Annotated in this window: 45 protein-coding genes and 1 riboswitch (1 of these 46 running past the window's edge); of the genes, 17 read left to right on the forward strand and 28 right to left on the reverse strand. The window is 46.0% G+C overall.

The genetic code is table 11. The features are described from left to right. Positions 1–51: 51 nt before the first annotated feature. From KO537_RS03560 to KO537_RS03570, 3 genes are all read right to left on the reverse strand, one after another. Positions 52–390: a hypothetical protein gene (locus KO537_RS03560; RefSeq protein WP_028761802.1), complete on the reverse strand. Its 339-nt coding sequence runs from the start codon at positions 388–390 to the stop codon at positions 52–54. A gap of 178 nt (positions 391–568) precedes the next feature. Continuing rightward, positions 569–1819, reverse strand: coding sequence for an ammonium transporter (locus KO537_RS03565; protein ID WP_028761801.1), 1251 nt, complete (start codon positions 1817–1819; stop codon positions 569–571). 10 nt (positions 1820–1829) lie between these two features. Beyond that, entirely contained in the window at positions 1830–2168 is a 339-nt protein-coding gene (locus KO537_RS03570) for a P-II family nitrogen regulator (protein WP_028761800.1), read from the reverse strand. A gap of 344 nt (positions 2169–2512) precedes the next feature. Here KO537_RS03570 and KO537_RS03575 point away from each other — a divergent pair, with 344 nt between their 5' ends. Next, positions 2513–3055, forward strand: a complete 543-nt coding sequence (locus tag KO537_RS03575) for a hydrolase (protein WP_219233874.1) — start codon at positions 2513–2515, stop codon at positions 3053–3055. 150 nt (positions 3056–3205) lie between these two features. On the opposite strand, the gene nrfA is transcribed toward KO537_RS03575, so the two are convergent. Then, positions 3206–4609: an ammonia-forming nitrite reductase cytochrome c552 subunit gene (nrfA, locus tag KO537_RS03580; protein WP_219233875.1), complete on the reverse strand. Its 1404-nt coding sequence runs from the start codon at positions 4607–4609 to the stop codon at positions 3206–3208. A 225-nt stretch (positions 4610–4834) separates the two neighbouring features. On the opposite strand from nrfA, the gene narQ reads away from it, so the two are divergent. Together narQ and KO537_RS03590 are read left to right on the forward strand one after the other, a co-directional pair. Further along, positions 4835–6670 (forward strand): nitrate/nitrite two-component system sensor histidine kinase NarQ, encoded by a 1836-nt coding sequence (narQ, locus tag KO537_RS03585; RefSeq protein ID WP_219233876.1) that lies wholly within the window; start codon positions 4835–4837, stop codon positions 6668–6670. Next, on the forward strand, positions 6663–7292 hold the full coding sequence (locus KO537_RS03590) for a response regulator (RefSeq protein ID WP_173247473.1): 630 nt from the start codon (positions 6663–6665) through the stop codon (positions 7290–7292). The genes narQ and KO537_RS03590 overlap by 8 nt, the downstream gene beginning before the upstream one ends. A 91-nt stretch (positions 7293–7383) precedes the next feature. On the opposite strand, the gene KO537_RS03595 is transcribed toward KO537_RS03590, so the two are convergent. Beyond that, positions 7384–7758, reverse strand: coding sequence for a YacL family protein (locus KO537_RS03595; protein WP_105250233.1), 375 nt, complete (start codon positions 7756–7758; stop codon positions 7384–7386). A 196-nt stretch (positions 7759–7954) separates the two neighbouring features. Here KO537_RS03595 and KO537_RS03600 point away from each other — a divergent pair, with 196 nt between their 5' ends. Then, entirely contained in the window at positions 7955–8920 is a 966-nt protein-coding gene (locus KO537_RS03600) for a zinc transporter ZntB (RefSeq protein ID WP_131525184.1), read from the forward strand. A 97-nt stretch (positions 8921–9017) separates the two neighbouring features. Here KO537_RS03600 and KO537_RS03605 read toward each other — a convergent pair whose 3' ends face one another. The 3 genes from KO537_RS03605 to KO537_RS03615 form a co-directional block, all read right to left on the reverse strand. Next, positions 9018–10151 carry a succinylglutamate desuccinylase/aspartoacylase family protein gene (locus KO537_RS03605; RefSeq protein WP_219233877.1) on the reverse strand — a complete coding sequence of 378 codons (1134 nt, stop codon included), beginning with the start codon at positions 10149–10151 and terminating at the stop codon, positions 9018–9020. Between the two features lies 1 nt (position 10152). After that, positions 10153–11508 carry a lysine-sensitive aspartokinase 3 gene (gene lysC / locus KO537_RS03610; RefSeq protein WP_219233878.1) on the reverse strand — a complete coding sequence of 452 codons (1356 nt, stop codon included), beginning with the start codon at positions 11506–11508 and terminating at the stop codon, positions 10153–10155. A 150-nt stretch (positions 11509–11658) separates the two neighbouring features. Beyond that, a riboswitch (Lysine riboswitch) is annotated at positions 11659–11833 on the reverse strand. A gap of 100 nt (positions 11834–11933) precedes the next feature. Then, positions 11934–12368, reverse strand: coding sequence for a DUF3293 domain-containing protein (locus KO537_RS03615; protein WP_168824631.1), 435 nt, complete (start codon positions 12366–12368; stop codon positions 11934–11936). Positions 12369–12956: 588 nt separating this feature from the next. Here KO537_RS03615 and arcA point away from each other — a divergent pair. Then, on the forward strand, positions 12957–13673 hold the full coding sequence (gene arcA, locus KO537_RS03620) for a two-component system response regulator ArcA (protein WP_006080127.1): 717 nt from the start codon (positions 12957–12959) through the stop codon (positions 13671–13673). A gap of 95 nt (positions 13674–13768) precedes the next feature. Here the strand turns inward: arcA and KO537_RS03625 are convergent, their stop codons facing one another. Next, positions 13769–16081, reverse strand: a complete 2313-nt coding sequence (locus KO537_RS03625; protein ID WP_219233879.1) for a S9 family peptidase — start codon at positions 16079–16081, stop codon at positions 13769–13771. 266 nt (positions 16082–16347) lie between these two features. Here KO537_RS03625 and KO537_RS03630 point away from each other — a divergent pair, with 266 nt between their 5' ends. Together KO537_RS03630 and KO537_RS23105 are read left to right on the forward strand one after the other, a co-directional pair. Beyond that, entirely contained in the window at positions 16348–17340 is a 993-nt protein-coding gene (locus tag KO537_RS03630) for a class 1 fructose-bisphosphatase (RefSeq protein WP_219233880.1), read from the forward strand. A 635-nt stretch (positions 17341–17975) separates the two neighbouring features. After that, positions 17976–19766: an AIPR family protein gene (locus KO537_RS23105; RefSeq protein WP_219233881.1), complete on the forward strand. Its 1791-nt coding sequence runs from the start codon at positions 17976–17978 to the stop codon at positions 19764–19766. A gap of 751 nt (positions 19767–20517) precedes the next feature. Here KO537_RS23105 and KO537_RS03640 read toward each other — a convergent pair. Then, a complete protein-coding gene (locus KO537_RS03640) occupies positions 20518–20865 on the reverse strand; it encodes a BON domain-containing protein (protein ID WP_105250242.1) in 348 nt (115 codons plus the stop codon). 218 nt (positions 20866–21083) lie between these two features. Then, positions 21084–21653 (reverse strand): hypothetical protein, encoded by a 570-nt coding sequence (locus KO537_RS03645; protein ID WP_131525496.1) that lies wholly within the window; start codon positions 21651–21653, stop codon positions 21084–21086. A gap of 396 nt (positions 21654–22049) precedes the next feature. On the opposite strand from KO537_RS03645, the gene KO537_RS03650 reads away from it, so the two are divergent. Then, complete coding sequence (locus KO537_RS03650; protein WP_105250244.1) at positions 22050–22541, forward strand: TIGR00645 family protein; 492 nt, start codon at positions 22050–22052, stop codon at positions 22539–22541. A 117-nt stretch (positions 22542–22658) separates the two neighbouring features. Here the strand turns inward: KO537_RS03650 and KO537_RS03655 are convergent, their stop codons facing one another. The 7 genes from KO537_RS03655 to KO537_RS03685 all read right to left on the reverse strand — a co-directional run bounded on the left by KO537_RS03655 (position 22659) and on the right by KO537_RS03685 (position 33748). Then, positions 22659–23903 carry a dicarboxylate/amino acid:cation symporter gene (locus KO537_RS03655; protein ID WP_219233882.1) on the reverse strand — a complete coding sequence of 415 codons (1245 nt, stop codon included), beginning with the start codon at positions 23901–23903 and terminating at the stop codon, positions 22659–22661. 391 nt (positions 23904–24294) lie between these two features. Further along, positions 24295–25167 (reverse strand): Wadjet anti-phage system protein JetD domain-containing protein, encoded by an 873-nt coding sequence (locus KO537_RS03660; RefSeq protein ID WP_219233883.1) that lies wholly within the window; start codon positions 25165–25167, stop codon positions 24295–24297. After that, the gene (locus KO537_RS03665; RefSeq protein WP_131525493.1) at positions 25155–26375 is read right to left on the reverse strand and encodes a phosphoenolpyruvate carboxylase; all 1221 of its coding nucleotides are present in this window, start codon (positions 26373–26375) and stop codon (positions 25155–25157) included. Before KO537_RS03665 ends, KO537_RS03660 begins: the two co-directional genes overlap by 13 nt. Positions 26376–26423: 48 nt before the next feature. After that, positions 26424–27077: a hypothetical protein gene (locus KO537_RS03670; RefSeq protein WP_006080105.1), complete on the reverse strand. Its 654-nt coding sequence runs from the start codon at positions 27075–27077 to the stop codon at positions 26424–26426. Continuing rightward, complete coding sequence (locus KO537_RS03675; RefSeq protein ID WP_219233884.1) at positions 27077–30751, reverse strand: ATP-binding protein; 3675 nt, start codon at positions 30749–30751, stop codon at positions 27077–27079. The genes KO537_RS03670 and KO537_RS03675 overlap by 1 nt, the downstream gene beginning before the upstream one ends. A 367-nt stretch (positions 30752–31118) precedes the next feature. Next, on the reverse strand, positions 31119–31730 hold the full coding sequence (locus tag KO537_RS03680; RefSeq protein WP_219233885.1) for a response regulator: 612 nt from the start codon (positions 31728–31730) through the stop codon (positions 31119–31121). After that, positions 31730–33748 (reverse strand): sensor histidine kinase, encoded by a 2019-nt coding sequence (locus tag KO537_RS03685; protein WP_219233886.1) that lies wholly within the window; start codon positions 33746–33748, stop codon positions 31730–31732. The genes KO537_RS03680 and KO537_RS03685 overlap by 1 nt, the downstream gene beginning before the upstream one ends. Positions 33749–34029: 281 nt before the next feature. Here KO537_RS03685 and dsrO point away from each other — a divergent pair, with 281 nt between their 5' ends. The 4 genes from dsrO (at position 34030) to KO537_RS23230 (ending at position 40635) form a co-directional block, all read left to right on the forward strand. Beyond that, positions 34030–34812, forward strand: a complete 783-nt coding sequence (dsrO, locus tag KO537_RS03690; RefSeq protein WP_219233887.1) for a sulfate reduction electron transfer complex DsrMKJOP subunit DsrO — start codon at positions 34030–34032, stop codon at positions 34810–34812. Beyond that, positions 34802–35884, forward strand: coding sequence for an NrfD/PsrC family molybdoenzyme membrane anchor subunit (nrfD, locus tag KO537_RS03695; RefSeq protein WP_219233888.1), 1083 nt, complete (start codon positions 34802–34804; stop codon positions 35882–35884). Before dsrO ends, nrfD begins: the two co-directional genes overlap by 11 nt. Positions 35885–35919: 35 nt before the next feature. Next, positions 35920–39027, forward strand: coding sequence for a tetrathionate reductase subunit A (locus KO537_RS03700; protein WP_219233889.1), 3108 nt, complete (start codon positions 35920–35922; stop codon positions 39025–39027). A 303-nt stretch (positions 39028–39330) separates the two neighbouring features. After that, a complete protein-coding gene (locus KO537_RS23230; protein ID WP_131525487.1) occupies positions 39331–40635 on the forward strand; it encodes a PAS domain-containing methyl-accepting chemotaxis protein in 1305 nt (434 codons plus the stop codon). Positions 40636–40718: 83 nt separating this feature from the next. Here the strand turns inward: KO537_RS23230 and KO537_RS03710 are convergent, their stop codons facing one another. The 7 genes from KO537_RS03710 to KO537_RS03740 form a co-directional block, all read right to left on the reverse strand. Continuing rightward, positions 40719–41420, reverse strand: coding sequence for a DUF3581 domain-containing protein (locus tag KO537_RS03710; RefSeq protein WP_131525486.1), 702 nt, complete (start codon positions 41418–41420; stop codon positions 40719–40721). 424 nt (positions 41421–41844) lie between these two features. Beyond that, positions 41845–42075 carry a hypothetical protein gene (locus KO537_RS03715; RefSeq protein ID WP_173247521.1) on the reverse strand — a complete coding sequence of 77 codons (231 nt, stop codon included), beginning with the start codon at positions 42073–42075 and terminating at the stop codon, positions 41845–41847. Positions 42076–42234: 159 nt separating this feature from the next. Continuing rightward, a complete protein-coding gene (locus tag KO537_RS03720) occupies positions 42235–42630 on the reverse strand; it encodes a DUF2391 family protein (RefSeq protein ID WP_105250257.1) in 396 nt (131 codons plus the stop codon). Between the two features lie 79 nt (positions 42631–42709). Further along, positions 42710–42988: a peptidylprolyl isomerase gene (locus tag KO537_RS03725; protein ID WP_006084190.1), complete on the reverse strand. Its 279-nt coding sequence runs from the start codon at positions 42986–42988 to the stop codon at positions 42710–42712. 159 nt (positions 42989–43147) lie between these two features. Continuing rightward, a complete protein-coding gene (gene mrcB / locus KO537_RS03730; RefSeq protein WP_173248724.1) occupies positions 43148–45466 on the reverse strand; it encodes a penicillin-binding protein 1B in 2319 nt (772 codons plus the stop codon). A gap of 91 nt (positions 45467–45557) precedes the next feature. Continuing rightward, complete coding sequence (gene hrpB / locus KO537_RS03735) at positions 45558–48131, reverse strand: ATP-dependent helicase HrpB (RefSeq protein WP_219233890.1); 2574 nt, start codon at positions 48129–48131, stop codon at positions 45558–45560. Between the two features lie 103 nt (positions 48132–48234). Next, positions 48235–50454, reverse strand: coding sequence for an EAL domain-containing protein (locus KO537_RS03740; protein ID WP_219233891.1), 2220 nt, complete (start codon positions 50452–50454; stop codon positions 48235–48237). Between the two features lie 200 nt (positions 50455–50654). Between KO537_RS03740 and thpR the strand changes: the two genes are divergently transcribed. Further along, entirely contained in the window at positions 50655–51200 is a 546-nt protein-coding gene (gene thpR / locus KO537_RS03745; protein WP_219233892.1) for an RNA 2',3'-cyclic phosphodiesterase, read from the forward strand. Between the two features lie 125 nt (positions 51201–51325). On the opposite strand, the gene KO537_RS03750 is transcribed toward thpR, so the two are convergent. Then, the gene (locus KO537_RS03750) at positions 51326–52105 is read right to left on the reverse strand and encodes a tetratricopeptide repeat protein (protein WP_105250260.1); all 780 of its coding nucleotides are present in this window, start codon (positions 52103–52105) and stop codon (positions 51326–51328) included. Positions 52106–52536: 431 nt separating this feature from the next. Here KO537_RS03750 and crp point away from each other — a divergent pair, with 431 nt between their 5' ends. From crp to KO537_RS03770, 4 genes are all read left to right on the forward strand, one after another. Then, a complete protein-coding gene (crp, locus tag KO537_RS03755) occupies positions 52537–53172 on the forward strand; it encodes a cAMP-activated global transcriptional regulator CRP (RefSeq protein WP_006080082.1) in 636 nt (211 codons plus the stop codon). A gap of 82 nt (positions 53173–53254) precedes the next feature. Beyond that, positions 53255–53602: a hypothetical protein gene (locus KO537_RS03760; RefSeq protein WP_105250261.1), complete on the forward strand. Its 348-nt coding sequence runs from the start codon at positions 53255–53257 to the stop codon at positions 53600–53602. Beyond that, complete coding sequence (locus KO537_RS03765) at positions 53583–54257, forward strand: response regulator transcription factor (RefSeq protein WP_131523983.1); 675 nt, start codon at positions 53583–53585, stop codon at positions 54255–54257. Before KO537_RS03760 ends, KO537_RS03765 begins: the two co-directional genes overlap by 20 nt. After that, positions 54254–55582 (forward strand): ATP-binding protein, encoded by a 1329-nt coding sequence (locus KO537_RS03770; protein WP_219233893.1) that lies wholly within the window; start codon positions 54254–54256, stop codon positions 55580–55582. The genes KO537_RS03765 and KO537_RS03770 overlap by 4 nt, the downstream gene beginning before the upstream one ends. A 101-nt stretch (positions 55583–55683) precedes the next feature. Here KO537_RS03770 and KO537_RS03775 read toward each other — a convergent pair whose 3' ends face one another. Together KO537_RS03775 and astD are read right to left on the reverse strand one after the other, a co-directional pair. After that, positions 55684–56487 (reverse strand): DUF1338 domain-containing protein, encoded by an 804-nt coding sequence (locus KO537_RS03775; RefSeq protein WP_212599655.1) that lies wholly within the window; start codon positions 56485–56487, stop codon positions 55684–55686. A gap of 210 nt (positions 56488–56697) precedes the next feature. Continuing rightward, positions 56698–57671 carry the 3' portion of a succinylglutamate-semialdehyde dehydrogenase gene (gene astD / locus KO537_RS03780; RefSeq protein ID WP_219233894.1) on the reverse strand. Its footprint extends 487 nt past the window's final position, so only the last 974 of its 1461 coding nucleotides appear in the window; the start codon falls outside the window, past its right edge; it ends in the stop codon at positions 56698–56700.

Here is a 57671-nt window from a genome sequence, read left to right on the forward strand (position 1 = left end):
AATGATAATCGCGATCGATTGAAAATAATCGCAAATAATTTAATGAATTAACTATTGTGAAGGTCGGTCAACTTCTATGTATAACTCACGCTGCTGATAATGATACGGCCGATAGTTATGCTCTCCACAGGTAAAATGTCGATAGGGTTTCATGACCGTAACGCAACCTGAGGGTAAAGCCTGCAGAATTTGGATTTGCTGCTGGCGACGAAGCGACTCCTGCCATTCAAAATCCTTGAGCACTTGATCACGCACGGCAAAGGCATCGACAGGCTCACTTGAGCGATTAACGATCACTTCTCCTGCAAAGGCAGAAACCGATATCCAGCCAGAAATGACGATAAGACTTAATCGCGAAAATTGACCTATTGTTTTTATATTCAAGCTCATAGAACACTCCTTAATTTATACAAGAAAACAGAATTGCTCAGTAATTAAGCTTATGACCCTGTGCTTAAACTTCAATCACAGTGATTACCCATAAAAAAGCAGAGCCTAGGCTCTGCTTCACTATCCCTCGATCCAAGCTAAGCATCAAGGTGAATCACGTGTTAATGTGCAAGTTTAATCAGCCCGCATTTTTGACCGTAACAAACTCAGGATAGGCATCAATACCGCAGTCAGAAGCATCCATACCGTTGTATTCTTCTTCCTCAGTCACACGGATCCCCATGGTTATCTTAATCACATACCAAACTGCAAATGATGAGCAGAATACCCAAGTGAAAATGATCGCTGCGCCCGTCAACTGTCCGGTAATAGTTGCATTGGCATTGGATAATGGCACACACATTAAGCCAAGGAAACCAGCCACACCGTGTACTGAAATCGCACCGACGGGATCGTCGATCTTAATGCGATCTAAGCCCACTATCGAGAACACCACCACGCCGCCCGCCACTAAACCAATCACACCCGCCATTAACAATGAAGGCGAAAGAGGATCTGCCGTAATCGCCACTAATCCAGCCAAAATACCGTTAAGGATCATGGTCAAATCCGCTTTACCCCAAATCATCTTACACACGATAAGAGCAGAGATAGCACCAAAAGCCGCTGCAGTATTGGTATTCACAAACACTTTCGCCACTGAGCTTGCATTCGCCGCATCCGACACCATTAATTGCGATCCGCCGTTAAAGCCAAACCAGCCCATCCACAGAATAAACATACCTAAGGTTGCCATTGGCAAGTTAGAGCCTGGAATAGGATTCACTTGGCCATTAGGCCCGTATTTACCCTTACGCGCACCGAGCAATATCACGCCAGCAATCGCCGCGGTCGCCCCCGTCATATGCACAATACCGCTACCAGCAAAGTCTACAAAGCCCAGTTTAGCGATAAAACCTTGGCCCCAAGTCCAATAACCTTCTACTGGATAGATAACCGCTGTCATCACCACAGAGAAGAACAAGAAAGCCCACAACTTCATCCGTTCCGCCACAGCACCAGAGACAATTGACATCGCCGTTGCCACAAATACAACTTGGAAGAAGAAGTCAGATTCTAATGCATGGCTCGCATCTGCTGATTGCGAACCAATTAAGGTGCCAATTGACGGTAACCAGCCACCTTCAGTGTTATCCACATACATGATGTTATAGCCAACCAACAGATACATCACACAGGCAATCGCGTACAGCACAACGTTCTTAGTTAAAATTTCAGTGGTATTTTTAGAGCGAACTAAACCCGCCTCTAACATGGCGAATCCCGCCGCCATCCACATGACTAAAGCGCCAGAAATCAAAAAGTAAAAGGTATCGAGTGCAAAGCGTAGTTCAGTGACTGTGCCGCCTAATTTCGTTAATTCTTCCATTGTCAGCCCCTTATAGCGCTTCAGTATCAAGTTCACCCGTACGGATACGGATAGCATGTTCTAAATCAACGACGAAGATCTTACCGTCACCAATTTTCCCCGTATGGGCCGCAGTGGTAATGGCCTCAATCAACATGTCGAGATTTTCAGCCTTAGTGGCAATTTCTAGTTTTACTTTTGGCAAAAAATCCACCTGATACTCGGCGCCGCGATACAACTCTGTATGCCCTTTCTGACGGCCAAAACCTTTCACTTCGGTCACCGTCATGCCCTCAATACCAATTCCGGCGATAGCTTCACGGACATCATCCAACTTAAACGGCTTGATGATAGCGCTGACTAGTTTCATCCTGACCTCCAAAAACACGCGATTGTTATTAACTTGTATCAAAGGTAATTCAATCATTAGGCCAACAATTTAATCTATTGATTATTATTGGTTTAAATTTTTTAACACTATTTTTCAAGGTTAAAAATGCACCATAATCGAGCACTAACTGGTGCGATGCACTCTTTTAGTGAGCAGTTTAAGTGCGACAGCTATTCGACCTTAGGCCTATTGGTAACAAGGTTAAATTAGGGTCTACTGGGGGAAGCGTAAATCGAGATGAAATCTGAGCATCACAACACAAGCTCTTAGACAAAAGCGAAGATCATCACTAAGACAATCATCAAGCGCAGAAGGAAGGCCCGATGTTAAAACCAGAAGAATGTGTTCTCGTTATCGTCGATGTGCAAGGAAAACTTGCACAAATCATGGATAACAGTGACAAGCTGCATCAACAACTACAGACCTTAATCCAAGGCGCACAATTATTTGAAATTCCAATACTGTGGTTAGAACAGCTACCCGATAAACTCGGAGCAACTAGCCCTGAGCTGCAAACCTTACTTGCGAAAACCAGCTCCCCCATTGCCAAGCAGCATTTTAGCGGCTGGCACTGTGACGCGTTTGCAAAGGCATTAACTAAGACGAATCGCAAACACGTCATACTGGCGGGTATTGAAAACCATGTGTGTGTTTACCAAACCTGTTGTGACCTTATCGAACAGCAATATTCGGTGCATTTAGTCGCCGATTGCGTATCGTCACGCAGTGCTGAGAATAAACAACTCGGGATCCAAATGATGACGGCCAGAGGCGCCCTATTAACTAACGTGGAATCGCTATTATTTGAATTACAACATCAAGCCCAAGGCGAGCGGTTTAGGGCGTTATTAAAACTAATCAAATAACGATTTAGCCCGTGGTATTTGCCAGCATGACCAGCGCCTGACATTACTCGATATTTTTTTCCATAAAAAAGCCCCCGCTGAGTCAGCGAGGGCTTTTGTTTGCATGAGGGGTTAGCTCATATCGAAAACTCAACCGCGATTGATTAAAACCTACTTATAAGTGGCTTCGCGTTTTTTCGCTTCTTCATCCCACTTAGGTAATATGTCTTTCTTAAATGCTTCTTTCTCAGCATTCATCTTTTTCATGTCCATACCTAAGGCTGCTTGTGCTTTAGCTTTAGTAGAGATATCAGGAATCGCAACAGGATCTGTGATGCCTTTTTTACCGAGTAATTGCGCTAACTTCACACGAGCATCAGCAGCTTTACTTACCGAAGTTCCCAGAATACGCAATGCTTCATCCGGTGCGTGAGCTGCAACACCATGGGAAGCAATCGCTAAATCCCAACGCCATTGTGAATGGCGGATATCTGTTAGTATGGGTTTCATTTCTTCTTCAGTTGCGCCAGCTTTCCACGCAGCCTCTGCTTCAAAGTGTGCTTTGACTAATTGCTCTTCCGCTTTCAACTTCATTTCTTTGACTTTGGCTTTACGCTCATTAGTCACGCCAACCAAAAACTCTTTAGTCTGGCTATGGCAAGTTGCACAGGTTTCTTCAAAACGGTCGAATGGATTGCCCACTTTATGATCGGTAAACTTCTTACCTTCAGCACTGGTCACTTTTGGCATGTGACAGTCAACGCAACTCACATTATTCATGCCGTGAATACCCATTTTCCACGTTTCATACTCTGGATGCTGGGCTTTTAACATTGGTGTCTTAGAAAGGGCGTGTGTCCAATCAGAAAATTGGATTGAGTCATAGTAGACTTCCATTTTTTCAACTGTTGTACCCATATCCCAAGGGAATTTAACAAAATTCTTTTTGTCGTCAGTTTTCTCAAAATAATACTCAACGTGGCACTGAGCACATACCATTGATTCTTTATCTTGTTTAGACGCTTTGCTGAAAGGTGTACCTATAGCTTCAAAAGCACGGTCTGCATAAGGGCGTGAAATACGTAACTTTGGAGAGCTTTTTTCATGGCAATCACCACAACCAATGGTATTTGTCACTTCAGGGCCACCCTTTGACCACTTACCTTTGAAGTAACCATCTTCGCCTTGCTCTTCAATCAAGCGAGGTACATCAGGGCTCTTACAGCTCCAACATGCCATAGGCAATGGACCATCTTCCGCATTTTTCGGCGCACCAGTACGTAGGGTATTACGCACGTCGGTCACGGCATACATATGGCCGCGAGGAGCGTTGTAATCTTTTGCGAATGCATAGCCAGCCCACAGGATCACCATATTAGGATCCTGCCCAATCGCATCGACAAGTTCTTCACTCTTTGCGGTATCATGCCAGCTATTATATTGATTCTTAAATTTATCTTTATAAACTTCGTTGCGAGGCTCTGTTTTATCACTCGCCATTGCGCCCGCTGCCATGAAGCTGGCGGCAACCAGTGCACTCAGTGCAAAGGACTTACCTGTCATCTTCTTCATCATCTCATCTCCGTGTTGCATTATTGTTGTAAATCACGACATCTCCATGGTCAAACTTAGTGATTTAACCCTGCTAAAAATATACCTCTTAGGGGGTATCTAGGTTGAAGTTTGCGCTAGATCAAAATGTAAAGGTGTTGTTGTTCACATTTCTATACTTTTGTTAATGTATTACATTATTTTCTAATGTAAAAACCACTGCAAAGTGCCATAACAGCGGCCATCAAAATGAACAGCGGATTAATGAAACGAGGTAGTCTCACCTCAAAAATCTTAGGATTAATGTTAGTACTTATTCTGCTCTCTAGTAGTTTATCGACTTTTGCTATCATCAATTTGTCCTACAGCTTAGGCGACGCCAAGGCGATTAATGCCTCAGGGTCGCTGAGGATGCAAAGCTATCGGTTAATGTTTTACGCCAACTCAGGCAGTGATGCTGCGCAGGATAAAATCACCGAATTCGAAAATACGCTCTATTCCGACACATTAAAGCCCTCGGAAAGTTGGTTTAGTCCGCCAGAAATTGCCGCTCAATATCAGCTTGTCATCGATAAATGGCTGGTGATGAAACACTACATAGAACAAGAAAACTCCCGCGATTATGTCGCCTCACTGAAGGACTTTGTTGATACCATTGATTTACTGGTGCTTGAGATGGAGCACTACGCCGCCTTTAAACTCAGGCTCCTTGCCGCCAGCCAAATATTAGGCTTAGGCGTCATGCTCATTATCGCTTTTGTGGCCGTGCGTTTTACAAAGAAGAAAGTGGTGATCCCGCTGCAAAAACTGATGGAATCGGCCAACACGATTTCTAAGGGTAATTTTGAAATAGAAATGCCCGAGACCGAATATATTGAACTTACAGCGCTGACCCATGCCCTACAAAAAACGGCGAAGGAACTCGCGACGCTTTATGGCAACTTAGAATCGCAGGTAGCAGAAAAAACCTTAGCGCTGACAAGGGCCAACAACGAGCTGGCATTCTTATATGATAACCTACTGACATTAAACGCAAATAAACTCGATTACAAGGCTCTCAAGGCGGCGCTGAATCAGTTAAAAGGCTATGAATCACTCGACTACCTAAGACTCATCATTCAATACCCAGAGCAAGAGTTAGAAGTGATTGAGGCCGATGGCGGTTGGCCAGATATGACTCAAGAGAGCACCCGTTTCCCACTGCAATTTGAGCAGGCTAATTTAGGCTATTTAGAGTTAATTGCCGACCAAACACCCAATATCGCCTTGTTTAACAATTTCGCAATTATGTTGACGCGCTCAATCGTGATCCACAATGCCACAGAGCAAAGACAGCAACTGGCGCTAATGGAGGAACGTGGCGTGATTGCCCGAGAGCTGCACGACTCTTTGGGTCAAGTGCTATCTTTCCTAAAAATCCAAATTAGCTTATTACGCAAAAACTTAGATTGCAGTTGCCGCAGCCCGATCGTTGAGGCGCAGTTAACCGAAATCAACGAAGGTGTAAGCACTGCCTACGTGCAACTCAGGGAGTTACTATCCACCTTTAGGCTCACAATTAAAGAGCCCGATCTAAAAAGTGCTTTAGAGGCTATGCTTGAGCAACTCAGGACAAAGACGAATATAAAGATAACCTTAGACTATAAACTTGCGCCACAATGGCTAGAGGCAAAGCAGCACATCCACATACTGCAGATCACGCGAGAAGCGACGTTAAACGCCATCAAACACGCCGAGGCCAGCCTCATTAACATCCATTGCTATAAGGATGACGAGGGTATGGTCAATATTGATGTTTGTGATAACGGCATAGGTATTGGACATTTAAAAGAACGAGATCAACATTTTGGCATAGGTATAATGCATGAACGAGCCAGTAAGCTTTCAGGTAAAGTCGTGTTCAGCGACAATGATTTAAAGAGATTTAAACCTGCTATGGCAACCACAACTGAGCAAGGATGCAATGCACAAGACGACGCACTCAAACCTAACAGCCCATTAAACCTTGTGCAGCACAGCAAGGAGTCAAGTGGCACTAGAGTGACGCTTATTTTCCCATCTCAACAGGAGCCTTCAAATGGGTAAACCTTATTCCGTACTAGTGGTCGATGACCATCCCCTCTTGCGCAAAGGCATCTGCCAGCTCATCGCTTCAGATCCTGACTTCAGCCTATTTGGCGAAGCCGGTAGTGGTTTAGACGCATTAACCGCAGTGGTCACCGATGAACCCGACATCATATTGCTCGATCTGAATATGAAAGGCATGACAGGCCTAGATACCCTCAACGCCATGCGCCAAGAAGGTGTTACCTCACGCATAGTAATTCTCACCGTTTCCGATGCAAAACAGGATGTTATCCGTTTACTTCGCGCTGGAGCCGACGGCTATTTGCTTAAAGATACTGAGCCAGATTTGCTTCTCGAAAAACTCAAGAATGCCATGCTTGGCCACAGGGTGATCAGCGATGAAGTCGAGGAATACCTTTACGAACTTAAAGATGCGACCGATGAACAAGAATGGATTTCGAGCCTAACCCCAAGGGAGCTGCAAATTCTACAGCAACTGGCGGAAGGCTTAAGTAATCGCATGATTTCAGAGCATTTACACATTAGTGAAGGCACAGTTAAAGTGCACGTAAAAAACCTACTGCGTAAAGCCAATGCTAAATCGAGAACCGAAATGGCGGTGCGCTATCTGAATCATTAAAGATACGAAAATGAGCTTGGTATAGCGCAAACAATAAAGGCAATCCCATGATTGCCTTTATGTTTTTATCAAATAGAGATTAAATAAATGATTACAAACCTTTCTCAATAAATTGCTGCCAACTCAATAGCGCCTGCTCAAAATCCTCTAGGCCACAATAAGCTTCTGACTCAGCATCATAGAGTGACATAGCCTCTTCCAATTCATATTCTTGTTCAAAGCCTAAAGTATTGGCAAAGACTCGCGCCTGTTCACGCTCTAACTCTAAGGTAAAATCATTACCAACAAGACGCCATGAACCTCGTTTATCGGCTTGAATTTCTTTTATCACACCCAACACTTGCTGAATTTTAGCTAACTCAGTCCCTAATTCTTCCGTAAACCATTGCCCAAGCACTTCATGATCCATGCTAAAGCTAGCCAAAAAAGTGCCAGTTAAACTGTTACGCCGAAATTCGTATTCCATTTTATTGTCTCTTTGATCTAAGCCTACTAATGCTAATTTTAACCTATCCTTGGCTAAGTTGCTTGCATCCCTCAGCACATCAAATTTATGTCAATTAACGTTTACCTCATGTCGTTAAGCATAAGTACTGACTTCATTTTCATGACAAAATCAGTTAGTTTGTTTGGATGATTTTGAAAGTTAAATGGAATGCGATATGCACGAAGGGTTTATCTACAGTTTAGTGCTCAGCGGCGCCCAAGCGGGTTCTACCTTGAGCCTAGAACAGATCGAAAAATGGGATCCTCAGGATGGCCTACTCTGGTTACACCTTCGCTATCGTAATAAAAAGGCACGCCACTGGATACTCAATAGCGGTCTGCCTAAGGTCGAAAGTGATGCCCTACTCGCCCAAGACACTCGTCCCCGCGCTGTGATTACAGGTGAAGGCATATTACTCGCATTACGCGGCGTTAACCTCAACCCCAATTCTGCTCCCGAAGACATGGTGGCAGTGCGTATCTATGCCGATAAACAGCGGATCATTTCCACCTGCGATCGCGAGTTACAGTCGGTCAAAGATGTCGCCGAGCTAATCCTTGAGGGCAATGGGCCTACAACTACGGGGGACTTTATCGTCGCAATCTGCGAGCGACTGACCAATCGTAAAGTCGAGTTTATTGATAAATTGGAAGAACAGCTCTCTGATTTAGAAGAACTAGTCGTCTCAGGCAATGTGAAAGACTTACGTACCGATATCGCCGAACTGCGCCGTCAAACTGTGGCCATTCGCCGCTATTTAGCCCCACAGCGCGAAGCATTCTCGAAAATGATTTCTGAGCAATTTAGCCTATTTAAAGATACTGAGCGACTCAAGCTAAGGGAAACAAACGATAAACTTATCCGCACCATTGAAGATCTCGATGCCCTGCGCGATAGGGCCAATGTGACTCAAGAAGAATTACTCAGTCAGCAGTCGGAGCAACTCAACAAACGCTTATACTTCTTATCCTTAGTGTCAGCAATCTTCTTACCGCTAGGCTTTTTAACAGGCTTACTTGGGGTCAATATTGGCGGGATACCGGGCGCGGACAACACTTGGGCCTTCGCCACCTTCTGCGGCATATTAATCTCACTCGTCGCCCTGCAAATGGCGCTTTTTTATCGATTTAAGTGGTTATAGCCACCTTAAAACAACAAAGCCAATCGATTAGGATTGGCGTTGTTTTCTCTCAGTCCCTTAAGCTAATTGTTATGGGCTAATGCTTACGAGCTAATTTTTATGATTTAGGCTGGAATGTCGGCAACTCAAACACATTGGTCATCACTTTATAAAGCTCAGTTCCTTGGTGCACTGACGCCGAAGCAAAGTGCAAAATCGGCACGCAGTCCTGTGGTAAACTGACCGTCTTTAGCTCATCCGCCGTACCGTATAAATCCATTCGCAGCAAATTCACTAAGGGCTGCCCCGCAGCTAATGGCTCACCCACAGGTGCAAGGTATTCCACTAAACCAGAACTTGGCGCGTGATATTTTTTATAGTCTTTTAGATAACAACCAAAGCGCTGCATTTTAGCGGGTGCAACGGTTTCAGCGATCACGCCTCGGTGGCTTAAATATGCCAAAATCCCTTGTGCATCAACCAGTGCATCCTCAAGACAGACGCGCTCTTGGCTCGCCAATTCCAAGGTTAACGCTGACACTGCAACCCCTAAATCGCGCCCTTGAGATTTTGCAAAATCACTCAATTGCCACCAAGGACAAAACGCAGCCTCATCCATGGCGCCACCAAAGGCATTGGGGATAATGAGCGTATAAGGGATCGACAAAAACTGCGCAGCAGCTAAGTCATATTCAGGACAATACAAGTGCTTACAAGACTTAGGACCTGTGTGCAGATCGAGCACTATATCCGCGCCATGGGCCATAATCTGCAGGTTAACCGCAAGTCTATGACCCGTGGTGATACCCCATTCATGACGCAATTTTTGCTGACAGGCTTCTACCAAAGTACTGCGATAGGCTTGGAGCAGCTCGCTATCACTCAGCTTGGCATGTTCGCCATACCAAGTCGGCAAATCAATAGCATGATTCAAATACTCACGATTCCAATTCGCGCCCGTAATAGGATCAAATCGGCCAAGGGTAAACTCACCACTTTTTTGGTTGATCCCGAGTGGATTGGCCAATGGCACTAAGGTGATTTCGCCGCGGATGTCACAGTGTTCAAGCTGCTTCATCAACTGATAAATCACCGCATTCCCTTGTACTTCAGCACCGTGGACATTGGCCTGAATATACACTTTGGGGCCAGTCGCCTTCTCGTCACTCAGTTTGAAATGGTAGATAGGCAAAGTGAGTGCTTGCCCTGCGGCAAGCTCCCCGATTTGCAGAGACGATGTTGTCGGCAACATACTAAACGCCTTCGAACAGATTTTGATGCAGCGATTTAACCACTTGCGCCGCTTCCGATTCTGCCACTAACACGCACAGATTATGTGGGCTGGCACCTTGGCAAATCATCCGCACATTGTGTGGCTCTAACACTTCAAACACACGACGACAAATACCCGGCGTCGTCGCGATGCGGTTACCGATAATCGCCACTAAGGCCAATCCATCTTCAACTCGCACACGACAATGCTGTGATAATTCTTGCAGCAATGCCTCACTCAACAGACCTTGACCACTTGAATCTGAACCGGTTTTATCGAGGGTTAGAGACACATTCACTTCTGATGTGGTAATCAAATCCACACTGATCTTATGTCGCGCTAATGTCGCAAAGGTTTCCGCTAAAAAGCCCTGCGCATGCAGCATTTGCAAGCTGTGCAGATTTAACAGAGTTTGATCGCGGCGCAAAGCCACAGCGCGAAATACGGGCGCATCTTCCACTTGGTGACGGATCCAAGTCCCGCCTTTTTCAGGCTCTTTACTTGAACCTACAAACACTTGAATTTGCTGACGAACGGCAGGAAGAATAGTCGCTGGATGCAATACCTTGGCACCAAAGGTCGCCATCTCGGCAGCCTCATTGAAACTGATCTCTGCAATCGGAAAGGCATTGGGCGCCAAACGAGGATCCGTTGTATAAATCCCCGCAACATCAGTCCAAATTTCGACCGCTGAGGCGCGTAGCGCTTCGGCTAACAACGCAGCAGAATAATCACTACCGCCGCGACCTAACGTGGTCGTTTGTCCCGCTTCATCGGCACCGATAAAGCCTTGCGTGACAATCACTTGTTCCGCTAACAGTGGCTGTAGATAATCACGAGCTAAAGTCGCAATCTGCTCGACCTGAGGTTCGGCGCGGCCAAAGTGGCTGTCAGTACGTAATACTCGGCGCACATCGAAGGCACTTGAGTTAACACCTTTCTCACGGATCACAGCCGAAAACAACGCCGAAGAACATTGCTCACCGAGGGACAACAACTCATCCATAGTCGTTTTGCTGCGTTGTGATGCGAGCGCTTCACTCAATACCGACATGCGACTCAATAATTTATCTAATGCGGCGGCCACATCGTTAGGACGACCGAGCTTATCTAAAATCGCATATTGAATTTGGGCAATTTGTTTTAATCGCTGTAATCGGCCATCGTCGTTGATCGATTCTTGGGTCAATTCCACTAACAGATTCGTCACGCCGCTCGAAGCGCTGACCACAACTAAACGACAATGAGGATTAGCTAACACTATGTCGGCACAGCGATTCATAGCGTTATAGTCGGCGACTGAGGTGCCACCAAATTTTGCAACAACGAGGGACATTAGCGCACCTCCGTGAAACACGTAGGGCAACAAATAAATGCAGATTGAATAAGATATTGATTAACTAACATGATCACACTCCGAACTGACTTCGTTCGAAGAGCCTGGTGCTCAATGATAACGCACCCCAAAAGAAGGGAAACAGCAATCGTCACCAGAAGCTCTCCACCAATTACAGGTGACAATCGTCAGGATTCAGCCTGAGCGACCGACATAAACATGCAGCAACCATATCTATGCCTCGGCGTTAATCTCCCTCATCAGTCATCGCTGGAGTTTGTGCTCCTCTGACCGACTACCTAGTTAACGCTCCTCTTCTGTTCCTTTCCTAGGAAAGGGACGAAAAAAGTAGCAATAAACCCCTAATGAAGTCAATGCTAATTTCATAACAAATGAACAATTTAAATAAAATCTTTTGAAAACAACTAAGTGTTCAAATCGGGTAGCTCGTATACCAGCTGCACATAATCTCTAAATTTGCCTAAACACACTTCATCATGTCCATCCAAGGTGCAAGGCACTAAGCTCACATCCCCTTGTTCGACAACATAAATCGCATATTGATTAAATTTCTTACCCAATTGCAATGCCATCGTTCTATCGATAAACACGGCCCAACTTTTTTCCATGTGGGATAAATCCGGTGCAGCGCCCACTAAAGCACGATAAGGGCTACCGAGTAATTCAATTTCACGGAGAAGTTGGCGATCGAGTAAACGGTTTTGGCTAGGAGAGAGAAGTTTTGAAGCGGGATTATGAGCGGTAATAACAGCAAAGGAAAAATCACAGGATAATGCTTGAGTCAGCAAAAACAACGGCGCTTGGTAACATTGCCACAAATTTTGAGTCGTATTGTCCATTGGTAGTCTAGTCGAAAAATGAACCCAAGCTAGTGTAGCAGAGTGATTGTAAAATCCAAAGAGGCGTGAACTGGCTCACAGGAATAAGAAATACATTAGTTATACTAATCAATAGCTAAAGTAAATATCATGGTAAAAACCCCTGCTCACCTAAAATTTGTTAACATTTCATTTGTTAACAAATGACTAAAACGAGTACAATGTACGTACTGGTGAGTTGAAACAGATTGAGCAAGATGCTTATCGTTCAATACAGTTTGTTACATATATCGCTTAAAGTAACGTGAACTGACCGGGCATCTGTTTAAAATCTGTTCTACATTTGATTTGTCTTTTAAACATTTAAAAAAAACAATAGTTAAGGAACTTATTCTAACTATTGCTTATCGAAGTTGGTACTGATTACGTTTTCTCGTATTACACTTAAACGTGCACTTAATCTACATCCAGATATAGATGTCACCGTAAAGATTTTCCTTTTGAGCACAAAGCAGTTCAAGGAAGTATCAACGCTTTTATGAATATAAGAGCCCGAAGTAAGTTGCTCTTATTGGTTAGTATAAACTGATTAAAATTTAGGTAAATAATATGCAAAATCCGCACATTCTGATCGTTGAAGATGAAGCCGTTACCCGTAACACGCTGAGAAGTATTTTCGAGGCAGAAGGGTATGTGGTAACTGAGGCCAATGATGGCGCAGAAATGCATAAGGCTATGCAGGAAAACAAAATTAACTTGGTCGTTATGGACATTAACTTGCCAGGTAAGAATGGTCTATTGTTGGCACGTGAACTACGTGAAATCAACAACATCGGTCTTATCTTCCTGACAGGTCGTGACAACGAAGTCGACAAAATTCTTGGACTTGAAATTGGCGCGGACGATTATATTACCAAGCCGTTCAACCCACGTGAATTAACGATTCGTGCTCGTAACCTTCTGACTCGTGTCAACAGCGCTGGCGCTGAAGTCGAAGAAAAGAGCTCAGTAGAATACTACCGCTTCAATGATTGGAGCTTAGAGATCAACAGCCGTTCATTAGTGAGCCCACAGGGTGAATCTTACAAACTGCCACGTAGCGAGTTCCGCGCTATGCTGCACTTTGTTGAAAACCCAGGCAAAATTTTGACTCGTGCCGATCTACTGATGAAAATGACTGGCCGTGAACTTAAGCCGCACGATCGTACTGTAGACGTGACTATCCGTCGTATCCGTAAGCATTTCGAAAGCTTGCCAGATACGCCAGAAATCATCGCAACTATTCACGGTGAAGGCTATCGTTTTTGCGGTAACTTAGAAGGCTAATCGCCCGCTAAGCAACCCGCATTAGAAACTGGATTGGTTTGATAAAAATCAATTCACAAAAAACCAGATCCTAGGATCTGGTTTTTTTATGCCTGCTATTTGGCGTTTTTCAACTGCCTATCGAGGAAATCTGCCAGTGAGCGATATAAGTGATTACGCACTTTCTCGCCACGCATCGAATGTTTAGATCCTGGATAATCGATCATCTGGAACAACTTGCCTTCATCCTGCAACGCCTTATAAACCCGAGTGCTGTTTTCAAACAAGACGTTATCGTCGGCCATGCCGTGATACATCAACAAACCCGCTTGATAGTTTTTCACATAAGGGAACACACTGCTGGCTTCATAACCCTTTTCATTCCCCTCGGGATGAGCTAAATAACGCTCAGTATAATGGGTGTCATATAAGCGCCAGTCGGTGACAGGAGCCCCCGAAATCGCGGCTTTAAAGTAATCGGGCGCCTTAAATAGACTCATCAAGGCCATGTAACCACCGTAACTGTGGCCGTAAATTGCCACATTATCGGCATCGACAAATGGCAGACTGCGTAAATAGTCCACTCCCACTTTTTGATCCTTGACTTCAGCTTCACCCAAGTGACGGTAAATCACTTGCTCAAACTTTGTGCCCCTGTGGGCGCTGCCGCGGTTATCCAACTGGAACACCACATAGCCTTGTTGCACCAGATACTGGGTAAAGTAGTCCTGCTCGCTCCAACTGTTGGTCACTAACTGTGCGTGCGGCCCACCGTAAACCCGCACTACGACAGGGTATTTCTTGCTCGCATCGAAGGGAACAGGTTTGAATAAACGGGTTTGTAACACTTGGCCATCTTCGGCTTTCAGTTCACCAAATTCAGGGATTTGCCACAGACCCGCATAGTCATATAAAGGATGGCCTTGCTTGACTTCATTTTGCTCAACCCAAGCCAGTTGCTGGCCCTTGTCACCGTGTAAACTGATCTGCGGTGGCTGAGATAAGCTATTGAAATAATCCAGATACACACTTTGATTGTCGGCAAACACAGGATCGTGCATGCCCGCTTGCTTGCTTACCCGCTCAACCTTGCCACCCGCTAAAGGCACGCGATAAAGTTGTTTCTCGATTGGCGTATCTTTGCGGCCAGTGAAATATACCCAACCAGCGGTTTCATCTATGTATTCCAACACATCGACAGCCCACTCGCCCTGAGTCAATTGGGTTTTAAGTTTGCCTTTTAAGTCAAAAAGATACAGATGATTAAAGCCGTCACGCTCAGATGCCCAAATAAAAGCCGATTGCTGTTTTAAAAAGTGCAGATCGTTATTGAGGTTCACCCAAGCGTTACTGCGTTCTTTCACTAAGGTTTTTGGCTTAGTCAGTGAATCTAACGCCACCAGTTGCAAATCTAGCTTATGTTGATCGCGACTCTGCCACTGGAACGACAAATGTTTGCTATCGGGCAGCCAATCGACCCGCGGCAGGTAAATATCTTTGCTATTGTCTTCGCTGTTCTCTTCGCGCAGCTTAACCCAATTGATAACCTTATCTTTTAACGTGACCACACCGAGGGCGATGTCGACATTGTTTTTGCCGGCATAGGGATAGCGCTGCTCAGTAAGTTTAATACCGTCAGCATAGATTTCGTTACGGGTTACTTGCTCGACACCAGACTCATCAATACGGGTGAAAGCGATGGCCGATTCATCGGGCGCCCACCAATAACCTGTCATGCGATCCATTTCCTCCTGAGCGACAAACTCGGCCATGGCATTTTTAATCGCCCCGCCGCCATCGCTCGTCATAGCTTGGAGTTTTTTGGTCGCCAGATCTAACACATACAGATTTTGATCCCGCACGAAAGACACAAAATGTCCCTTGGGCGATAAGCGCGCATCTGTGGCAAACCCTTCGCCAATGGGAAGTTGGCTGACACTGTTATCCACTAATGAGAAATAATACAGATTACCAGCAGCCGGAATTAATAGCGCTTGGCTATCATCGGCCCAGAAGTACTCCATAATGCCTTCACCATAAATACGTTGGCGTTCGCGGCGGGCCTTTTCTTCATCGGATAATTCATTGCTTGCCAACTTATCGGCATTGAGCAATAGGCTAGATTTGCCCGTCTTTACATCCATCTGCCAGAGATCATAAAAATTTTGATTGTCTTTACGGCCCGCAAGATAAGTGACACGCTGACCATCAGGTGACAATTTCAAACCTCGAGGACTGGTGCCCGCTAATGCGGGCGAGGCATTCATTCGCTCAATCGTCAGTGGCAGTTTGCCGCCTTCCATTGCAAAAGCTGGGGTAATTGAAAACATAGCTGTCGAAATCATGGCCATTTGGCTCGCTATCAGTAGGGGAACGGCGCGCACCTTAAGTGAGCACGCAGGGAACCAAGTTAACCTATTTTTAATCATTATTATTCCTTGGGAGCATAATCGCCTAAGATGTCAGCGATTAAAAACAAGCCGACATTGTGCCAGAGGCCGCCTATAAATAGAAAGAGCATGCAATATGCCGATACAAATTAGGCCCTTGCGCCAAGCCCAATCCAAATAATCCCAAAAAGCCCTAATATTCGCTAAAAGCATCAGCAACATCGCTGAAATTGTCGACTAACTGAGTTATCATTCGCGGCAAATAACGAAATTGACCTCATTGTTGAACCTCTAAAGGACATAACATGCAGACTCTGGCCCAGCACCTGACCTCACAGGCAGTGAACGACTCCCTCTCCCACCTAATTTTAACCTTAGCCGACACCTCAAAAGCCATTAGCCATGCCGTTCGCCACGGTGCGCTTGCAGGCGTGTTAGGCGCGACTGAGCAAGAAAACGTCCAAGGTGAAACCCAGAAAAAACTGGATATCATCACCAACGACATGCTCAAAGATGCATTAAAAGCTGACGGTACAGTGCGCGGTTTAGCGTCGGAAGAAGAAGATCATGTGGTTGAAGTCAGCCAAAATGGTCAATATCTGGTGTGTTTCGATCCACTTGATGGCTCATCTAATATTGATATCAACTCGTTAGTCGGCACGATTTTCTCTATCCTGCCCGCCTCTGCTGGCGAGTTGACTGAAACCAGCTTTTTACAATCTGGCCGCGCACAATTAGCCGCAGGTTATGTACTTTATGGTCCATCGACCATGCTGGCATTAACCACAGGCCAAGGCGTGCAACTGTTTACTTTGCACCCAGAAACCAATGAGTTTTTACTGACTAACGCCGCCATGAGCATTAGCGCAGACACCGCCGAATTTGCCATTAATATGTCGAACCAGCGTTTTTGGGAAGCGCCAATGCAGACCTATATTGCCGATTTACTGCTCGGTAAAATTGGCCCACGCGAGAAATCATTCAACATGCGCTGGATCGCGGCCATGGTCGGCGATGTACACCGCGTGCTATCCCGTGGCGGTATTTTCACTTACCCAACCGACAATAAAGATCCTAAAAAACCGTACAAACTGCGCTTGATGTACGAAGCCAACCCAATGGCCTTCTTAGTCGAACAAGCTGGCGGCAAAGCCTCAACGGGTTATGAAACCATTTTAGATATTCAACCAACTCAAATTCACCAACGTGTTGCCGTCATCCTAGGCAGCAGCAACGAAGTCGACACTTGCCTGAGCTATCATGGTATTGATTACAGCGAAGAACCAAGTCTGGACTAAGTAGAATCGCTTAGATTCTGATTTTTAGGATAAAAGCCACTGACCACAGTGGCTTTTTTATTGTCGCAGAATGCTACATTTTGAGTTGTGATTGCGAAATCAGGGATCTATAAAGTCTTAGCGATGGGTTTCACATTTGGAGTTTATGCGGCCTTACGGCCGAGATAAATCAAGATCGTGGGGCTTCACCCCACACCCGACCAAGGAGGACTGCTCGTCCTATCCTCCTTGGATGCTCCAAGACGCCCCTAGCGAAGTTACATGCATTAATTAGTGGCTTCGTGCTTATTTGAAAATCGCTAACGCTTCCGATGGTACATCCTGTACCCCGAAAGCTAACTCGGAATCCATGCCTCGCTCACGCAATTTTCTTCAACGCTCTTCAGCGACTTCACAGGGGAAGGTGAACTCCTGTCACTTCTGTTTTGGCTGTATATCTGGAAAGACCTGTGCCTGTCCGAGCTTGCAGATTCGATGTTATCGGTAAGTATTTAATACATAAAAGTTATGCGTATCCGATCTTTCGTTACTTACTGATTTTAAAAAATTTAGTATTCTGAACTCTAGTCGTTGACTACCATTTTGGAACGGTGTTATATGTAAAATAATTATGAAAAATAGCATAGGGTTACTTTGTGAAATATAGTAAATTTGAAGATAGTCAGTTCATGTCTGCACTTAAAAATAGGTCTGACTTAGAGGTTTTTAATGAAAACAAAGGTGCAGTATTTGCTCTAGAGCTTTTTTTTGGAATTGAAGATATTTTGAATACCATATCACCTGCTGTGACTGGTGGTAGTGATGATGCAAAGACCGATTTGTTATTCGTTAACCGAGAAGAAGGGGCTATTGTATTGGTTCAAGCCTACGAAGCTCAAAATTTCAAATTAAGTGCCAAAGGAAATAAAGGTGCAGATTTATCTTATGCAATAAATGTCCTATTAACTTGTTCTGAAAGCGATATTCCTGCAGGAATTTTACCACAAGTATCCGAGGCGAGATCAGCATTGAGAGATGGTGATATAAATATGGTACATATTTGGTATCTACATAACTGCCCGGAAAGTGAACAGATAAAAGCACAAATGCTACCTCTGACCTCTCAAGCAATTGCACTTCTTGAACCATATCAAAAAGATGGATTAAAAATTCAAGCAAGTGTTCGTGAAATTGGTTTAGAGTCTCTCGACGTGTTTTATCGTTCCTCAAAACAGGCAATTATAATTGATAAAGAAATTGTATTTACGGAACCTAGATTAGGGTTCAATTTAACTCAAAGTAATTGGTCTTCTTTTATTACTACCGTTTCAGGTCAATGGTTGGCATCTTTATACAGAGAACATGACAAAAATGAACTTTTTAGTGCAAATGTTCGAGGGTTCATGGGGGCTAACAAAAAAGATAATGACAAAGTTATAAATTCTGGCATCCAAGAATCGGCCGGAAGTTCACCTGATGATTTCTTTGTTTTTAATAATGGAATAACTGCACTGGTGCATGATTTTACATTAGATCAAAATAATCACAATCTAATAAGATCTATTAAGGGTATTTCAATTGTAAATGGTGCTCAGACGACAGGTTCTCTAGGTTCTATTGGCTGTGATGTTAATTTGGATAGCATTAATGTTGGAGTTAGATTTATTAAATGTGGTGATAAATCAAAGGTAGAATCGATAACTCGATTTAATAATAGTCAAAATAAAGTAATACAATCAGATTTTCGTGCAAATGATTCAATCCAAAGTAGACTGCGTGAGGAATTTTCAAACGTTAAATGTGGAGAGTATAATGGCGGCTTGAGGGGTGGAACCACTTCGGATCGCAGACTTAAAATTGATGCACATTCAGCAGCTCAAGCCCTAATGGCTTGGCATGGAAATCCTGCTGATAGCTATCATCGAAAAATGGCAATTTGGGAAGAAGATGATTTATATAAAGTAGCATTTGACCCTTCGATAAAAGCTAGACATATCGCATTTGTATATACTCTGCTTGAAGCAGCATCTTTACTGAAAGATGAATTAAGACATAAGATTAAATCAGGTAATGCTCAGGCGATTGATAAAGAGATTCATGATTTTCTAAATGAGCGTGGTTCTGGTTTTTTAGTTATTCACGCTATGAGTAAAATAATAGAAATAATTTTAGAGAATAATGTTAAGTCCCCTTATGGAATAGGTTTTAAAGATAATTTGAAGAGAGATGTCTGTGTTGCGAATTGGAAAAATTTAATAATGAAACTCTCTCACCAAATTAAAAATCTTAGTGACGGCTTAAAAAATAGATTATCAAATAAAAGTGAGATAGAGAGAGTTGTTAACAATTTTTCATCATCTTTTGGTACTGTTTTTTTAGCAATTAAATCCTCATCACCAACTAATCCTTATAAAGACTTTGTTAGTGCAATACGTAATGATTTGTGAGAAATGATCTTTCAGGAAGAACTCTTTTGGGATTAACAGCTAACATCGAGATCACAGAAGTTCACCTCCCCTCGGAGTTGCCGCAGGGCATTTGCGTTCGTTGCGTGATCGAGGCATGGATGCCGAGATAGCGTCAGTCGAATCAGGGACGAGCGTCTGACGCGATAGCATAAGGACGCTAAATGCCCAAGGGGTTTTCAACTCCGTTGGAGACGTCATGGAGCATCCAAGGAGGATAGGACGAGCAGTCCTCCTTGGTCGGGTGTGGGGTGAAGCCCCACGACTTTGATTCACCTCGGCCGTAAGGCCGTATAAATCTGCAACTACAATATGGACGTGAACTAAAAATCGAAGGTTCTACATCAGTAGAATTAACAATTAAAAAGACAAGGACGAGCAGTCCTCCTTGGTCGACTCTTGATTAAACGTCAGGGGTGAAGCCCTAGGACTTTCTAGGCCGTAAGGCCACAAAGCTAAAAGCTACATAGCAAGTGCGAAATGTGGCGCAAAGAAAGTCACGACGGGTACAAACTCCAAAGCACAAATCTGCCACAGCAGCCGCAAGGCCAGCGTGAGTGGCCATAGCTGGACTCACATATTTTATAAATCAAGAAGGCCAACGCCCCGCAGCATGGTTGGCGGGGATTGGTATTTTGTGGCATAAGCGGTGAATTAAAGCCAGATAAGAGCTGCCGCTCCTGTTTGTCGTCTGTCAATTGAATACATCAAACAGGCGGCTTTACTGACATTGCTATTTTACTTCCAACCGATTATTTACCGAGTGCACACCAGAGGTTGCTGCCGTAACCCGTTCAGCTTGGTCTTTCTGAGCTTGGCTATTTACATTGCCGGAAATGGTGACATCGCCCTTGCGGGTTTCTATCTGAATATCTAAATTTTGTAGCTGCTGATCAGCGATCAACGCAGTATTAACTGCTGTGGCAATTTTAATATCATCACCAGTACCATCCTCGGTTGTTACAGTTAAGTCTGGTGTACCTGTTTGAGTATTCACATTGCCACTATCACAACCGTTAAGCAGCAAACTACCAACGAGTACAACACCAGCGGTAACGAACGTAAGTTTCATGGTTTGCATTATAAGCTCCTTCACACTGCAAAAAGTGCAGGGTAATAACCATAATGCAATAACACCAGTTTGAGCTCTGTGCGCTGGCAGACATACAAATCGATCTAGGGCGAGATCACCTTGTTAGACTCTTGATTAAGCGTCAGGTGTGAAGCCCCACGACTTTGATTCACCTCGGCCATTAGGCCGCAAAGCCAAAATCTACACAATATCCCAAAGATAACCCACTAATTGCTAGCACACAGATTTTGCTGAATCTTCCAACGGCGCTGCATCACAGGAATTGAAAAACCATAACAAAACACCACGATTAGAGGCTGAATTTGAAAGCTCAGCTCGGGCCAGAGCATGAAAGCTGCCACACAGGCTAAGGTGCGCACTATAGCATGCACTATGGCCACCTTTTGCGCAGCTAAAACACCGTGGACTAACCACATTAAACCTGTTTGCACCGCAAGGGCGAAAGGCAAAGCCAGATAATTTTCCATAAAAAAGGGAATACTGATGCTAAAGGTTAAAAAACTCATCCCCATCGCAGCGAGAAACACAGTCTCAAACCAATTACGCTCAGCGCTTTTCTTAAACGAGATATTCTCGCCCGTCAGCCGCGAAATACCCATGGCAAGGTAGATAATAGAACCAGTACCGATAAAGACCGCCATCACCAACTGCGAAGGAGGTAATACAAAGCTCAATACAAACAGTAGGCTCCACACAATCATGCCGGATAAAGGCATAGCTAAAGCACGTTGTTGACGGTATTCGATTAATTGTTGGTCCAGTGATTTATGTTGCATGATTAAGCCTCCTTGTTTAGATGACTTAAGTATCTGCGTAAAATGTCCATCACGGCAGTGTGAGTTGTCAGCAATCTAGGATGACAAATGTCACTTCCTTCATCAAAGCCCTAAAATACCGAGAAAAATGATCATCCATGGCTGAATTTACTTGGTATTAGGTTGAAAAAAGCGACGATCAGACATATCAAAGGCAGTGCAAATTAAACGATGTGGCGCCACTAACACCCAAATAGGGTTTAAATAACCACAGAGGTTACAAAAAAAACACAATAACAGCATATAACTCACGCCCTTGTGATTGGGTAATAGCGCGCATAAAGTGCATTATGTTACTGTTTTAGTCATTAGTGACTCGATTTTTTACCGCATTTTAGATAAAGGGTTTAGTGGATTATGGAACAAATATTTGAAAAATTAATGTATGCATCGCGCTGGATTATGGCGCCAATTTATTTGGGACTCAGCTTTGTTTTATTGGGCTTAGGCATTAAATTCTTCCAAGAGATCTTCCATATTCTGCCGATCATTTTTGAGATGACTGAAGTGGATTTAGTGCTGGTGACCCTGTCCTTGATTGATATCACCCTCGTGGGCGGCCTGATTGTGATGGTGATGTTTTCTGGCTACGAGAATTTTGTCTCGCAGCTGGATGTGGGCGAAGACAGTGAGAAGCTAAGTTGGCTGGGTAAATTAGATTCTGGCTCACTGAAAAACAAAGTGGCGGCGTCGATTGTGGCGATTTCGTCTATTCACCTACTGAAAATCTTTATGGATGTGAAGAATATCGATAACGACAAAATCATGTGGTATCTGTTAATACACATCACCTTTGTATTATCAGCCTTTGCCATGGGCTATCTGGATAAAATTACTCGCACTAAGTAATGGGCTAACATAGTTGATGCGAACCTAGCAACGCATCAATACCAGCATAGAGAATATTAAACAAAAGCCACTGTTTTCAGTGGCTTTTGTTTTTATAGAATACGACTTAGTGGCACATTAACTCTTCGCTGACTCAAGCTGATGCACTTTCTCGGTTTGATCCACTATGGTCAACACCGCAGTATCACCAACCACGTTACAGGATGTCAGCACCATATCAATAATCCGATCTAAGGCCGCCACTATGGCAAAGGCTTCTATCGGTAAACCCATTTGATGGATTAACACACCTATCATCACCATACCGCCACCGGGAACACCGCCAGCACCGACAGATAATAGGAAGACACTAAATAACAGCGAAGGCAATTGCTCAGTGGTAATAGGCATGCCAAAAGCATTGGCGACAAAGAAAATCGCAATAGTGATATAAATCGCCACACCGCCCATGTTCATGGTTGCACCCAGCGGTACACCAAAACCAGCAACAGCACGGTTCACGCCTAACTTGTCCGTTAAAGTACGCATGGTCACGGGAATCGTCGCATTTGAGCTTGCGGTCGAGAGTGAAAACAGCACTTGCTCTTGGGTCTTCTCGCGGAAGGTTTTGGCTGAAATAGGAGTAAATATCCCCACTGCCATAGGATAAACCACAAAAATCCACAGTAGCAGCAGCACGAGGATCAGCACCATATACTCAACCACACTCATAAACACACCGGCATCTAAGGTCGCGCCGAGTTTAAACATCAAGGCAAATACACCATAGGGCGCAAGACTCATCACCACAGAAATCAATTTCATCATGATTTTATTGGCGGTTTGAAAACCTTGGACAGCACCCGCAACATGCTCCCCAAGGGACTTAATCACACCGCCAAGCAACAAGGCCATAAAGATCACTTGTAGCATATTGCCCGACATAAAAGCCGTCACAGGATTACGTGGGACTATGTCGATCACCAGCGCCATCAGGCTTGGCAATTCAGTTGCTGTAATCGCTATGCCATCCGTGCTGCTCATATCTACACCTTTACCGGGTTCGAGTAGCAGTGCCACTAATAATGCTGTCGCGATTGCGATGACAGTATTGATGATATAAAAACCGAAGGTCTTACCGCCCAAGCGGCCAAAACTTTTGAGATCTTGCAGCTCACAGACACCACAAACGATGCTCACAAACACGAGTGGCACAACCAGCATCATGATCATATTGACGAACATAGTACCAACGCCACCGGCAAGCTCAACTAAATTACCCGAGAAAAAACCGATATCGTTTAAGAAGTATTGCACTATTGTGCCGAAAATAAGGCCGGCAAACAGACCAATAAAGATCCGCGTCGAAAGTGATTTCATCATGCTTGTGATTTCCCCAGAAAGGTCATTTATTTGTTATTCATCTTCCATGATGAGCACAATTGCCAATCCATTTTTGGCTCAGGCGGGGATAGTGAAACATGCTAGCAGTAAATTCAATGAATAAATTTACTTATTTAATTTCAAATTAAGCAAAGCACATCACAAAAAACTTCTATTAACATGATTTTAAATGAAATAAAAACAACTGAATAATAAATACTCAGTTAATCACTTTATTTTAAAATCAAAATAATAACACTAATCAAACAAAAAACTCACGATTCAAGGGTTTTATTAGGATAACACTAGATTTAAAAACTGAATAAATAATTTAATTAGCATTTAAAACTGCTAATATCGAATTTTACAGAGAGATGGGGAAGGATAAAGGTTAACTGTATGCCAGTAGTACTAGCTCAAGCCGATGATGCAGCAGGTGCTGCTGTTTGATACTAATACGGTGTTGATTTAACCAAACGGCTAATTTTTGCCAATGCTTTAACTCGGCATTTTGCAAATACTTAGCCTGTTTCGCTTGCTTGTCGAAATCATCAGTAGAATTAATTTGTGCTCTCGCCAATAACTCAGCAGGTGCTGTCAGCACAAGTTGTGGCACAAGGCAGTGGGTCACGCCCGTTAAGGTATGGGCGATTTGTAACCCTGCGGGATCTAAGTCGGTAAAGGCAATGATCGGCAATTTATCTGCCATCGCTTGCAAAAAATGCCGCACGCCAATCGGGGAATGATGACCGCTACCACGGTAGATAACCATCACATGAGTTAAATCCTGTGGCAAACGCGCTTGATGGATAACATCAAATACATCTAAATTTTCAACCACTAGGATGGCTGCGACATTGAGTTCATGGCAATGCTTTTGTGCTTCATCCAAAGGAATACGCAGTGATGTGCGTGTTGAAATTCCAGTTGGTGAAGATTCGAAACTTAGATACTTCATCAAAACGTATTCGGCTTCAGGACGGATCTTAGCGAGCTTTTCATCGTGACTTTTGGCGGACATCGCGATGCGATCGACATTAAAATCAAGCTGCCTTAAATCAAGCCCCATTAACGCCAACACGCTTTGCCTTAGCAGTTCAAAATCTTTGGGCGCAAAACACAGATACTTTTCGGATTCATCTAACTCACCCACTTCTAACTCGCGATGAATCGCGCGCCAGTTAGCCGTGAGCTTAACCTTGGGAGAACGCTTAATAAAAGCGTTCTCCAACAGTTGTAATTGTTGCTGGCCTAGGCGAGCCATAACTCAACATCGCGAATAATAAAGTTGCCGCTATAGATGGGATGCGGTTCGCCCAATGGCTCAAGCTCAAAATAAGCTTTGTGTTCATCGGGCAGACCTTCGTAGCCACCAATCACTTGATAAATCCAGCTTTCAGCGTCCCAAGGCAAAGCCTTATCAGCCAGATATTCCAGCGCAGATTGACGCAGGCCAGACTCAATTACATCGACGAAATACTCATCCACCGCTTGTTTGAGTGGATTATCCGGCACATCGAAGTCTTCACTTTGGGTGATAGAAACGGACACATCATGCTCACGCACAGCCGCAATCACAGGATGGCGGCTGATGGCTTTAATGTGCGCGACTATGCCCATCAACTCCAGTTCTTGGCTGGCGTTATGCACATCTACCGCAGCAGGCGCGAGCAAGATTTCGGCGCGATTGAATAGACTCGGGATTTCCTTGTGGGATACATGGTCCGCAGGCCGATAATCCGGATGCAAATCAGTGTAGAGCAACCAGCCCTTGAGCAAACGGGTACGGCCACGGATTTGTCTGAAGCGACCTAAGAGTTCGAGTAAACGCCCCTGCACTACGCTCAGTTCCTGGGCGCAGTCGCTCATGGTTTCCTGCAAAGTCGTCACTAAGAGTTTGCGCAGTTCACGGATATCGCCAGCGATTTCGCCTAGCTCACTAAACTGGAACATCTCTAAGCCATTAAGCAATTCAGACACTTGGCTTTGAGCTAATTCGTTTTCGCGGATCTTAGCGTTGATCGTACCAACGTAACCGAACTCGTTATTGATCCGGCCCCAGAGCACACGGATCGAATAACGCAGACTGTCGGCGAAACTATAAACATGTTCGCTTAAATCGGATAAATAGGCCTCAGCGGCGCTGTAGTCTGAGCTATGACGCGCCTCTTTATAATGATCGGCCAAGGTTTTAATCGTGGCTAAGGCCGAACCGACATTAGAGTCGATTTGGCGATTGCGCTCGTCACTTAAGCCTTCTTCGAGCAAGGCTCGCACAGAACGCTTAAGCCGCAGCTCCTGATCTGGCTCTGGCCGCCATAAAATCCCTGCCTGTTTAAGCTTTTCGACCACGCTTGGATCGTGCGCATCCTCGTTAAGAGAGCCCGCCAAATAGGTATCCATAATGATGTCAGCATGGCGACCTAACTGCTTGAGCAGTTTCACACCCGCCTGATGTAAGTTACTGCTCATCATGGCCTCCTTGGTCGCAGCTTTTACCTAGGTTTAACAGTGCCAACATTAGATTAAGTCCCGCTGAGTCGCCGTTTCCGCCTGCGCTTCTAGGCTTAGGCCTTCGGTTTCGTCGATAAACCGAATGACTTCATACAAATAATCCAGCTTGCCCGTGGCGATATAGATTTGCTTCTCCGCATTGGGGCGCACTAAATAGCCGAGTTCGACTAAGCGTTTGAAAACTAACTTGATTTGCGCATCGCTGTTGGTACTGGTCGAGCCAAATAAACGATATTGGCTGAGTTTGGCTAACTGCTCACGAAACGCCGGCGTGTCTTCGATGCGGCTTTGCAGCTCGGTTAAACGCACGGGCGCACCTTCGCTCAGCGGCGCATCTTGGCCACTGGCCTCCTGCACTAATACCAACCATTCCACCAGCGGGATCAATGCCTGACAGATATCTTTAAACTGCGATGAAATCACTTTACGTTCGCTATCGCCGAGCTGCAAATAACCGCAGAAGAACACATCACCTTCGGCGGCAGACGCCACGGTACGGTTGATCTGGTTTAAATAGGCTTCGACCCGCTCGCGGGTGCTGCTATTTTTAAGGGCGCGCCAACCTTCTTCATTGGTGGTGCGGCAAATAAACTCGCCCTTGAGTAACAGCTCAATCAAAGCGCCAGTGCCAACTAATACGGTTTGGGTTGCATCACTCATTAGATGGCCTCCTTCGACAAACGCTTATTCAACATGTCTGCAATTGGGTTGACCTTAGGCTTCACCACCTGTAACTTCTTAGTTTGTTTGTTGATAATGTAACGGTTGGCGAACAAGTTCAGCACCTCAGACTCAGGGTTCGGGAAGGCGCCCAGCACACAAATATTATTGTTTTCGCAGGCGTCGAAAATCTTCTTCACGTTGGTATGGTGCAAAGTGCCCAACTCATCAATTGGCCAGTGAATGGTCACATCGGCGCGTCCACGCAGCAAGCGCGTGAATGCCAACAAGAACTTACACAAAATCAGATACGCCATACCGTGACTTGAGGATTCGTTAAGCTGTCTGTCGGTGCGGATAATTAAGTCGCTGTTACCTTCTTTGAGGCGCAGCTCGATTTCCAGTAACTTAGAGATTCCCCCCGTTAATGCGGCACGGCCGATAATGTCTAAGGCGCGGCGCATGCTGTTGGTGTAATCCTCATCGGGCAAGCCATTAAAACCATCGGCTTTCCAATGTTTAAAGGCTTTGACGAACTGTTCAAGCTCAGGCCAGAACTCTAGCTCACTGATACGCGAGCGAATACGCACAGCCGATTCAGACACGCCATCGAGGAATAACTCTTCGCCCACTTCGCGGGTAATACGCGCACTTTGGGAGGCAATGCGGCGGTCGATATCGGCTAACACATCGTAGAAAGCGGTTAAGTCGACGCCGAAAATCCGCCCCTGCTCACGCAGCGCAGTAATCGATTGCGGCACGATCACGTTCAGCAATTGCTCAAGCTGTGGCACTAACTTACGGTAATCCAGCAGACGAATACCTTTATCGTTGATAAAGCTCGATTCTTCGCGGGCACGCTCCCAGGTTTCGGCAAGGCCCGAACCCGACTTACTGGCGATCACTGAGTCAAAATGCTCCACATATTGCTTCACCGAACCCATCAGGTAATCACGTTTTAGCAGCAAATCCTCACCTTGGCGCAGACGCTCGCCTAGGCTGCCTTGGGCTTCTTCGTTATTGGTCGGTAACTTAAGCTCGGCGAGTTTACGCATCACGGCACGTAATTTAGTTAAGTTTTCAGAAGCTTCAACCTGCGCCGCATCGGACGCTTTACGCTCGGTTTCGAGTTGTTGACGGCGGGCCTTAACATCCTGAGTTTTCGCCTTAAGCTGTTGATCGATTTCCGATACGGCGCGCTTCACATCGCTAAGCTGAGTTTGCAGTTTAGGTTTGCGCGCAAGCCAAGTGTGTTGATACCAATCGTCGAAGCGCAGTACGTCGCTGCGACGCTGTTCGGCGCGGCTGATTTTGGTTTCTAAATCACGAATTTGTTGCTTGAGTTTGAGGATATTATCCTCATCCACACCACGGGATTTAAGCTCGTTTTTGTACCAAGTCTCGCAGGCTTTCTGCTCGATTTTGGCACTTTCACGGCGCCCTTCAATGGTCGCTTTAATTTGGCCGAGTTGATTATCGAGCGCGCCGATGACTTCCTGCCAATAGGCATTCTTTTCCATGCGCGCTTCAAGCGCTTGCTCTTTTTGATCTTCGAGCCAGAGTTCGTGCTGATGTTTAAGCTGTTTTAGCTCACCATCGAGTTGAGTCAGTCTTTGTCCCGCATGGGCTTTACGCTCGCTCAATGCTTTGTTGATTTTCTCTTGCTCGCTGCGCTTTTCATCAAATAGGCGACGCAGATCGTCACGGCTATTTTTGTACGCCGTGCGGGCAAAAGTCAGCTCACGACTGAGATTATCCAACTCGCCATTAATGGCCACCAGCTGAGATTCGGCCTCGGCCTGCATTTCTTGGGCACTAGTGTGGGCTTCTTCGGCTTTGCTTAACCGAATACGCAGCTCTTGTTCGGAGGCGGCATATTCAGGCACATCGATCGCTTTAAGATCTAAATGCACGCCAAAGAAAGCTTCGCTCGATTCAGTCACTAAGCTTGGATGTAAATCAGTGCGATGCAGTAGTTCAGGTGCGATCACTTTCCCTAAACTTTGCTCCCAGCCTTGGGATTCTTTACGCAGAAACTCCAATAGGGTGTGGGATTGCGGGAACAGCATATGGTGCAGTTCATCCAACGCAGTTTGACGCTCGTTCACCCTTAAGGTGGCGATACGCAAGGCTTCGTTGGCTTGGTCACGTTTGGCTCTAAGCTTGCGTTCATCGCTGCTTAAGCGTTCAACCTTGGCATTGCAGCTTTCTTGTTCTTCGTCGGCGTGGTGAATACGCTCGTCGAAAATCGCGAGACTCAGCTTTTCTTCTTCGGTGTAAGTCACGCCATCAACACGCAATTTAAGCTCGGCGGCAGTGAGTTTGAATTGGTATTCCTGCTCGCTAAAGCTAGCCTTGCCCGCATCCATTTGGTTGCGCCATTGCAGCTCTAGGGCGTCAATATCGGTGCGCGCCACTTCACGTTGCTTATCGCGGGCTTCACGCTGCTTGTCTTGGTCGGCATGCAAACCTTCAAGCTCGCGGTTTAACTGCTCGCCAATCTTACTGCGACGAGCATTGTACGCCGCCTCAATGTCTTGGTGCTTCTCGGTTTGCAGCTTATGGCGTTCACTTAGGTTTTCAACATCGGTGCGCCAGTTCGGCAGCATCTCAAGATCGGCCTTGGCTTGCTCTATGTTGGCATCTAAAAAGGCAGCGTGCTGATCTTCAATGGCATCGAGCTCATACTCGCACTTTGCCACATCGCCCTTAGCTGCCGATAAATCGAGATTGAGCTCATCGCGCTGCTCTTTCCATTCATCATCGAGCAATCTTAGCTTTAAATTCAGTTCTTTAGATAAGGTTTGCTGAATATCTTGGCGATCGGCTTCTAAGGTTTCATCGTTGCGATAACCGCGAGACAGACTCGATAAACGCAGTTCGGCGCTGAGCAGTTGGTTAAATTCTTGCTCGAGTTTTTCAAACTCAGGGCGAATGACTTCAAAGCCTTGGATAAGTTGGCTCTCACGGATCCACGCCTCAACGCGCTGTGGGTTTAAGCGGGAGCTGGGCGGATTAACCCCATCCTCCTCTAAAATGGCGGCGATCATGGATTTGACCGTCTCCATCTTGCCTTCTTTTGAGTGCACCGCTTTGGCGAGTTTTTCGATGTGCCGCAGGGAATGCTCGCCCTCACACAGGGCAAATTGGCGTGCATAACCGCGCAGTTCGCTGCGGTTGCTGCCCGTGCTTAATAGGGTGCGATCGTTTTGAATAATGGCGCGATATTCACGGGTATTAAGCAAATTCGAAGCACCGATTCCCTCGCGCTTCATCTTAATACCTAACTCCTTCATCGAAAGGCACAAAATAGTGTCGCCATTTTGCGATTTAATATAATCGCTTAGCTCAAAACCTTTGGCGATAAAACGATAGTTAACGCCCTTACCATCACCCGCTGAGGCCAGCACAGCTTGGTACAGTAAGCCATCGGCCTTTTGATATTCGTAAATGATGTAGCTTGAATCGTGTGGTAAATACCAACGCTCGAAACTGTCGCGGGTCGAAGGCACCACGCGGCTTGGGTATTCACCATAAAAAACAGGGACTAGACGTTGTAATGTCGTTTTACCCGAGGCGTTAGTACCACAAATGTTGGTATGACCATTGAGGGCGAGTTCCACCACGCCCGGAAGGTGCGTATCAATCAGCACAATACGAATCAAGCTTGCCATTTCATTCCTTATGCAAACAGGAGAGTCTTATCTAAGCTGCAGAAGCTTCTACACAATAAGAGAAAACAATCCAAGAGGGCCACTGACGTTAAAATCGTCACTGTAAATAAACACTTTAAAAAAGTGACTAAAAGTGATGTTAAAAATCGTGGCCTAAAAATAGTGCCCCTAAAATAAGGCAATCACAGTGTATTGGCAATTAAGCGGCGATGCACTAATGCCTTGGCTCACATCTCAGCCCATTGCTCAGCAAAAACATAACCCTATAGCTAGGCTCAAATCAAACGGCCAATGATACGACAACTTAGCCAAAATAGGCGGCTAACAAAGCGGCAATTAGCGCGATAAAAGGTAAATTCCAGCGGATTTATTCGAGACGCAAGCGTTCGGCAATCCGACTGTAGATCAGCATCATTTCCGCCAGCGATCCCACTTGCATGCCTTTCATCAAATTGGCACGGTGGATCTCAACCGTGCGCATGGCAATACAGAGACTATCGGCGATCTCTTGGTTCTTCAGGCCTTGGGCAATCAGGTTGAGTATTTCCCGCTCCCTTGGCGTGAGCGCTTGATAAGTCTCAAGATACTGATTGTCTTGATGATGCGCCTTGGTATGTTCCAACGCTTTGACAACCGCTTCGGCTAACTTAGCGCCATCGGCGGGCTTTTGGAAAAAATCCACCGCACCTAATTTAAGCGCATCTACCGCCATTGGCACATCGCCATGGCCAGTGAGATAAATCACCGCTAGCGGACTATTTTTTGCCACTAATTCAAGATGCAACTGCTGACCACTCAAACCCGGCATTCGCACATCGACCAGCGCACAACCCGGTAGTGTTAAGTCTACGGCGGTAAAAAAGGCTTCGGCGCTATCAAAGTCGGTGATCTTAAGGCCATAACTTTCAAGCATAAAACGCAAAGAACGACGCACTGAGTCATCGTCATCGATTAAATACACTGGTAGTTCAAGACTCATTATAGTGCTCCATTGGGCTCAGGTTTATGCGGTATAGCCACCTGCGCTTGGCAACCGCCACCCATAGCGCTTTCTAGGCTAAACGTACCACCATGGCTCTCGGCAATATCACGGCAAATCACTAAGCCTAAACCTAACCCCTCTGATTTAGTGGAATAAAATGCTTGCATCAGCAGACTGGTCTCTTCGGTTAACCCTGTGCCATTATCTGTGACTGTCAGCAAGAGCGTACATTCTTGATAGCGAAGATCGATATCGATCGTGGGTGTGTATGGCTTTTGCGTGATGCTCTGTTCGGTGCCACTGGATTCAAGCTCTAACCGCTGAACGCAGGCGTCAAAGGCATTTTTCAGCAAGTTAAGCAACAACTGCTGCATGCCAACTTCATCGAGGGACTGTAAATAGGGTTCACCATTCACATTGACGGCAAGGTTTATCTGATGTTGTTCAAACTCATAGGCGAGCAGCGGCACAGTATCATTGACCAACTCATGCAAATACAAAGGCTGTTTCGACACAGGTCGCTTCTTCAATAAATTACGTAAGCGACTGATAATATTGTCGGCACGTGTGACTTCCTGCTGGATCAGCGCCAATACAGATTGCAACTCCTCAGGGCTAGTCCCCCGCTGTAATCGCACTTCGGCGCCATGACAATAATGGCCAATCGCCGCCAAAGGTTGATTGAGTTCATGGGAGAGACTCGCGCCAAGCTCACCCGCGATCGCAATACGCTGTGCATGTTCCAGTAACGCACGGTTTTCATTGAGCTGGCGCTGAGTGTTAATCAACTCACGGCCGCGACGACTAAAGCGGTATTCAAGCCAAAAATGATACACATTGAGTAAAACCAAAATCCCTAAAACAAGCCAAGCCCATTGTTGATGTAACTTGATCCACTGCCACGCCCTTTGCCACCATGGTGCCTGCAAAGGATGCATATCGAGATCTTTAAGCAGTTGATCGATCGCAAGCTGACTCACGGCCGTGGTCCAGCCCGCAGAATCAGCAGACTTAGCGGCGAGATGATCTTCAGGCAGCGCTAGCAAAGCTTGAGTCACACTTTTAGCCAGAGACTGGGAGGCGCGATTGGTCTTTGCCATAGACCAGTTGGGATAAAGGTGAGTCGAGACTTGGCAATTAAATCCCGCAGGCGCTTGATTATCGAGCACTCGATAATGAGCGATATTAATAAGACCTTCCGTTTGCATCTGCTCAAGCTGACACACGGGCACCACAGCCGCATCCAGTCGATTATCTTTCGCCGCATCATCACCACTTTTTTGATCATCTAACTGATACAACAAATTATCTAGCGGGAACCCCAGCAGAATAATCTCACCCACAAAGCGAGGCAAATCTATGCCCTTTAGCTGCGCTTCGTACACTAAGGTCAAGTAACCACCAAAGGCATTTTTCGATACGATCCCGAGTCGACGTCCCTTAAGATCACTTAAGGTGTGATAGGGCGAATCGGCGCGCACCACCAGCGCCGAACCCACTTGCATCGCCGCGCCATTATTTAACGGACTGCGCAGGGTCGCCAACCAAGTAAGGGAATATTGCCGCGCCAGCAACACGGATTGCCCTGGGTTGGTGATCACAAAATCGAGCCCTTGGGTTTCAACGCCCTTAGCTAGCTCATCGAGGGTGAGAGGATGTAACCTAAAGTAACTGTTGGGAATTTGGGTTTCGAGCCACCCCATCAAAGGTTGCCAGCGGTTGATGGTCGCCTTATAACCGCGGATGGCTAACACGCCAACATCGACCACTTGATAACTGGGCTCTTCGATAGCAACTTGAACCACAACCTCAGGGTCAGTTAATCCCGAATGCGCACTTTGATTCAGTGGCTCCGCAGCAAACACCTTAACTGAAGCCAGCAAACATAGGAATAACACTGCGTTCCTTGGCTTTTTTCTCGGTATTGCCACGGAATGTGGAGTGCTCAGAATCGATAACGGCCACTTGACCGATACAGCGAAGCGAAACACCGTTTTCATCATCCTCAATAACATGAAGTGCAATCCTTTATCCCCAGTCACTCAAACTAAAATCAAGTCCAACTCAAGCTAAGAAAAGGTCAAATTCAAGTAACAAAAAATAAAACCCTAGCATTTTGAAGGCTATTCTAACGGATATTTGTTGCGCTAGATCAAACCCACGCCTGATATGTGGAAAACCACTATAGTTATGCCGCCTCCCCTTTTACAGAATGCCTGTAAACCTCGCCATAAACCTTAACTCTAGGTCTATGAGCCAGTTTATTCGCCATCTGCAAGTAGTGAAGGAAATCTGTATGGACAAGAGTAAACGTCAGTTTCTCGGCAAAATGGCCAGCGTCAGTGTTGGCGCCGCACTCATCCCTGTCGTGCAAGTGTATGCACAGGATGATAAGCGCAGCCCTCAAATGCACAGTGCCAGCGAAGGCCAAGTGGGTAAACGTTACGGTATGGTGATCGATCTACGCCGCTGTGTAGGCTGCCAAGCCTGTACCGTCGCTTGCACTATCGAGAATCAACCGCCCCTCGGGCAATTTCGCACCACAGTGCAGCAGTATGAAGTCTCGCAGCAGGAAGATACCACTCCGCCTGCGTTTTTAATGCTACCAAGACTTTGTAATCACTGCGAAAACCCGCCCTGCATCCCAGTTTGTCCTACGGGCGCGACCTTCCAGCGCAAGGACGGCATAGTGGTCGTCAACAATGAATGGTGTGTTGGTTGTGGCTATTGCGTGCAAGCCTGCCCCTATGATGCGCGCTTTATCAACCACGACACCAATACCGCCGACAAATGTACCTTCTGCGCCCACAGGTTAGATGCAGGGTTACTGCCCGCCTGTGTCGAAACCTGCGTAGGAGAAGCCCGTGTGATTGGCGATCTAAATAATCCCAACAGCCAGATAAGCCAACTGCTCGCCGCCAACAAAACCGACATCAAGGTGCTCAAACCGACGGCTAATACTACGCCACGGGTGTTCTACATCGGCATGAGCAGCGCTTTTGAGGACAAGATTAGCGGCCAAGCCCCCGTTAGAACCTTACTTACCGATACTGGCGAGGAAATCCACCATGGTCATTAAAGAAATCTTTACCCCAGATATCGCTATTACTTGGCTACCTTGGGCAGTGCAATACTTTTTTATGATGGGGCTCGCCTACGCCAGCGTATGGGTCGCGACGATACATTTGTTTAGCCAAACCCAACCCGATGACAGATTGCTGAAGCTATGCGCCTGTCTAATGTTAACCGCAGGCATAGTCGCCCCTATCGCCTTACTCGCCGATTTACACCAACCGCTGCGGGCTTGGCATTTCTATGCGCAAGTTCGCCCTGATTCTTGGATGTGGTATGGCGCCTTTTTACTGCCCGTATTCTCGGGCACCAGCGCAGTGTTTGCTTGGCTGCTACTGCGTCAATATCTGCCTAAGCACACCACGAATCAAGACTCAGATTGGGTGAATAAAATAGGCCAATTACTGAGATTCGGTGATTGGAACAGTGACAAATTCATCAAGCCGATCGCACTGTTCACGGCCCTGAGTGCCTGTAGTATCGCCCTCTACACTGGCATGGAAACCATGGCCATTAAGGCGCGGCCACTGTGGCATACCTATTGGCTGCCACCTTTGATGGCAATGAGTGCCCTGCTCGCCGCCTGTGGCACTTTGGTGGTATTGAATCGACTATTAAAGGGCTACCAACAGCGCACCCAAGACAGCCTATTACTCTGGGTAAGAGCAAGTTTTGGTCTATTCGCCCTATGCCTTATCGGCTGGGCGTTATTCGATAAGGGCTCGGCCCCCGAGGCCGCATTATTGCTTGAAACCAGCCCAAGCTGGCAACTTGCTGCGATTTGGGTACTGGTCACACTCGCCGTGCTGGCACTGATGCTCGCCATTCGTCACTTACCCAATGTGGCAATGCTAATCGTCAGCCTCACGGCCATTCACCTTGCGTGGGGATTTCGCTGGATAGTGCTAATTCAAGCGCAAACCGATCCTAAATACGGCGCGGGGACTTATCTCTATCAACTGCCTTGGGGACCCGAAGGACTATTAGGCATAGCCGGTACCTTCGGCCTTTGGTTAGCATTAATGGCGCTGGTCTCCGAACTTATTCGCCACACGCCTGCGGCAAAACTTGCTCGCTGAGTACCCAATTAGTTTACAGAATTAAGGAGTCCATCATGGATAAGAGTAAACGTCGTTTTATCAAAGGGGCCGCTGTAACGGGTGGTGTGGGATTATTTGCTGCGGGTTATAGCCATACATTAGCGCAAATAGGTAAAGGTGTCGTCAATGGTACTTCAGGAAAACCGACCCAAGATCCGCTGCACGGCAATTCCTTAGCACCTGAATATAAAGTCGATTTACAGTCAGGCCAGTTAATCAGCAATGACGATCAACGCATCGCCAATACTATGTGCTTAGGTTGCTGGACCAAATGCGGCGTGCGCGCTCGTATCGATCAAAAAACCGATAAAATCATCCGTATCAGCGGCAATCCTTATCATCCGTTGTCATCGCGGGAACATATCGATTTCGATACACCGATCAAAACCGCCTTTGTTGGGCTTAGCGCCTTTCAAGAACAGGGTCTACAAGGACGTTCCACCGCCTGCGCCCGCGGTAATGCCATGCTAGAACAATTGGATAGCCCACATCGCGTCACCCAATGCCTTAAACGCGTGGGTAAGCGCGGCAGCGGCCAATGGCAGAGCATTAGCTTTGAGCAATTGCTAAATGAAGTCGTCGAAGGCGGTGATTTATTTGGTGAGGGCCAAGTCGAAGGCTTAAGAGCGATTCGAGATATCGCCACGCCACTCGATACCAATAATCCAGAATACGGCCCTAAGGCCAACCAGTTACTGGTCTCAAACGCCTCCGATGAAGGCCGCGATGCCATTATCAAACGCTTCACCTTCAGCAGCTTTGGCACACGCAACTTTGCCAACCACGGCGCTTACTGTGGGTTTACCTACCGCGCTGGTGCAGGCGCTTTATTGGATGATTTGAAAAAATACGCCCACTTGAAACCCGATTGGGACCATAGCGAATTTTTACTCTTTATCGGCACGTCGCCGCAGCAATCGGGCAATCCCTTTAAACGCCAAGCAAGACAATTGGCTAACGCGCGTGTGAATAACACCAATTTCAGTTATGTGGTGGTGTCGCCCATGCTACCCAATACCTCGAATCAACCTTGCGCGGGTAACAATACTTGGCTGCCGATCCGCCCCGCCACCGACTCGGCACTCGCCATGGGCATGTTGCGCTGGATTATTGATAATCAGCGCTACGCCGCCGATTTTTTGAGTGCGCCCAATGTCGATGCCGCAAAAGCATCAGGTTACCGTGGTTTTAGTAACGCAGGCTTCTTGATCGTCAGCGAACCTACCCATCCAAGATATGGCCAATATCTCTTTGCCAGTGATCTTGGCTTACCTTTCGAGGGTAAAGCCTACGGCGAGCAAGACTCGCAGTTGGTTGTCGATGCCGCGAGTGGCAAGATAGTTTTGGCGAGCCAAAGCCTGAAAGCCAAGCTCGACGTTGACCAAAACGTCGACACACCTAAGGGGGTGATTGCGGTTAAATCTAGCTTCCAGCTATTAAGCGAAGCGGCGCAGAGCTTCGAGATGGCACACTATGCCAAGGAATGCGATATCAGCGAGGCGCAAATTATCGCCCTTGCGGATAAATTTACCAGCCATGGCACTAAGGCTGCGGTGATCTCCCACGGCGGTACAATGAGCGCTAATGGTTTTTATAGCGCGTGGGCAATCATGATGCTCAACGCCATGATAGGTAACATCAATTTAAAAGGTGGCGCATTAGCTTCCGGCGGTTCCTTTCCCGCCTTTGGTAAAGGCCCAAGGTATAATCTGCAGGAGTTTGACGGCATGGTCGAGCCTAAGGGCGTATTCCTATCGCGATCTAAATTCCCCTACGAGAAAACCTCAGAGTATCGCCGTAAAGTCGAAGCGGGCGAATCGCCTTATCCTGCAAAGGAGCCTTGGTTTCCGATTTCATCGCCCTTGCTTGGCGAACATTTAACGGCGGCGGTGCACGGTTATCCCTATCGACTCAAAGCATGGATTAACCACATGGGCAATCCGATTTATGGTCAAGCGGGCCTAGGTGAAGCCATTGGTGAACAACTGAAAGATCCCAAAGTGCTACCACTGTTTATCAGTATCGACAGCTTTATTAACGAAACCTCGGCGCTATCGGATTATATCGTGCCCGACACATTAACGTATGAGTCTTGGGGTTGGAGCCCTTCGTGGCATGGGACTCTGACGAAGGAAACGACAGGTCGCTGGCCGATTGTCGAACCAAGGGTCACAAAGATGGCCAGTGGTGATGTGGTGTGCATGGAGTCTTTCTTAAGCCAAGTGGCAATAAAACTCGCACTACCCGGCTTTGGCGAAAATGCCGTTAAGGCCGCCGATGGCAGCTTACATCCGTTAACGCGCGCAGCGGATTACTCACTTTACGGCGCCGCTAACGTGGCCTATTTGGGTAAAGCCGTCGCCGATATCAACGCTGAGGACATGTATCTTAGCGGTGTGAGTCGTATCCAAAGTGAGCTTAACGCCAGACTCAAGCCAGATGAAGTCAAAAAAGTTAGCTACTTATTTGCCCGCGGCGGCCGCTTTGAAAATATGAGCGGTGCACGGGATGAAGTGGGGAATCCAACCAAGGTTTGGCCAAAACCTATGATGCTGTGGAATCCCGAAGTGGGCAGTCGCCGTAACAGTCTCACAGGGGAATTTATGAGTGGCTGTCCACGCTTATATCAACCCGCCTTAGCCAATGGCACACCGCTTGATAAGGCATTTAATAAATCACAATGGCCTTTGCTGATCAGTAGTTACAAATCCCACACCATGAGCTCTATGAGTATTGGCTCGGATCGTTTGCGCCAAGTGCACCCTAATAATCCGGTGCGGCTGAACGAGAAGACCGCCAGTCGCCTTGGGATCAGCACAGGTGACACGGTCAAGATCAGCACGCCCAACGGCAGCGTGATAGCCTTAGTGGAATGTGTTGCCGGAGTGCACCCTGACTGCATCGCTATCGAACACGGTTATGGCCATAAGGAACTCGGCGCGCGGGACGTAGTGATCGACAATCTTAAAATCGCCGCCAATCCGCTGATCCGAGTCGGCATCAATATGAACGACTTGAATCTGTTTGATCCGAGTCGCCACGGCCGCTACCCGCTGGTGGATTGGGCAAGTGGCGCTTCGGCCAGACAAGGGCTACCAGCTAAGATTGAAAAACTAAGCTAACCGCCGAGCATAGATGACACTTAAGAAGCTGCCCTTTGGCAGCTTTTTCTTTAGCGTTAATTCAATCTGATTAAGTCTAATCGCATCATTAATGCTTTCTAGCTATGCCTATTCGCGAATAAACCGAGGAATAGTGATCTTTTTTACTCAATTTAGGTATATAGATCCCGATCACGCGTTTCATAGAAATAAACCACATATTAAAATCACAGCTATATTTATCAGTATATCTAGCTCGAAATATCGAGCTTTCAATAAAGAACTGCAGTTTTTGAGTCAGTTAGACTCATCAGGAGTATCTCAGTGTTCAACTCTTCATTACGTAAAAGCCTAGAAGTGAGCGAAAGTAAACGCCAAGAGGCGGAGTCGATCATCGACTCGATTAAGCACAGTATTGCCACAGTAGAATTTACGCCTGATGGTTTAATTCTCGATGCTAATGCGTTGTTTTTAAAAACGGTAGGTTATTCACTTAATGAAGTCGTAGGCCAACATCACAAGCTATTTTGCTCGGCGGCTTATGGTAATTCTGCTACCTACCAGCAATTTTGGAGCAATCTAAAAGCAGGTCATCCACAGGAAGGTAATTTTGCACGAGTGAATAAAAATGGCCAAGAGATCTGGCTTAGAGCCACTTACTTCCCAATCAAACAGGCAGGTAAAGTCGTTAAAATAATGAAAACAGCCGTTGATATCACCCAAGATAAGCACCAACTTGACGACCAAGCGGCCATTTTTAATGCCTTGAATCGCTCGCAAGCCATTATTGAATTCACTACCGATGGCACGATTTTGAAAGCCAATACTAACTTCTTAAAGACAATGGGCTTTAGCAAAGAGCAGATTATTGGTAAACACCATCGTATTTTCTGTTTTGATGAGTTTTATCGACAAAATCCACACTTTTGGGACGATCTAAAGCAAGGTCGATATAGCAGCGGTCTCTTTGAACGTAAAAATGCTTATGGCGATTCGATTTGGTTAGAAGCAGCATACAATCCTATTATGGATGAGCAAGGTAAAGTGGTTAAAGTGATTAAATTTGCGAGCGATATCAGCAAACGGATCGAGCAAAGCCACGCTGTACGTGAAGCCGCCAATATTGCATTGACCACGTCACAACGTACCGTCGAGCAAGCAGAACAAGGCGTACATTTACTCAATGCGACCGTAAATACCTCTAATGCTATTGCCGAGCAAACCCATAAAGCGACCTTGGCGATAACTCAACTCAATGAACAATCTCAAAGTATTCAAGCCATAGTCGCAACCATTAGTTCGATTGCCGATCAAACTAATTTACTGGCATTAAATGCCGCAATTGAGGCCGCACGAGCGGGGGAACAAGGCCGAGGTTTTGCCGTTGTCGCCGATGAAGTAAGGCAGCTTGCTTCCAGGACCAGTAAATCAACCAGTGAGATTGCCGCCGTCGTCACTAAAAATACACAACTCACCACAAGTGCAACTAGCATGATGAACGAAGTTGAAGGTATTGCACTGGAAGGAAAACAACAGTTAGCGGAGGTAACATTGGTGATGGGAGAAATACGTAGCGGCGCGGAAAACGTCTCAGCAATCGTGTCGCAGCTATCAGTCAATAACAATTAATTGCTAACATTTAATCGCGCTATCAAGGATTGCATGGCGCTTTATCTAAAAGACAAAACGCCAACCTATTGCTTTTACGTCAATCAATAATCAGTTTTACGACCTTCATAGGTGGCGCGCATTTGCTGTACAAGAACCTCATCGTAAGCACGTAATCCACTCATCACTAAGGTTTTGATACCTGTGCCAACTAAAGTGTCGCCACTGTGTAATTCAAAATGCAATGTCACATCGCCACGTTTACCGTCGATTTTTAAATCTTGGCCAACGAGTGATAAGGTCACTTGCACAAAATCGAGGGTAGTTAAGTCAAACGACATACTTTCGTAAATCACTAAAGGCCGTTCTGGGTTAATCATCACTTGATGTTGTTTCATCAAAGGGATCAGAATATCGATAAAATTATGCCCAGAGAAAGCAACATATTGACGAATAAAGGATTCGGTCTGCGCATCGCAACAACTCACATCGCCATGACGGCTGACATTAAGATAGGTTTTTTCACGACTATCGCGAATCGAAAAACTCTCGCTCACTTGTTCAGGGAATTGCAGTTCGACGCTATCACCCACCATACCCGCAAAGCTAAACTTCATGCTCTGGCTCAAACCATATTGAGTCAATACTAGGGCAAACAGTAAATCTCCCGGTACGCAAAAGCGTTTTGCCCCCACATCGTGGATAGGATTAAAGTCCTGCGCAATTTTCTTCGCGAAGTCACTGGCTTGTTGTGCTGAAACGGAAATAGCTTGATTTTGCTTAGAAAAATAAGGCGCTAGAAACATATAAACTCTATTTGTAATAACTCAATACAGGGATGGATAACAAAATTATCACGAGTCTACCTTAAATTAGGTATTTAACTCACCCGATGACTTGACCCACGTAAGGCGTACAAAGTAACACCCTGCCCACATTTGTAAAGCCAAACAAATGACAGGGGTATCAGGATCTGTTGACGTTTCAGGTTTATTCTGCAGATATTAGGCGGAATTTTATACAAGATAGAGCCTTTATGGCGAGATGACGCGACATATTACAGCCGATAATGCCGCAGAAATGTTAGCTAAATAAGACCGTTTTCATCACTCGTGACTCATTTAAAATAACTCAACATCATTTTTCATTTGGCGAGCAATACCTTGTCAGAACAAATAACATCTAAAACGTAAGTATTGCCTAGCCACCGATAAGCCAAGGAATAAATCGTTAGACCTTTTTAAATTCACGCTTTAACTGAAAACCATCGTCAGTGGCTAACTGCTCTAGCACTTCGATACGCTGACGAAGGATGGCTAACTCGGTCTGCAAAGCTTGGTTTTCGGCCACTTGCTCACGCGTCGACACACCTTGTTTGTTGCGAATTTTCATTATAGCGACCACATATCCGCCAACAATTGCAAATATTGGGATAAGTAAAGCGAGGGCACCAGTGTTCATAGTCATTTCCTTTATCTATTGGCGTTATCGTTATCAAGCTCAAAATTTAGATCTGCTTATGACGCTTAATCAATGTCAAAGTCAGAACATGGAAATAAGTATGCGCAAGACAACCGCAATCAACCAGTGACAAAAGTCATGAGATTTAGCGAAACAGTGTCATTCTTTATCAAAACTATCCACAACAATAGCGCCCATAGAGGCTGGCATAGTGATCACTATGATCCGTTTTATAGAGGTTAGTGGGTCCTCAAAAAATGGCACTTTATCGAGGCAAAGTAGCACGAGGAAAACCACGAGGGCAGTGAGCAAATACGCCACCACGATACGAAAAATAAACACAGGAACGCGGGAAGCAATATTCTGTTGGAACACGCTGTGATAGGTGAATACCCCAAGAAAGAGCAGCGATAAACTAAAAAGCATACCGATATTCAATAAAGGTAAAGTCTCACCGAGATGCCACGCTTCCTCAGAAAATGCAACGGGGACCGCAAGGGCAAAAGCCCCTACGCAAACTTGGCTCGCATCTTCGGTGTTAAAACTAAATTTCATGCTGATCGCTCCCTAATCTTCCAATCTATTTGATTAGTCGAAAATAACGTTCGGTGAAGATGCGCTTATTACTGGGGTATTAAGTGCGATACAGCACTTTAACCACATGCCAGCCAAACTTAGTTTTCACTATATGTGGCACCAGTAATTCACCTGAAAATGCAACCTTATCGAACTGTGGCACCATTTGGCCTTTTTTAAATTCGCCTAAATCGCCGCCTTTTTTGGCCGAGGGGCAAGAGGAAAAACGCTTAGCGAGCACAGCAAAATTAGCACCATTATTCAGCTGCTTAACAATATCCTCAGCCTGTTCTTTGTGTTTCACTAAAATATGCACGGCGGCAGCGGTTTTAAACATGTCATTTCTCACTTTGGATTAACGTCCCGTGCAAAGGGAAGATTGGCGCCCCGAGTTTGCCCTCGATCACACCACTTCCATCGGCACAGGTTCTACTGACTAAAAGGTTTTATATCCAACGCATAAGTGCGTTATTGGCCCATTATCGACCCTATTAACCTAGAAAATTTTCTGCCACCACTGCAAAGGGTCGCCGCAGTTATTCACAGGACGATAGGTCGCAGCTAATGCAGGAAGCGCATCGACATTGCTGCAAGTGGATTCCTTAGCCACACCTGTATCTCGGTCAAAAAAGCCCTTCACTACGCCGCTTACAGGGATTGAGCGCAGACTAATAGGTGGACGTTCCTTTAAGAAGGCAAGATACACGGCCATGGCGCCACTACTACCATACAAACTGGTTTTACCGTTATCGTCACGACCAACCCAAATAGCGGCGACGTTACGCTCATCAAAGCCCGCAAACCAAGAGTCACGGCTGTCGTTACTGGTGCCAGTCTTACCCGCAAGTCCAACGCCAGGGAAAGCATTACCTAAACGCGTCGCCGTTCCCGTATTCACCACTTGCTGCATAGCAAATTGAATTAAGAAATCTGTCTCAGGTGCTATAGCTTGCTCTTTAGGCAATCGCGTCACTGGCAATGGGTTCTTATCAGAATCTAGCACAGCGGTCACTGTGGTTAACTTACGGTAAACACCGCTATCAGCTAAGGTTTGGTACACTTGCGCTACCATTAATGGCGAGCCATTGACGGCGCCGAGTAACATGGAGGGATACTCGTTTAACGGCTCCTGCCAACCCGATTTAGCCAATGTTGTTGCAACCGCATCCACACCCACAGCAATCCCAAGGTTTACCGTCGGTACGTTCATCGACTTTTTCAATGCCGTTAACAAAGGCACCTGACCACTGAACTTCTTATCAAAGTTTTGTGGTGACCATGTCTTACCTTGCTCGCTTTTTAAGGTAATAGGTTGATCTTTAAGAGGTGTCGCTAAGGTAAATTGGCTATTAGGTGCCAGAGCCGTAGCATACACAAAAGGCTTAATTAACGAACCAATAGGACGACGAATTTCAACCGCGCGGTTAAAGCCATCAAATCCCGGGGTTTTATCGCCGACCATAGCCGCGATACCGCCCGTGTATTTGTCGGTCACGACCATACCAATCTGCAATGATTTATTGCTCTTATCTAAGCTTTTGAGGGTTTGAGTCACCGCAATTTCGGCGGCTTCTTGGGCCATAGGATCAAGCGTGGTATAGATTTTCACCCCAGATTGCTTCAATAGCGCATCGCCATAACGCTCGTTCACTTCCTGTTTTACCAAGGCGAAGAAGGAAGGCAATTTTTGATGTGCTGGTTTATTGAGATTACGGATCCCTAAGGGTGACTCTACCGCCACCTTGTACTCAGCCGTGGTTAAATCCCCCGCATCCATGAGTAAGCGCAATACTAGATCACGGCGTTCTTGAATACGATCCGGATATTTCCATGGATTGTAGTAAGACGGTCCCTTAATCGCAGCCACTAAGAATGCCTGCTGGGAAATAGTCAACTCACTGATAGGACGACCAAAATAGAAACGTGAGGCCAAACCCATACCATGGACGGCGCGGGATTTATCCTGCCCCATATACACTTCGTTAAGATACGCTTCGAGGATTTCGTCTTTGCTGTAACGAAAATCAATAATGACCGCCATTAAGGCTTCGCGCACCTTACGCAGCAAGGAACGCTCACTCGAAAGGAAAAAGTTTTTCGCTAACTGCTGAGTTAACGTCGAGCCACCTTGCACAGTGCGACCGGCGCTGATGTTCACAAAAGCCGCGCGCGCAATCGCGAATGGATTCACACCATGGTGTTCATAAAAACTACGATCTTCCACCAGCAGTAACGCTTGCACGATCGACTTTGGCATTTCTTCGGTCGGCACAAACAGCCTGTCTTCACCGTCGCCAGTAATAATGCGGTCGAGCAATACAGGCTCAAGGTGGAATACGGCGAGTTGACGCTTGTCTGAGACTCGAGTGACCGAACTGATGCCATTGCTGTCGAAGCTGATCATGACTCTTTGTTCGACTTGATCGCCTTCAGGATGCAAAAACGGCCGACGCCACAATTCAATACGAGTGCTCGATGCCGAAAATTCTCCCACTTGGCGTGGGTTAGCGACTTTGCGATAGCCGAGCAACTTAAGCTCAGCCATCATTTGCGGATGGCTGACTGCCGCACCGGGGTACAGCGCCATAGAGCGACTAAACACCTGCGCTGGCAAATGCCATTTTTGGCCTTCAAATTTTTGCGCAATAATTTGATCAAGATAAATGCTGTAAAAAGTCACTACAGCTAATCCAGCCAAGCCTAATTTCCAACTGATAGACCAAATTCGTCGAAATAAACCGCGGCCATGATTAGCCCGACGGGAAGCGGGTGATTTTTTTGTCGTCTTAGTTGTCATATCTACTTCATCATTCATGCATTTAAAGACATCAGCCATAGGCACAAAGCTAACGTGGTGCGAATCAAAGTGCTTCATAACAAAATGTTATAAAACCAGCGGCGTGGTGCTAGGGCTGAGCTAAACCCAAGGTTTTCTTCTTGGTAAATTTTGTCGGCAGTGTATTCACAGGATCGTCTGGCCATAGATGTTTTGGATATCGACCGCGCATTTCCTTTTTCACTTCCACATAAGGTCCCTGCCAAAAGCTGGCTAAATCTGCCGTCAAGGCTAATGGACGCTGGGCCGGAGAGAGTAATTCCATCGTCACCTTTAGTTTGCCCTGCGCCAACATAGGACTCTGCGCCATGCCAAAGGTTTCTTGCAGACGCACACGCAGTAGCGCACGCCCAGACTCGTCATATGCTATTGGCGCAGAGGTACCAGTCACTAACGGCCAAGAGGTTGGCAATAACTCTTCAAGTCGCTGTTTCTGCTGCCAGCTCAAACAGTTTGCCACAAAACCAAAGCAATCGAGCTTAACTAATTGCGGCAGATTATTCACATTTTCGAGGTAAGGCGCCAGCCAAGTTTCTAGGCTCGCTAATAATGCTTCATCATCAACCTTGGGCCAGTCACTGCCCGCGTCAAAATCAGTTGCCAGTTTGAGCCTGTATTGAAATTGCTCTAAGTTAGCGTTCCAATTGAGGATTTGTAATCCTTGCTGGCGAATATAACCCAGTAAGGCCGCGACAATTTGCTTACGTTCAGGCTTAGCAATCGTCTCGGTTTTTACTAAAATTTGTCCGACCTTGTATTGGCGCTGCGCAATCACTCGACCTTTAGCTTCATCCCAGCCACAGATCTCATGAATGTCCAGCAAACCTTTTAGCTCGCCGTCGAACAAGCTTGGCTGAAGCTGACTCGCTAAGTAAATCCGCCCAGCATTTCTGCCTTCAGTTTCTTGAAAATCCGCCACCACCATCCACGGCGTTTGCGCCAATGCATCATCGGCTGCGAGCACGACGCCAGTACCATTGGCTAATTGGTAGCCCTCAACACCGCGGGCTTTAGCGATACGATCCGGATAAGCAAGTGCTAATAATAACCCCACATCGCTGTGGTGTGCATGGGTCGCTATCTTAGACAAATCCGCTGCTAATCCTAGCTTTTTCTGCCACTGTTTTGCCTGTTGCCCAGCTTGTCCATGACAGGCAAAGTGCAGGTAATTCATGATATCGGCGCCCTTTTTAGGCAAACCACGCGCCTCTAAAACCCCCGACAACAAGCAGGCCAAACTGCCCAATTGCGTTGCTTGTTCGTTAGCATTATTGACTCCCCCATTGTTTGCGCCCAAACTTTTTGCGCCCAATAACATATGAGCAAGCCTTGGGTGACACCCTAGCTCGTAGGCCGCTTTACCGTGGGGAGTGAGTTTATTTTGAGCATCGACCATGCCTAAATCTTGTAACAGTTTCCACGCCAGCGCCTCATGCACACTTGGTGGCGGCGTTAACAACATCAAGTCGCTAAAGGATTTTGCGCCCCAGTAAGCACAATCGTGGGCCATAGCCACCAGATCCGCTTGGCTGATCTCGGGTTCATCGGCCCTGAGCATGCGACCATGTTCTTCTTGGCTCCACAGGCGAACACACACACCCGCTGATAAACGCCCGGCGCGACCACTGCGCTGAGTTGCCGAAGCTTGGCTAATGCGTTTTAAGCCTAAGCGGGTGACGCCGGTTTTAGGGTTAAAACTCGCTTGTCGTTTATAGCCACTGTCGATGACAAAACCTATGCCTTCAATGGTTAAGCTCGATTCCGCCACGTTAGTCGCTAGCACGATTTTACGCCTGCCGTCCGTGGTTACCGCAATCGCGCTATCTTGCTCGGCACCCGAAAGTTCGCCATAAAGAGGGCAAATCAAAAAGGCATCGTCCGCTAAACGCTCGCGCAAAAACTGCTGTAATCGTAAGATCTCCCCTTTACCGGGTAAAAACACGAGCACGGCATTATTGGCAGCCGTTTTATCAACACTGGCACTGCTGCTGGCCGAGACCAGTTCTAGCACGCAGCGGCCAAGGTGATCGATCCAATGCTGCTGAGTTGGCACAGGGCGATATTCGATGTCGACAGGAAAACTCCGGCCTTCGCTGTGCAAGGTCACCGCTTCTGGCATGAGTTCAGCTAAGGCAAGACCAGATAGAGTCGCTGACATAGCTAATATCTTTAAATCGTCCCGCAGTGAAGCTTGCACTTCGAGCGCTAGGGCAAGACCTAAATCAGTGGTGAGGTGACGTTCATGAATTTCATCGAAGATGATCATTCCAATCCCAGTTAACTCGGGATCTTGTTGGATCATTCGCGTCAGTATGCCTTCGGTGACAATTTCTAAACGGGTATTAGCGCTGATTTTAGCTTCACCGCGGACGCGATAGCCGACTTCTTGCCCCACCTTTTGCTGGCGACAGCTGGCAATATAGTGCGCCACACTACGCGCCGCGACACGCCGCGGTTCGAGCATTAAAATGCGTCCGCTGATTTCAGGCCAATCCAACATAGCCAAAGGTAACGCCGTTGATTTACCCGCACCTGTCGGTGCCTCGAGGATCACTTGGGCGTGACGAGAAAAAGCCGCGCGCAGCGGTGCTAATAAGCTATGAATAGGTAGAGAGTTCAAGAAAAAGACATCAGCGGCCAACACAGGGCGTCAGTGTACTAACAATCGGCTTTGAGTACCATTTCGCAGCAAACATTATCAAGTCAGTGCTGACATAAGTAACAGCTCAAAGCTGCCATGCCCAAGATTACAGCTGTGGATAGGGAGCAAAAATCTCACGCTTTTCGAGCCAAGGTTGACTGAGCCCTGACTGTAGTTCAGCTAAGCGTATCGGTTTATTGATGGCGTAACCTTGAGCATAGTCGACGCCTAAGGCTTGCAATTTCCACCCTATTTCTTGGGATTCGACAAATTCAGCAACCACATCAAACCCCATATCTTGACCAAGTTGGCAGATAGATTTTACGATCGCCTGATCCGCAGAGTCTTGGCAAATATTGACGACAAATTGGCCATCCACTTTTACAAAATCCACATTGAGGCGCTTAAGGTAAGCAAAGCTAGAAAAGCCTGCACCAAAATCATCGAGGGCTAATTTACAATTGAGCGGACGAAGTATCTCGAGTAACTTTGTCGCTTGATCAAGCTGACTCACAGCCGCGGTTTCAGTGATCTCGATGCAAAGCTTATCCACCAGCTCAGGTTCGGCCATCAAACGCATTTCTAGCCAATTCATAAACTCATGATCGCCCAAAGAAGTTGCCGACAGATTCACAGACACAAGATCCAATTGCTGCCAAATATCTAAATGACTACCACCCCACTTGAGCAAATTATCGATCACCCAAAGATCAACCTTAGAAGCCAAGTTGTATCTCTCGGCGGCGGGTAAGAAGATAGCAGGAGACACTATAGTGCCGTTAGTCTGCACCATACGCAGTAGGATCTCTAAATGTAAGCCAGTTTCATCGCGGTTTAACGGCACTATGCTTTGAAAATAAAGCTCGAATTGGTTTAACGCGAGTGCGCCGACGATATCTACAGAGGCCATCATCTCGGTGTAGAGACGGTTCATTTTAGGATCGCTCGCACTGTATAAATGCCAGCCATTTCGGCCTTGATCCTTCGCCAATCGACAAGCAGCGTCAGCTTGACTCATGACGGTATAAATATCGGCGGATTTTTTATCTAGCCTAGCAATCCCCATACTGACACTGACATTGTGACTACGACTTTCCCAAATAAACTCATGATTTGCTAACTGGGTACAAATCCGCTTAGCAATCTGTTTCGCAGAGTCCACATTGCAGTAATGCATCAGGATACCAAACTCATCGCCCCCTAAACGGGCAACAATATCGCCTTTACGTACGAGCTGTTTCAAACGTAATGCGACTTGGCAAAGCAGTTTATCGCCCGCCTGGTGGCCACTGATATTGTTAATGACTTGGAATTGGTCTAAATCGAGAAATGCCACGCAAATAGGCATATCATCGTGGGCGTGTAATAGGTTTTCTAATAGGGCTTCAAAATGTAGCCGATTAGGTAAACCCGTAAGTGCATCATAATTGGCATGGAAGGATAACTCATCGGCTAAGCGGTACTTTTCACTGACATCTTCGGCAATCATGACTAAAGTATCTTTATCGCCGCTAATCTGGCTAAAACTCAGTTTCAACCAAGTTAATTGATGAATTGATTTTAAAGGTAATTCACACCAAGCTTGGCCGAGCACACCTTCTCGTACCACATGTAAGGTATCGGTTAGCATGGCGTGTTCTTCCTCACGCACCATGTCGAATAAATCATAGCCATGTTGAATTGGCAGGGTTTGCAGAGCGACTTTATTCAGCATAGTCAATTGATCATGCTTATCTAACAAGGCGCAAGCTAAGGGCAACTGGTTGAATACTTCACAGTATTTATGTTCACTGGCAAGCATGCTCAAAGCGATACGCGTCAATTCCATCGCAGAGCCAATCATCACAGCGGCGTGATTAAACTCACTTATAAACTCTTCGCTCCATTCACAACATTCTGAGCAATTGACGGCCCCCAAGGCAATACGGGTTTCACCAAACACGACTGGCGGCAATACTAATAGACTCTTGACGTCCCAATCCCTTAATAAAGCTCGCTCAGCCTGAGCATCGGCAGGCAAGGTATTCACATCAGCCAGATTTAATAGACGCGGAGTACGGACAAGAGAGCGAAAAAATGGCATTCGTGCCAAGGGCCAGACTCGTGTCTGTTGGCCTTGGGCAAATTGAGGTTTTAAATACAGATTACGCGTGCGTAAACGATCCAGTGACTGGCTTCCAGTTAATACAAATACCCCGTCACAATGCAGTTGCAAAGTAATAGTCTCAAGCGCTCTGTCAACATTCTGCTCTAAGGTTTCTAGCGGGGATTCACTAAAAATACTGACCAAAGCCTGTTGGAGTGGATTAGCTAAACCTACTGACATGAAAAGTCTCTTCCTTACCTAAAAATCCATTTAAGGTATTATCGACGTGCATTAAGTATAGGCTCACAGTAAATTAAACGTCTGCTTGAGTCACAAATTAGCTGATAAATTCAACAGCTAGATTAACGCTCAAATGCGCTTAACGTCAAAGTGTTCGCTGAGATAATCCATATTAAGCCCTCCAAAAGGATGATAAACCGATGCAACAAAGGCTATTCCTCGGCTTCGCTCCCACAGATAGTCAAAGGGTATATCTAAGTGAATTGCAGCAGCAATTGGTATGCCACCTTAATCCTGAGGCGAAAGCGGTGAGTGTCAGCAATCTGCATTTAACGCTCTGCTTTATGGGTCAAGCTAACAACGAGCAAAAAATCGCCCTCCTTGATGCGGTTGACCGCTTAGTGAAGCCAAGATTTAGCGTTCGGCTTAACCACCTCAATGTATGGCCTAATGCGCAAGTATGTTACTTGAAAGGCGATGATATTGAGCCGCCGTTAGCGCAATTAGCTAAACAGACGCAAGAAATTGCTGACCGACTGCAATTACATCGAAGTGAGCACAGCTTTTGCCCGCACATCAGTTTATTTAGAAAAGCAAAACAATGGACACTAGATGAGTCGGCTTTATTGCAACTCAAAGGTATGAATACGCTGACGTTAATGCCCGATAATTTGCATTTATACCATTCAAAAAGCACAAGCACGGGTGTCGAATATCACATCCTAAATTCTTGGACACTCGGTTAACCTTAAATCAAAAACAAAAAGCCCGAGTATCCACTCAGGCTTTATTTTTCAATTTATGAATCAATGCATTAATCAATACTAAAATAAAAATAGCAGTTAACTAGAGAGCGATGATGAAGAAAGCCCTATTCGAGTAAACGTAAGGTTTCGCGATAGGCACGCTTTTGCTCGTAGGTTTGTAACCGCAGCATAAACTCATCAGTCTTAGTCATTTCAGCATTCATTTTCAACGCTTCGATCGCTTTCTGCTGCGTCGAAATAGCAGCACCAAAATCACCTAACTCCGCATAAGCCGCGGCTAAATTATCAAGATTTGTAGGATCGTTTTCATTCACTTTGAGTAATTTTAAGGACAACTCGACCGCTTTATTGCCATCACGATATTCTGCTTCGGGGCAAGTTGCTAAAATCCACGCCACATTACCCAAAGCAACATCATCACCCACTTGGGAAAATTGCTCGACCGCTTTACCGCAGTTGCGCTGCACACCGTCACCGCCAGACGCATAAATAAAGCCTAAACGGAATTGAGCCCAACGACTGCCCTGCTCACTCAACGCTTTATACCAATGCTCAGCGACTGACAAGTCACGCTTGATCAATTGGCCTTCAAATGACAGATCCGCTAAGGTTTGCTGCGCTTTTTCATGCTGTTGTTCGGCGGCAAGTGAGATCCAGTGCAATCCAGTCGGCACTTCTTGCGACACAAAACGTCCAGAGAGATACATTAATCCCAGCAAAAATTGGGCATCGGCATCACCTTGCTCTGCCGTCACCTGAATATGCACAAACTTACTGGCCGCAAGTTCAGCTGCTGGCTGCGGGATAGAAAATGCGTGCGCCGCAGAGCTCAGCCCTATTGTTAAGCTTAAACCTGCACCTAAAACCCATAATCTGTATTTCACTTGCTTACCTCTCTTAAAAACAACTGCCCTCAAAGTTAGCCAGAATTAACCCCATAAGTCGAGCCTAAATACACACAAACCTCAGGATAATGGGGGAAGCTAAGCCAAATGGAATGTCAAATTTAAAAAGTGAAACATGTTATTGTGTAATTTAGTGGCATATTTTATTCATAATCTATAATAAAACTGCTGAAATAGACTGGTAAGATGTGATTAACTCGACAGAGTTAAGTGAATCCAGCGAGTTTCATACCGATTTAGTTGACTTAAATCACTAAAGTAGCAAAATAAGCTCTAATTTTAGATGGTTAATTGCATTTATTCACTTATTCTAAACTAAGACTTCCATCAAGTTTTTGTGAGTTTAATTGACGTAAAATGCTTATTTAGAATACTCTTACTTTCGTTTTAATCAATCGAGGAACACCAACATGGCTCTGATTGGTAAGCCAAAACCTGATCCAACTTTGGAATGGTTTTTATCACACTGTCACATTCATAAGTACCCTGCAAAGAGCACTCTTATCCATGCTGGTGAAGACTCAGATACCCTTTATTACATAGTAAAAGGTTCTGTAGCGGTATTGATTAAAGATGAAGAAGGTAAGGAGATGATCCTTTCTTATCTGAATCAAGGTGACTTTATCGGTGAACTAGGTTTGTTTGAAGAACAAGCCGAACGTACCGCTTGGGTTCGTGCTAAGCAAGCTTGTGAAATCGCTGAGATTTCATATAAGAAATTCAGACAGTTAATTCAAGTTAACCCTGAAATTCTGATGAAGCTGTCTGCACAAATGGCCTATCGCCTACAAAGTACCAGCCAGAAAGTGGGTAACCTTGCATTCTTAGACGTTGCAGGCCGTATTGCTCAAACTCTATTACATCTGGCTAAACAACCTGATGCTATGACACACCCTGATGGCATGCAGATTAAGATCACTCGTCAAGAGATAGGCCAAATCGTTGGCTGTTCACGGGAAACTGTGGGTCGTATCTTGAAGATGTTAGAAGAACAGAATTTGATCCAAGCTCATGGTAAGACAATCGTGGTATACGGTACCCGTTAAGTTAGTCTTCAGCTTGATTTAAGCCTGCCTTATTAAAGTGGCCTAGAATAAATTCTAGGCCACTTTTTATTGGGGAGCTCAAATGAAACGGCTGTTTTTAATCTGTTTTTTCAGCCTATTCACGCTGGTGCATCCAATAATCTTGCATGCCGAACCTATTGAATTAGAACATTATCAAGCCAAGGCGTTAGTTAACTCTGGGCAAATATTGTCCTTAAACGGTACACTCGCCGTAGTGAACCAATTTTGCCAAGGTGAACTAATTGATGCTCATCTCTATCAAGAAGATCATAAATGGCGCTATGATTTGCAAATCAAAGTTCAGCGTGGCCAAATAGTTAATCTCAGTATTGATGCAACTAATGGTCAAGCCGATCAATCAATAGCACTACCGAGCGAATGTCGAAAACATGAAACTGTTACTCGTTGAAGATAACCCAATGCTAGTCACCGAGCTGGAGAAACAACTCAAACTCGCTGGCTATGTAACCGATATTACAGACAAAGCGCTTGAAGCCGATTATCTGATCAAAGAAACCCAATACGATTGCGTAATCTTAGACATAGGTTTGCCCGATGGCAACGGCCTCGAACTGCTCGAAGGCTGGCGAAATCAAGGGATCAGCACTCCAGTTATCATGCTGACTGCCCGCAGCCAATGGCATGAAAAAGTAGAAGGTTTTAATGCTGGCGCCGACGATTACTTAGGTAAACCTTTCCACGCCCAGGAATTATTGGCCCGAATCCAAGCTTTAATCCACCGTGCACATGGTCGTCTAAACACCTCAAGTAAACAATTGAGTTATGGTGGCGTGGTTTTAGATGAAGCAGAACAAACGGTAAAAGTGGCCGAGCAACTATATGAACTCACAGCAATGGAATTCAGGCTGTTAAAAATCTTCCTCATGTCACCTAAGAAGCTGTTATCTAAGACGCAGCTAACCGATAAGCTCTATCAGTTTGACGATGAAAAAGAGAGTAATGTGGTCGAGGTTTATGTCACCCATCTACGCAAGAAACTGGGTAAAACCACAATCGAAACCCGTCGCGGCCAAGGTTACATCTTCCACGGCATTATTGAATGATCTCGATCCGCACTAAGCTCAGTTTATGGTTAACTGGCTTACTCGTGTTAGGTACTGTGATTGGACTGATACTGTTTGAGTCCATGCTACGTCAGGCCTTCCACGACTCTATTATCAATCGCTTAGAAGAAGATCTCGAACATATCATGCTGGCAACCCATATCCACGATGGGGAGATCAGCATAGATCAAAGCCAGCTTTCCAGTTTCTACAAGCCCGCCTATTCAGGCCGTTATTTTCAGCTTAACCTGCCAAATGAAGTGATTCGCTCACGCTCCCTGTGGGATATGCAGTTAGATATCGAGTCACTGGCACCGAATCAAACCCGCGTCTGGCAAGCTAAAGGGCCAAAAAATAACGATATGCAGTTGTTATCACTGGGATTAAATTCCAGCAGTGCCAATGTCAGCGCCACCTTAACCGTTGCGCAAGATTTGAGTATCGGTAGACGTGTGTTTAGCGAGGTTTATGGCACTAAGCTTGGTGTCAATCTGGCGATGTTAGTTGCTATGATCGCGGGGATATTCTTGATCCTACGTCAATCCTTTAAGCCAGTTAAGCACATACAGCACGCACTTTCTCGGCTAAGACAAGGGGAAATTAACGCGCTGGAGCTCAATAATATTCCCCCCGAAGTACAACCATTAGCAAAAACCTATAATGAACTACTTGAGTATACTGCCAAGCAAATTGAACGTAGCCGCAATAACTTAGGTAATTTGAGCCATGGGCTCAAAACGCCACTTGCCGTGATGCAGCAACAGGTTGAAGCTCTTGGCCTCAAAGATCCTGAAACTGCCATTGCCCTGCAGCAGCAACTTGATTCGATTCACAAGATGGTCGAGCGTAAACTGGCTGCGGCGAGGATCACTGGCGACATGCTCCCCGCTGCGCAATTGGTGATCCCTAGGGATTTACATAGCCTAGCCAACACGCTAAATAAGGTTCACCGCAACAAGTCCATTGAATGTGATTTCGAACTCGATCCCAATATTCTCAGACTGCCTATTCACAGGGAAGATGGCATGGAGCTCTTAGGTAACCTGCTAGACAACGCCTTTAAATGGGCCCAGAGCCGAGTCAGCATTCAGCTATCGCGTCAACAAGAGCGTCTCTGCCTTTGTATTGATGATGATGGTCCAGGGGTTGCTGATGATGAGCTAGATAAGCTCACACAAAGAGGAACAAGGCTTGATGAGTCTGTGATGGGTCACGGTTTAGGATTATCAATAGTGAAAGAAATTGCCGAGCAATACGAGATTGAGCTGCAGTTTAATCATAGCACTCGCTTAGGTGGATTGAGGATCGAGCTGACCTTTAGCTAGCCCCAGAGTATGCCAATCGTATTAAATGCCTTGTTTGAAATATCCATAAAAAACGCCATCGAATTGATGGCGTTTTTTATGCAGAAAGCAATTTGAGGACGTTAGGCTTTATTCACATTGGTGCTTTCAAAAATCTTGTCGGCAGACGCCGCCACAAAGCCTGTGTAGAGCTCGCCATTAGCCATAGGATAACGTAGCGCAAACTCATAGAAACAGCTTGGGATTTCCACTGTCGCGTCAGTAAATTCAACACCAATCTTATCAGCCATAGTCGAAGACTGTTCTAACAAGACTTCTGGCGAACCTTTGATCTCACCACCTGAACTATTGAGCACAAAGCCCGCTTGCTTCAGTGCTTCATTCACTGACTCTAAAGTCTCAAAACCGTCGAGGTGATTGATAGACACAGTGAAATGGTTAGCGCGGTAACCAAAAGCCGCTACCCAAGCTGCATATTCACTCTCAGTTAATAAGTCCTGATAGGTTTTAGCATCTAAAGACCAATGACGGCCTGAGTAAATAAAGTTGTCCGCCGTTGTCGCTGCTGCATCCACTTGGGCGATTAAGCCTTGAATAGTTTTTTGCAACGCAGGGCTAAATTCTTCAACCAACAGCTCAGAGATAAACACTTTAGGCTGAGTCGAGTCTGGATGTTCAAAATGCTTAGCGATCAGTTTTTTCTGTTCAAACTTATAATCACCGCAAGGTACATAACCTAGCGAAGTGAAATGCTTAGCCAGCACGTCCAAATTCACCTTAGCGATATTGAAAGTACGCAGGGCAATATGGTCGTTGATGATCGGTTTACCATGACCCAACAACGCGTGCACTTTTGCCGCTGAAGGGGTCATTTGAATATAGTCTTGCCACAGAGCGGCAAATAACGCGTTGATGTCGGTATGCATAAAAACTCCTTTTATTGTGCTGCGGTTATTGCTGTTATTTTGCCGCAAACACTAAATGTAACGACCTAAATGCTACTGTTGTAGCGTCTACACATACCCACAGTAGAAACTCAAGTAACGTTACTGCTTGTTATTAAAAAGGAAGAACATTAGTCCTTCCTCCTCTTTCCCACATATTCTTTACCGCATAAAAGTCAAATCTCTACCCGCTTACAAGCTCAAACCTGGGCTTAATGTCGCGGGTAAACTCACGGCATCAGCCTCGACCGAAGCGACCGGATAAGCACAGTAATCGGCGGCATAGAAAGCACTCGCTCTGTGGTTACCCGAAGCCCCTACGCCACCAAAAGGTGCCGCGCCAGATGCGCCAGTAATTTGTTTGTTCCAGTTAACAATGCCAGCACGAATACGCGCGAGGAAATAGTCATAATCTTCACGGCTATCGGCAAGTAATCCCGCAGACAAGCCGTAACGCGTTTGGTTAGCTAATTTGATCGCTTGATCGAAATCACTATAACGCACCAGCTGTAGCAGAGGTCCGAAGTATTCTTCATCCGGCAAGACATCGATCGCTGTCACATTGATAAGGCCAGGAGACACTAAGCCTGTACCCGCTTCTAGATGGGTCAACTCGACCAAAGACACACCGCCCAAGTTCAGCAAATTCGCCTGCGCCGCAACCATACCCTTAGCGGCAGTTTCAGAAATCATTGAGCCCATAAAAGGTTGTGGCTGCGCATTCCAAGGACCGACTTTAATCTGTTTAACCGCATCGACTAACATGGCAATCAGCGCATCGCCCTGCTCGCCTTGCTCGACATATAAACGGCGCGCACAAGTGCAACGTTGACCCGATGAGATATAAGCAGACTGCAAAATATCGTGCACTGCGGCCTTAATATCCTGCACACCTTTAATGATCAGTGGGTTATTGCCCCCCATCTCAAGTGCTAAAATCTTGCCCGGATGACCGGCATATTGTTGATGTAAAAAATGACCTGTGCGTGAGCTACCGGTAAAGAACAGACCATCGAGCTGCGGGTGTGAAGCCAGCGCTTTACCCGTATCAACCTCACCTTGGACTAAGTTAAGTACGCCAGCTGGCAGACCCGCTTTATCCCATAGGCTGACCATCAACTCGGCGACTTTAGGCGTGAGCTCTGAAGGTTTGAAAATCACGGTAT

This window comes from Shewanella sp. NKUCC01_JLK, assembly GCF_019345615.1.
GTDB classification, from domain to species: Bacteria; Pseudomonadota; Gammaproteobacteria; order Enterobacterales; family Shewanellaceae; genus Shewanella; species Shewanella oncorhynchi.

Bases quoted from the DNA above. Each gene is read 5' to 3' on its own strand.
- KO537_RS03560 (WP_028761802.1), bottom strand. From the start codon at position 390: ATGAGCTTGAATATAAAAACAATAGGTCAATTTTCGCGATTAAGTCTT.
- KO537_RS03565 (WP_028761801.1), bottom strand. From the start codon at position 1,819: ATGGAAGAATTAACGAAATTAGGCGGCACAGTCACTGAACTACGCTTT.
- KO537_RS03570 (WP_028761800.1), bottom strand. From the start codon at position 2,168: ATGAAACTAGTCAGCGCTATCATCAAGCCGTTTAAGTTGGATGATGTC.
- KO537_RS03575 (WP_219233874.1), top strand. From the start codon at position 2,513: ATGTTAAAACCAGAAGAATGTGTTCTCGTTATCGTCGATGTGCAAGGA.
- nrfA (WP_219233875.1), bottom strand. From the start codon at position 4,609: ATGATGAAGAAGATGACAGGTAAGTCCTTTGCACTGAGTGCACTGGTT.
- narQ (WP_219233876.1), top strand. From the start codon at position 4,835: ATGAACAGCGGATTAATGAAACGAGGTAGTCTCACCTCAAAAATCTTA.
- KO537_RS03590 (WP_173247473.1), top strand. From the start codon at position 6,663: ATGGGTAAACCTTATTCCGTACTAGTGGTCGATGACCATCCCCTCTTG.
- KO537_RS03595 (WP_105250233.1), bottom strand. From the start codon at position 7,758: ATGGAATACGAATTTCGGCGTAACAGTTTAACTGGCACTTTTTTGGCT.
- KO537_RS03600 (WP_131525184.1), top strand. From the start codon at position 7,955: ATGCACGAAGGGTTTATCTACAGTTTAGTGCTCAGCGGCGCCCAAGCG.
- KO537_RS03605 (WP_219233877.1), bottom strand. From the start codon at position 10,151: ATGTTGCCGACAACATCGTCTCTGCAAATCGGGGAGCTTGCCGCAGGG.
- lysC (WP_219233878.1), bottom strand. From the start codon at position 11,508: ATGTCCCTCGTTGTTGCAAAATTTGGTGGCACCTCAGTCGCCGACTAT.
- KO537_RS03615 (WP_168824631.1), bottom strand. From the start codon at position 12,368: ATGGACAATACGACTCAAAATTTGTGGCAATGTTACCAAGCGCCGTTG.
- arcA (WP_006080127.1), top strand. From the start codon at position 12,957: ATGCAAAATCCGCACATTCTGATCGTTGAAGATGAAGCCGTTACCCGT.
- KO537_RS03625 (WP_219233879.1), bottom strand. From the start codon at position 16,081: ATGATTAAAAATAGGTTAACTTGGTTCCCTGCGTGCTCACTTAAGGTG.
- KO537_RS03630 (WP_219233880.1), top strand. From the start codon at position 16,348: ATGCAGACTCTGGCCCAGCACCTGACCTCACAGGCAGTGAACGACTCC.
- KO537_RS03640 (WP_105250242.1), bottom strand. From the start codon at position 20,865: ATGCAAACCATGAAACTTACGTTCGTTACCGCTGGTGTTGTACTCGTT.
- KO537_RS03645 (WP_131525496.1), bottom strand. From the start codon at position 21,653: ATGCAACATAAATCACTGGACCAACAATTAATCGAATACCGTCAACAA.
- KO537_RS03650 (WP_105250244.1), top strand. From the start codon at position 22,050: ATGGAACAAATATTTGAAAAATTAATGTATGCATCGCGCTGGATTATG.
- KO537_RS03655 (WP_219233882.1), bottom strand. From the start codon at position 23,903: ATGATGAAATCACTTTCGACGCGGATCTTTATTGGTCTGTTTGCCGGC.
- KO537_RS03660 (WP_219233883.1), bottom strand. From the start codon at position 25,167: ATGGCTCGCCTAGGCCAGCAACAATTACAACTGTTGGAGAACGCTTTT.
- KO537_RS03665 (WP_131525493.1), bottom strand. From the start codon at position 26,375: ATGAGCAGTAACTTACATCAGGCGGGTGTGAAACTGCTCAAGCAGTTA.
- KO537_RS03670 (WP_006080105.1), bottom strand. From the start codon at position 27,077: ATGAGTGATGCAACCCAAACCGTATTAGTTGGCACTGGCGCTTTGATT.
- KO537_RS03675 (WP_219233884.1), bottom strand. From the start codon at position 30,751: ATGGCAAGCTTGATTCGTATTGTGCTGATTGATACGCACCTTCCGGGC.
- KO537_RS03680 (WP_219233885.1), bottom strand. From the start codon at position 31,730: ATGAGTCTTGAACTACCAGTGTATTTAATCGATGACGATGACTCAGTG.
- KO537_RS03685 (WP_219233886.1), bottom strand. From the start codon at position 33,748: ATGTTATTGAGGATGATGAAAACGGTGTTTCGCTTCGCTGTATCGGTC.
- dsrO (WP_219233887.1), top strand. From the start codon at position 34,030: ATGGACAAGAGTAAACGTCAGTTTCTCGGCAAAATGGCCAGCGTCAGT.
- nrfD (WP_219233888.1), top strand. From the start codon at position 34,802: ATGGTCATTAAAGAAATCTTTACCCCAGATATCGCTATTACTTGGCTA.
- KO537_RS03700 (WP_219233889.1), top strand. From the start codon at position 35,920: ATGGATAAGAGTAAACGTCGTTTTATCAAAGGGGCCGCTGTAACGGGT.
- KO537_RS03710 (WP_131525486.1), bottom strand. From the start codon at position 41,420: ATGTTTCTAGCGCCTTATTTTTCTAAGCAAAATCAAGCTATTTCCGTT.
- KO537_RS03715 (WP_173247521.1), bottom strand. From the start codon at position 42,075: ATGAACACTGGTGCCCTCGCTTTACTTATCCCAATATTTGCAATTGTT.
- KO537_RS03720 (WP_105250257.1), bottom strand. From the start codon at position 42,630: ATGAAATTTAGTTTTAACACCGAAGATGCGAGCCAAGTTTGCGTAGGG.
- KO537_RS03725 (WP_006084190.1), bottom strand. From the start codon at position 42,988: ATGTTTAAAACCGCTGCCGCCGTGCATATTTTAGTGAAACACAAAGAA.
- mrcB (WP_173248724.1), bottom strand. From the start codon at position 45,466: ATGAATGATGAAGTAGATATGACAACTAAGACGACAAAAAAATCACCC.
- KO537_RS03740 (WP_219233891.1), bottom strand. From the start codon at position 50,454: ATGTCAGTAGGTTTAGCTAATCCACTCCAACAGGCTTTGGTCAGTATT.
- thpR (WP_219233892.1), top strand. From the start codon at position 50,655: ATGCAACAAAGGCTATTCCTCGGCTTCGCTCCCACAGATAGTCAAAGG.
- crp (WP_006080082.1), top strand. From the start codon at position 52,537: ATGGCTCTGATTGGTAAGCCAAAACCTGATCCAACTTTGGAATGGTTT.
- KO537_RS03760 (WP_105250261.1), top strand. From the start codon at position 53,255: ATGAAACGGCTGTTTTTAATCTGTTTTTTCAGCCTATTCACGCTGGTG.
- KO537_RS03765 (WP_131523983.1), top strand. From the start codon at position 53,583: ATGAAACTGTTACTCGTTGAAGATAACCCAATGCTAGTCACCGAGCTG.
- KO537_RS03770 (WP_219233893.1), top strand. From the start codon at position 54,254: ATGATCTCGATCCGCACTAAGCTCAGTTTATGGTTAACTGGCTTACTC.
- KO537_RS03775 (WP_212599655.1), bottom strand. From the start codon at position 56,487: ATGCATACCGACATCAACGCGTTATTTGCCGCTCTGTGGCAAGACTAT.